Raw genomic sequence first — 57,671 nt, forward strand, 5'->3', positions numbered from 1 at the left:
TTGTGGTATCAACCGTTACCGTATTGCTTGATTTAGCCGTTGCAGTAGGCATAGGTATTGTTATTTCAGCCTTAGTTTATGCGTGGAATTCTGCAAAAGAAATCCGTATTAAATGCAGCGATGAATCGCAAAGCGAAAAAACCTATCAAGTAACGGGTAATCTATTTTTTGGCTCAATAACCTCGTTTAAAGAAGGGTTTAACCCACATAACGACCCACAAAAAGTGTGTATAGATTTTGCCAATGCCAGAGTGTGCGACCAATCAGGTATTGAAGCTATACATGGTTTAAGCGTACGTTATAAAGCATTAGGTAAAACGTTGTATTTACGCCACTTAAGCCCTGAGTCTGCCCAGTTATTACAAAAAGCAGGTGATTTAGTTGAGGTTAACATTGTTGAAGACCCTAAATACCCTGTAGCCAACGACGCTATGGCGTAATAAGGCACTTGGGTAACTTACTTAAAAAGCTCGGATTTTTCCGAGCTTTTTATTTTAAATCAATTGTTTAAATTATTTTCAGCTGATAAGTTAGGCACTTATATAGACTAGCGCACATAAAAGGATGTAACTATGCCACTCATACAAATTATTCTATTTATTGCTTTTGCCGTGTTAACTACAATAGGCTACAAAAAGAATAACCGTAACTTAATGCTATTAGGTGCCATTGCTATATCGTTCGCGTTTGTGGGGCTTGATTTTTTAATAGGCGTAGAAGAAGGATTATCAGGCAGGTAAGCTAAAACTCAATAACTAATTTTATACATTAAAAAGGTTCGATAAATAAAGAGATAAACTGCTCGTTTTTTATCCCTAATACGTTATGGTAATAAATAACAATTCATAACTAATAATAATGGAAGGAGCAGCCATGAATACCCCGCAATCAGACCATATCCCCCAAGAAGCCTTTGATTGGTACGACGAATACGCCCACGGCTTAATGGACAGACGTACATTTATGAAAAAACTTGGCGGTTTAGCTGCACTTGGGTTTTCAATGAGCGTACTAACCAGTGCCCTGCTGCCCAATTATGCGTTTGCAGAGCAAGTATCGTTTAACGATGACGATATTAAAGCCACTTACGAAGAATTTGATTCGCCAAACGGGCATGGTAAAGGCAAAGGCAAAGGTTACTTAGCAGTACCCAGCACAATTGAAGGTAAACTGCCTGTTGTATTAGTTATTCACGAAAACCGAGGGTTAAACCCTTACGTAAAAGATGTAGCAAGGCGCTTAGCCAAAAAAGGCTTTATTGCCTTTGCCCCCGATGCACTCTTTCCGCTTGGAGGCTACCCGGGTAATGACGATGAAGGCCGTGCAATGCAAAAAACCATGGACAGAGCTAAAATTCAAAACGACTTTGTAGCCGCTGCTCACTTTTTAAAGAACCATTCAAATAGTAACGGCAAACTAGGGGCTGTGGGCTTTTGTTTTGGGGGTTATATTGTTAATTACTTAGCAGCCGTTGAGAGTGATTTGCTCAGCGCTGGCGTGCCCTTTTATGGCACTCCTGCCAGTGAGTCTCTTCACAAAAATATAAAAGCGCCTTTAATGATTCAATTAGGTGAGCTTGATAAACGTGTTAACGCTACATGGCCTGATTATGAAAAGAGCTTAAAAGCTAACAATGTTGAGTACACTATGCACATGTACGAAGGTGCCAACCATGGTTTTCATAACGACTCTACTGGACGTTATGATGAGCAAAAAGCAGAACTTGCTTGGCAGCGTACCTTAGCGTTTTTTAATGAAAAGCTAAGTTAATATAAGCTAATAAGTTAACGCCACCAGCTTTAAATGGGTGGCGTTATTTAAGTTAATTGAGCTCTGTAATATGTAAAAGCTCACCAGAGGGCCCCCATAAATAAATCACTTTACCCCACGGCTCTTGTTTTATCCCTTCAAAGCGAATATCAAAGTGAGTTAACTTACTAATAGTGTTAAAGGCTTCGTTTATGTTTAATACGCACACTTGCAGCATTAAGTTTTCAGCAAATTCTTTTTTATAGTATCGTTGTAAAAACAAACTGCATTCGCCTGATGTTGCAATACTTAAATCACCTGACGCCGGCTCAACATTAAAGCCTAGCGCCTGATAAAAGTCACACGATTGTTGATAGTTTTTACACGGCACAAACACTCTAATATCATCTACTTGCATAATTAGTTACCGGTTAATTTAATACGCTTTCGTCTATAATACCTTTTGCAATAAGAGCTTTTAAAATAGTGGTGCTTTTTTCTCTAAAGGCATCGCGAAGTAAGCGCACTGCAGGGGTGATTGACTGCCTGCTTGGGCATACTAGCCAAAGCTCTGTTGGTGTGGGTTTATAATCTTGCATAACGCTTACAACATTACCAGCAAGTAGGTCGTTAGACATATCTAAGCACGACTTAACCGCAAGCCCTTTGCCCGATACACACCAGCGCCTTACTAAATCGCCATCATTTGTGGCATGGCAGCCATTCATTTTAACTTTAAACTCACCATTTTGGCCGCTAAATACCCATACGTCTTTTATTATATCTTGCAGTTGATAAAACAAGCCTTTGTGCGCGGCTAAGTCGTGTGGGTGTATTGGCGTGCCTTGCTCATCTAAATATGCTTGCGTAGCGCATAATACTCGCGGTACGTTACAAATTTTAAAACCATACATACTGGCATCATTAGGTTTGCCGTAGCGCAGTGCTATATCAACCGAATCGCGATAAAAGTCGATATTACTGTCGCTAATATTGGCGCGCAGGCTTAACTGAGTGTGGGTTTGCATAAATTCGTCAAGCCACGGAATAACAATATTACGGCCTAAATCGGATGAGAGCGCAATGCGCAGCTCGCCGTCTATTGTGTCGTCATCGCTTTTCATGGTTTGTTTGGCTTGCTCTAGCATTGCTAAAGCTTGCTGGCACTGAGGTATGTAGCGCTCCCCTGCTGCCGATAAACGTAAATGCCGAGTGGTACGAATAAATAAGTCGAGCCCGAGTGCTTGCTCTACTCTTTTTACTGCAGCACTGGCTGTTGCGGTGCGCATATCTAAATTTGAAGCGGCGGCAGTAATGCTTCTAAATTCCGCCACTTTTAAAATTACCTGTAAGTCTTCTAAAAGCATTTTGTATTAATCCATTATCAACTTAATGATTTAATTATTATTTTTGGCAAAATTTAGCGCTTTAGATTTGCCGACTTGGGTGTTGAGCAACCAATAAGCCATTTATTATCTATTTTTCTTTGATAATGTTTCAATGATTACGTGGTTTATCAATATAAAAACAAATTTTACACTGTACCCATCTGCTAGTCACTAGCCACTATTTATTAAATTAGGACAATTATTATGAAAGCCATTGGATACACGCAGTCTTTACCTGTTTCAAACCCTGAGTCATTAATTGATGTGGAGCTTGCTCAACCTATAGCAACAGGCCACGATTTACTTATCAAAGTAAAAGCAATTGCAGTAAATCCTGCCGATTATAAAGTGCGTTTATTTATGCCACCAACCGATGGCCAAGTAAAAGTAATAGGTTGGGATGCGGTAGGCGAAGTCGTTGCCACTGGCGATGCGGTAACCGGCTTTAAACCAGGTGACGCTGTATATTATGCTGGCGATATTACTCGCCCAGGTTCTAATGCTGAATTTCAATTAGTTGATGAACGTATTGTTGGCTTTAAACCACAAAGCCTAAACGATGCAGAAGCCGCAGCTTTACCACTGACAGCTATTACAGCTTACGAATTATTATTTGAGCATTTAAACATTGTTAAACAAAGCGCTGATTCAAAAACAAAATCAGACGAAGTCATTTTAGTAACGGGTGCAGCAGGTGGTGTTGGCTCTATTTTTATTCAATTAGCAAAAGCAATTACAGGCGCAACCGTTATTGCCACTGCATCACGTGAGAGCTCACAAGCATGGGTTAAAAAATTAGGCGCTGATCATGTGGTTGATCATACAAAACCACTTCCTGCTCAAATTGACGCATTAAATATTGGCCCAGTAACGCATGTTGCAAGCTTACACAGCACAGATACCTACTTTGAAGCTTACACAGACGTGCTTGCACCCTTTGGTAAAATTGCCATGATTGACGACCCTGAATCGTTAGATGTAAGTAAATTAAAAATGAAAAGCTTATCGCTGCATTGGGAGTTTATGTTTGCTCGTTCTATGTTTAATGCCAAAGACTTAATTGAACAAAGCAAATTATTAAACCACGTAGCTGATTTAATTGACCAAGGCTACATTCAAACCACAATTGGTAAAAACCTAGGCACAATTAACGCTGCTAATTTACGTGCTGCCCACGAAGAGTTAGAAGCGGGTAAGTCAATTGGTAAAATTGTGCTTGAAGGCTTTTAAATAACACACATTAAACGCAATTTTTGCAATAAAGCGCTAATAACAATTAGCGCTTTTTTATGGCCACCACTTATTAACTAATAATATTTGATAAAGATTCAATTATTACACTGTTTATTGCAGATTATTATTTACCTATTATTCCTCTCAAGCAAAACGGTTTAACCATTTAGGTAATAGCCGCTTAATTATAATTTACCAAACGCAATGAGTAGCAAATATGAATAGTTTAAAAACCACATTAGCCATAGCAACACTTTCACTAGCAGCAAGTGCTGTTACAAGCGTAAATGCAGCACAGGTTGGCCCACTTGAAACGGTGACTACTTTTAACAAATACCGTGGTGCTGGCATCACTATTACGCCAGCAGGACGAATGATTGTAAGCATGCACCCGCTTGACGCGCCAAAAACTCGCGTAGTTGAAATTATGGCAAATGGTGCTCAACAGCCTTTCCCTACCATCGATTGGGCTGATGGCCCTGAGTTTGGCAAGGTAGGCCTTGCAGCCGTAATTGGTGTACATAGCGACAGTAAAGGTGTGGTTTGGATTTTAGACATGGGCAGCGAGAAAGTCGCACCTAAACTTATTGCATGGGATAGCGTAGCTAATACCTTAGTTAATACTATTGAACTAAATAAAGCAGCAGTACTTGCTAACTCATTTTTACAAGACTTTGTAATTGATGAGCGTAACGACAAAATTTACATTGCCGATATGTCATTTGGTAACTTTATGGGCGCAACTAAACCTGCATTTATAGTGGTTGACTTAAAAACTGGCGAATCAACTCGCGTACTTGAAGGCAATGCTAAGCTAATGCCAGAGGACCGTGACATTGTTATTGAAGCCTCTCCCGTTGCGTCTAAATCAGCAGAAGGTGAAACAACAAACCTTCGCTTTGGTTTAAACCCAATTACCATTGATGATAAAAATGAGTGGGTATACTTTGGCGCATTTACAGGCACAAGCGTTTACCGTATTCCGGCAAAAACGCTCGCTAATAGCACGTATTCAGATGCTAAAAAAGCAAAAAGCATTGAAGTATTTGGCCCTAAAAACCCAAGCGATGGTATGACCTACGCGCCAGGTGGCGGTATTTTAGTAACCGACCTAGAAAACAATGCAATTGGCTTAACGACTAAAGGCCACTACGAAATAATTGTACAAGACAAAAAGCTATCATGGCCTGACAGCCTAGCTGTAAGCAATGGCTGGATATATGTAACACAAGATCAGCTCCACCAACACCCAGCATTTAGCCAAGGGTTTGGTAATGCAAAACCGCCATACGTATTAACGCGTTTTCGCTTTAATCAAAAATAATTAATTATTTTATAAGCCAGCCATACCGGCTGGCTTTTTAGGAGTTAAGTGATGCTACTAGATACCCCAATTTGTGATTTTGGCTGGCAAGCGCCCAACTTTACATTAAAAAACCCGCAAGGTGAGTCTTTTAACTTAGCCGATAACCTTGGCGAAAACGCCTTGTTAATCATGTTTATTTGTAACCATTGCCCTTATGTTCAACGCATTGCAAAGCGCTTAAGCCAAGACACCGCATTATTAATAAACGAAGGTGTAAATGTATTGGCTATTATGTCGAACGACTATAAAAGTGTGCCTGCCGACTCCCCTGCTAATATGGAAAAATTTGCGAAACACCATGGCTTTTTATTTCCCTACCTTGTTGATGAAAACCAACACATAGGCAAACAATTTGGCGCTGTTTGCACACCTGATTTTTTTGGTTTTAATAAACATGGTGAGCTGCAATACCGTGGTCGCTTAGACGATGCAAAAATGAATGACGCCATAAATCGCACTGCTGAGTTAGTTAATGCAATGCGCCAAATTGCCGCAACAAACAAAGGCCCTGAGCAGCAAACACCTAGCATGGGCTGCTCTATAAAATGGAGTGATACATTATGAGTTCAACACACTTAAAATTAGGCGTAACCGATTTATCGTTTCATCATGTAACGGCTTCTTTAGTGAGCCATGTTTTAACTGATATGGGCTTTAATGTTGAGCGTGTTTATGCGCCGCATCAAGATAACTTTAAAAACCTTAAATCTGGCGAAGTAGATTTACTCGCATCAGCGTGGCTTCCTTCAAGTCACGGCATTTACAAAGCCGATGTAGAGCAAGTTATACCTCTCATTGAGCTTGGCTTGCATTATAAGCCCTATGCACATTGGGGCGTGCCAGATTACGTACCGCAAAGTGCAGTTAACGAAATTAGTGATTTGCTAAAACCTAACGTGCTTGCAAAAATGCAAAAAACGATTCAGGGCATTAATGCCGGTGCTGGCATTACCCGTTTTTCTATCAATATGATGAAAGAATATGGTCTCTCAAGTGCAGGATATGAGTTTTTCACAGGCACCGAAAATGACTGCTTTAGCGCTTTTGAAAACGCAGTAGCCACACAAACCTGGTGCGTAGTACCATTATGGAAGCCACAATTTTTGCATTACAGGCACTCCATACGTGAGCTTGAAGATCCACAAGGTTTACTAGGCAGTGTTGATAGAGCTGTACTACTGCTTCGCGAAGATAAACAAGCGCTGTTTAACCAAGCACAGTTAAACACCCTTGATAAATTACGTTTTTCAAATGACATAATTGCCGAGCTTGACTATAAAGTATGCAAAGATTTACAACCTCTCGATGATGTAACGCGTAATTGGCTTAACAACAATCCAATTAAATAATTATTTGAGCTTTGTTTTTTTAAAAAAAGGCTCAATATAAACATTATTCGGCTTAGGTAGCCACTTAACGGAGATAACCATGACCCACCCAATTATTAGTGATTTAGAAAAACGTTACACAACTAAACGTTACACAACCAAGCGCATTCCTCAAGATGATCTAGACGTAGTATATGAAGCTATGCGTCTTTCTCCTTCATCAATTAACTCGCAGCCTTGGAAATTTGTTGTAATTGAATCAGATGAAGCTAAAGAGCGTATGCACACCACGTTTGCTAACAATTTTCAATTTAACCAGCCTCATATTAAAACAGCCTCTCACGTTATTTTATTTGCTTACAACCCTAAATATACACGCGAAGATTACGCACAAGTAATTGATGCAGATATACAAAATGGCCGTACACAAAGTGAAAACCGCGAACAAGCATTTGGTGCTTTTGCCTTTGTTGATATGAATACCGATGAGCAAGGTAACAATGCAATGTGGACCAAAGCGCAAACTTACATTGCCCTTGGTAACACTATGCACGCTGCAGCCCGTTTAGGTATTGATTCAACGCCAATGGAAGGTGTAGATGCACAGCTTATTGGTGAAGTTTTTGAACAAGAGCTGGATGGCTATATTTGTGACGTAGCGCTGGTACTTGGCTACCACGATGACGCCGAAGATTATAACGCTAAGTTACCTAAATCACGCTTAGCAAAAGAGCAAGTTATTCAGGTTTTATAAAAACCTACCGAATTAAAAACCTATTAAAAAAGCTTAGCGCCAGTAAGTGCTAAGCTTTTATATACACGTTATTTTTTAGCAATAGCTTGCAAGACCGATGCTAAACCTGTGTGGTATGAGCCCTCAAACACTTCTCGCTTTAATTCTTCTAAATGTAAAAAGCTAAGCCCTGTTAAGTCATCTTCTAAATCGCTTTTTGAGGTCTTAGTATCTGCATCTGGGCCGCCTCCAGTATTATAATTTACTTGCTCAGGCGTATAGGCCTCAAGTAAAAATACCCCACCTGGCTTTAAACCTTTTACAGCGCGTTTATATACCGCTGAACGTACTGCGCTCGGTAAAGGGCAATATATAGAGACCACCGCATCCCATTTTGCCTCGCCAAAATCAAACTCTGCTAAATCGGCATGTATAAGCTCAATGTTTACATTGTGCTCTTTGGCAAGCTTTGCCGCTTTTTCAAGCCCTACTTTAGAGCCATCAACGGCGGTAACGCTGTAACCCATTTTTGCTAAAAACACGGCATTTCGCCCTTCACCCTCGGCCAAGCTTATAACGTTGCCTTTAGGTAATTGTTGATATTGCTGGGCTAAAAAATCGTTTGGCTCTTTGCCATAAGCGTATTGCTGAGTGTTATACCTTTCATCCCACATAATTACTCCTGAGCTAAAATTGTTTACACAAACATGTATAAATTGCGCTTTAGTTACTTAATAATTCCACGAATAACGTGGGGAGTAAATACGTAATAAGGTTAAATAAAAAAAGGCCAGTGACGGGATCACTGGCCTAAAAACACAATACGAAGGGAGTCGCACTGGCTGTAAAAACAGTTGTTTACTTAACTAGTGGCACACCTGATTCAAGCGCCTGATAGTTCATCCACAGGTTTAATTGCTCTGGCCATGTAATGGTTGGCTCGCAATATAAGCCACGTAAAATAGAGTAATAAATTGCGCTATCAACCAAACTCAACGATGTTTTACCATTACTTATATTTAGCTGTTTTTCAGTACCAATTAAAAATTCGTTTACTTGTAATACTATGTTGGCCGTATCTTCAATTAATTGAACAAAGTTAAGATCAGTCGTTTGCTTTTTATCTTCCCACGCGATACGGCTAGATTCTGTTTTAAACTCTTTTAAACCCAGTAATGGCCAGCGTGGTAAACCAATTTGCAGTAAAGGCGCAAATGAGCCACCTTGCCATTCAATCGCCCCCTCTGTTGGCTTAATTGCCTCATTAGCGCCAGCGAGTTCAATAAACAGGCTAATTATATCGTTGCTCTCACTCATAACAGTGCCGTCGTCTTTTTCAAGAATAGGTACCATTTTTTTGCCAATTAGTTTTGTTGGCGTTTCAGTGTCGTCGTAATCAAGTACAACTTCTTCAAGCTTTATGCCTAATTTACCTGCCACATAGGTTACACGTGAGCAAAAAGGACAATGTGAGTAGGTATATAATTTCATAATTTAATTAAGCCTGAAGCTGTTTGTTAGTGTATGCATGTAAGATACAGAATTAATAAGCCCAGAAAAACGGCCATTGGGTTGAAACTTTATCCTCTAAAAATTGATAATCCGTATTTTAAGTCGGTGACTTGCTCGATTAAGCAAGCCCTATAAAATGAAAAAACACGCCCTAAAAGCGTGTTTAAATCAGTTTTTAATTTTAATAACCGTGTTTAGCGTCCTATTACGCCCTCGGCTAAGGGTTTAAACCTAAATATATAGTAAGGTGCTTTATTTTGAGCATTTCCGTTATTTAGTTGAGCCGAAAGCGGTAACTGCGCAGCGCCTGTGTACATGTAACCATCTGGGCCAATACTTACACCATCTGGCCAAATCATGTTTTCATCGTACGTGTAATCACGGTACTTTCGTGTTTTAGCATCAATAACGCCCACGGTACGCTCACCCACTATGGTTAAATACAAGTTGTCATCGGCATCTATACTCAAACCACCGTTTACTGGTTTTTGTGCATATTGCTCTACACGCTTGCCTATTTGCTTATCAGTTAATTGCTCGTTAGCAATATCAGCCATTTTAATACGGTAAACATATTTTTTATTAAGCGGTGCAAAGTAAAGCCATTGCTGTGCGTTATCAAGCACTATGCCATCGGCACCAATAAAGGCATTAAGCTGCTTTTCTTCACTTGTACCTTCATCAATTATGATTGGCATTGAGTAATCGGGCAAAGCGCTTTCGTGACCTTGCAGCACACGTCGGCTTTTACCTGTTTGAGTATTTACAACAATAAGTGCGGCTTGCTTGCCGTTACCGCCATCAGCAATACCTTCATCGGCAATCACTAATGTATTGTATTTGCTTGATATAGCTAAATCGTTAAGTTGCGATTGAGCCTGCGAGATAGGGCTGGGTAAATAAATAATTTTATTGAGCTTATTGTTAGCAGCATCCCATGCTACTAATTTAGGTGTAATACGCGGCTTTGCCTGACCTGAGTCGAGTATCCACACATTACCTCTATCATCAGCCCTTACACCTAAAACCCAGTTTAAATAGTTAGCCGGGTTTTTTAAGCTGCCATCGCTTTTATAAGGGTTTTGCATTTGCGCATTAGGAAATGGGACTACATCGCCATTTTTTAAAAGCTCCCCTACTTTTACTGCTGGGTTATAAAAGGGGTGATAGCTAAAAATAAAGCGCTTGTTTTGCGTATACGTTATACCGCCTATTGCGCCATCTGTTTGCGCGTAAACCTCAGCAGGTACTGTGTTATTTGCAGACGCGGCAGCGCTTATTAATAAAGCAATAGCGCTTAGGCCTAATTTAGATTTATTTAAAAACATAACGTACCTTACTTTTGTACAATGTAATTTGCAGTGCCGTCTATCCAGTCTTGGCGAACTGGGGCAAAAAAGTCGATGTCTACGGTATCTTGTGTAAAGTGAAATTCGTGCGGTACATTGGCCGGAATGACCATCATGTCGCCTGCTTTCATAAGGTATTGTTTGCCGCCAGAAAACACCTTAGCCTCGCCAGAAATAATCCATGTTACCTGCTCATTAGGATGCTTATGCAATGGTACTTTTCCACCCTTTTTAGCCACCCATTTTACAAACGTAGATTGCGTTCCATGAAAATACTGGCGCGATAAATAAGGACCCATTTGTTCTTTAGGCTGGCTATCAAGGTTAAGCAGAAACGGCGTGTTAGTGATATGTTCGTTGTAGTTTGCAAATACTCCCATGCCCGGCGCGGGTGTTATTTGGCTTTCAAGACTGGCTTTTGTCGCAAAAGAGCTGGCGCTTAAAACAGAACTTGCTAATAAGAGTGTGCTGATTTTCATAATTCACCTAAATAATAAATAATGTGCTGATGCACTAACTATTGAGGCAAAGTTTACAGGTTGGGGATTTTTGAAAAACCTGCACAGACAAGAAACATTATCAAATAAAAAAGAGTAATAAAGCAATTATTACTCAATAAAAACCCAACTTTAACCGTTGGGTTTTAAAATGAAATTACACTAACCAGTTGAACTAGCTAACTTTTAGTTCGCGTGCTTGAATGTACTGTACTAGGTCTTCAATCGATACCACGGTCATACTGTGTTTATTAGCATAGTCACTTACCTGTGGTAAACGCGCCATGGTGCCATCAGAATTAGTGAGTTCGCAAATAACACCAAACGGTTTTAAACCTGCCAGCTGCATTAAATCAACAGATGCCTCGGTATGACCCCGGCGTACAAGTACACCACCGGTTTGCGCTTTTAAACCAAATACATGGCCTGGGCGTGATAAATCGCTCGGTTTTGCATTATCGGCGGTAGCCGCTTTAATCGTAGTTACTCTATCAGCTGCCGATACACCGGTTGTTACACCGTGTTTGGCTTCAATGGTTACTGTGTAGGCTGTGTTATTTTGACTGGTGTTGTTAGTTACCATTTGCGGTAGGTCGAGCTGTTTAATGCGCTCATCGCCCATGCACAAGCACACAATACCGCTGCCTTCGCGGATCATTTCGGCCATTTGTTGGGTGGTTAAGTGCTCTGCAGAAAATACAAAGTCGCCTTCGTTTTCGCGGTTTTCGTCATCAACAACAAGCACGCCTTTGCCTTGCAGCAGTGCGGCAATGGCATTTTCTACACGGGTGTGGCTTTCGCCAAATTGAGTAAGTAAAGACTGAATCATCATTATATTCCAAATAAAAATAAATAGATTCAGGACACTGAAAGGCATGGTAATACAACACAAATGTACACTTGTGTTTTATTATCAATAAACAAGCTTAAAACACGCAGCCAAAAGACACGTATTTGCATACGCTAAAGCTATATTCTCTTTCATCCGGACTATAACCGTCGGCTCTGGCATCTCACCAGATCTGCTTGACCTTTATTTAGTGCTTTTAGGTAACCTAAATGGCATAAACAAAGCGCTCGCGGGCTCATTTTATTCAAACCTGTTGATTAAAACATACCGCCGGTGGGGAATTTCGCCCCGCCCTGAGAATTTATACCAATCCGCGTAATTAAGTGATCAATTTTGAGGATTGGTATTACCATGAACAAAACTGCTCATGGCGTGCGTATTATACTCAGCAAGTAACTGGTTGTTCCAGCTAAACCTTTAACTAAGCTCAGTATTTAGTGATGCTTTTAGCACCTTACCTTGGTCAATATCGGCGGTGAGTGAACACTTAGCACCATTAACTAAATTGAGATTAGGCTGAACATGACCAATATCAGCGTCTATTATTACCGGAAACAAGCATCCACCCAGCGCCACATCAAGTGCATGGCGATAATCAAACGCATCATGGTGGCTTTGTGTAATTTCGCTTCGCCCTAAAATAAGGCCGTTAATATCATCAAATACGCCAGCAAGCTTAAGCGACAGTAAAAAGCGCGCCACGGTTGTGGGGGTCAGTTCTGAGTTTTCGAGGTATAAAATGAGCCCTTCGTTTGCACTGTGCTTTTTAAATTCGTGCAATGCTAAAAAAGGTGAGTCGAGCAATAAACCGACTGTGTCTAAGCAGCCACCAAATAAGCGCCCAGTCATTTCAATCGTACGCTCATCGGTGTAATTTAAACACTGCCATTGAGTAGGCTCGCTTGGCGCTAGCAACTCATCGGGGTTTTGTGCGTAATTGGGCTTATTTTTTTGATAATAAGCAGACGGCCCTTGCTCAAATTTACTCCCTGCTTCATAAGTTAACGTTTCAAAAATTTGTAAGCTATAGGGGTTTGTTTCATTAGGATGTAGCTGCATTAAATTGGCACTGTGTAGTGTTGCCCATTGGCACTTAGCTGTGAGTGCACAGGCAAGGGTACTTACATCAGAAAAGCCCACCAGCCATTTAGGCTTAACTTCTTGTATTGCTTTAAAATCAAGCAAAGGTAGTATTTCCATTGCAAGCTCTCCGCCCATTGGCGGCATAATAGCGGCAACATCGTCATCGAGTAAAAAGCCCATTAATTGCTTAGCATGGGCTTTTGCATCTAATTCATTGCGGGGTTTATTTTGGCGTAAAAACTCCCCTTCTACTACCTCGTAACCTCGGTGTTTTAATCCGTCTATCACTCTATCTAATCGTGCATGATACTTTTCTTTTAAGCCCGACGAAAGCGAGCAAATAGCAATTTTAGAGCCTACTTTTAAAGGCGCTGGGTAAAGTATATTAGCCATGAGTGTTCCTTTTTAATAAAGTGATTCCAGTGCGCAACATTAATATTTTACGCGTAATTAAGAGTAATGTACCTATATCAACACGCTTAGTCTTTATGGGACATGAATACTTTTGTTATTCCAATCCGCATAATTATGTGATCTATTTTGAGGACTGGTATTAGTATAGCGATTTATTTAAGACATAAAAAAACCGATGCAAATGCATCGGTTTTTATTTAAACATTACAGTGAGCTAAATATTAAAGATACTCAACATCAATGATTTCGTACTCAACGTCGCCCTTAGGCGTTTTAATGGTGACTGCATCATCTGTTTGCTTACCAATTAAACCGCGTGCAATAGGTGAATTAACTGAAATAAGATTGCTCTTAATGTCGGCTTCATCATCACCTACAATACGGTAAGTTACTTCGGCATCGGTTTCTACATTTACAATAGTCACGGTAGTACCAAAAATAACTTTACCTGTATTAGGCATTTTAGTTACGTCAATAATTTGCACATTTGAAAGCTTAGCTTCAATTTCTTGAATACGGCCTTCACAAAAACCCTGTTGCTCACGCGCAGCGTGGTATTCAGCGTTTTCTTTTAAGTCACCATGTTCACGTGCAACCGCAATATCATTTACGATTTTAGGACGGGTAACTGTTTTTAATTCGTTAAGCTCTTCGCGCAGTAACTCTGCGCCACGAACTGTCATCGGAATTGATTGCATACTTTTCTCACTTAACACCAAGGCCTCATTCGGCCTTGGTACATTTCCTTAGTTCAATCGCTGGTGTAGCTCTTGAACTGACGTCACTTTACTACGGTCGTCCGCTTGGTTAGCAGTACAGTTAGCAAATGCCGCGTTCAAGGTTGTCGTGTAGTTGGTTTTGTTTTGCAATGCACCACGACGCAACACCTTCGAATCTTCGATCGCTTGGCGACCTTCGGTGGTATTTACGATATAGCTGTACTCTTTATTCTTGATGTTATCAAGAATATGCGGGCGGCCTTCATATACTTTGTTTACACGGCGTACTTCAATACCGGCCTCTTTTAAAGCCTCTGCTGTGCCACCTGTTGCATCAATGTCAAAACCAAGATCTGCCATGGTTTTAGCAAGTTCTACAACACGAGACTTATCGCTGTTACGTACAGATAGTAACGCGCGACCACCGCGTGGTAAAGTGTTGCTTGCACCTAATTGTGCTTTTGCGAACGCTTCGGCGAAAGTATCGCCAACACCCATTACTTCACCTGTAGAGCGCATCTCTGGGCCACGGATAGGATCCACACCCTGGAACTTAGCAAATGGTAAAACCACTTCTTTAACGCTGTAATATGGTGGAATTACTTCTTTAGTAATGCCTTGGCTTGCTAAAGACTGACCCGCCATACAACGCGCGGCTACTTTTGCAAGTGCAACACCCGTTGCTTTTGATACAAACGGTACAGTACGCGCAGCACGTGGGTTAACTTCAATTAAGTACACTTTGCTATCTTTTACAGCAAACTGTGTATTCATTAAGCCAACTACACCAAGCTCAAGTGCCATGTCGGTTACTTGCTTGCGCATTACATCTTGCACTTCTTGAGATAAAGAATGTGCTGGTAATGAACAGGCTGAGTCACCTGAGTGAACACCCGCTTGCTCAATGTGCTCCATAATGCCGCCAATAATTACTTGCTCGCCGTCACAAATTGCATCAACGTCCACTTCGATTGCGTTATCTAAGAAGTGATCAAGTAGTACCGGTGCTTCGTTAGAGGCTTGAACGGCTTCGGTCATGTAGCGACGTAAATCTTGCTCGTCGTATACAATTTCCATTGCGCGGCCGCCAAGTACATACGATGGGCGTACAACCAGTGGGAAACCAATTTCAACAGATTTAAGTAGTGCTTCTTCAGTTGATGTTACTGTTGCGTTTTCAGGCTGAAGTAAATCAAGACGCTCTACTAATTGTTGGAAACGCTCACGGTCTTCTGCGCGGTCAATCGCATCAGGTGAAGTACCAATAACAGGCACGCCATTCGCTTCAAGCTCACGCGCTAGTTTAAGTGGTGTTTGACCACCGTACTGCACGATAACGCCTTTTGGTTTTTCAACACGTACAATTTCTAGTACGTCTTCAAGCGTAATTGGCTCAAAGTATAAACGGTCAGATGTGTCGTAGTCGGTAGAAACTGTTTCAGGGTTACAGTTAACCATGATGGTCTCGTAGCCGTCTTCGCGAAGCGCAAGGGCTGCGTGTACACAACAATAGTCAAACTCAATGCCTTGGCCGATACGGTTAGGACCGCCACCAATAACCATTATTTTGTCTTTGTCTGATGGGTTTGCTTCACACTCTTCATCGTACGATGAATACATGTAAGCGGTATCTGAGCTAAATTCTGCAGCACACGTATCAACACGTTTGTAAACTGGTACAATATTTAGTTGATGACGTTTTTTACGAATTTCAGCTTCAGAAACACCGGCAATTTCAGCAATACGCGGGTCGGCAAAACCTTTACGCTTAAGTTTGCGTAAAAAGTCTGCATTTAAGCCAGCCATGCCAACTTCACTAATTTTAGCTTCGTCTTTTAAGATGTCTTCAATTTGCACTAAGAACCAGCGGTTAACTTTAGTCAGTTCGTAAACATCTTCAACGCTCATACCATGGCGCATTGCATCGGCAATGTACCAAATACGCTCGGCGCCTGGCTCACGTAATTCACGAATTATTTTTTCGCGGGCTTTAGGGTCATCCAGTGCCACAATTGGGTTAAAACCCGATGCGCCCACTTCTAGGCCACGTAAAGCTTTGTGTAATGACTCTTGTTGGTTACGACCAATTGCCATTACTTCGCCCACTGATTTCATTTGCGTTGTTAAACGGTCGTTAGCACCGGCAAATTTTTCAAAGTTAAAGCGAGGTATTTTAGTTACAACGTAATCAATTGAAGGCTCAAAAGATGCTGGTGTTTTACCGCCAGTGATATCGTTTTGAAGCTCATCAAGCGTGTAGCCTACTGCAAGTTTTGCTGCAATTTTAGCAATTGGGAAGCCCGTTGCTTTAGAGGCTAGTGCAGATGAGCGTGATACACGTGGGTTCATCTCAATGATAACCATACGGCCATCTTCTGGATTAATACCAAACTGTACGTTTGAGCCACCGGTTTCAACACCAATCTCGCGTAATACTGCCATAGAGGCGTTACGCATTAGCTGGTATTCTTTGTCGGTTAATGTTTGTGCTGGTGCAACGGTGATTGAATCGCCTGTGTGCACACCCATAGGGTCAAAGTTTTCAATAGTACACACAATGATACAGTTGTCTTTTTTGTCACGAACAACTTCTGTTTCGTACTCTTTCCAACCAATTAATGATTCATCAATTAATAATTCGCTGGTTGGTGATAAATCTAAGCCGCGCTCACAAATTTCGTTAAACTCTTCCATGTTGTAAGCCACACCGCCACCGGTGCCGCCCATAGTGAAAGAAGGACGAATAATACATGGGAAGCCAATACGCGTAAGCGTGTCGTGCGCTTCATCCATTGAGTGAGCAATTTCAGCACGTGGACATTCAAGACCAATGTTTTTCATTGCTACGTCAAAGCGTTCACGGTTTTCTGCTTTGTCGATTGCATCAGCTGTAGCGCCAATTAGCTCAACGCCGTGCTTAGCCAGTACACCGTGCTTGTCTAAATCAAGGGCACAGTTTAATGCAGTTTGACCACCCATTGTAGGCAGGACTGCATCTGGCTTTTCTTTTTCAATAATTTTTTCTACCACTTCCCAGTGAATTGGTTCGATGTATGTTGCATCGGCCATTTCTGGGTCGGTCATGATAGTTGCTGGGTTTGAGTTAACTAATATAACTCTATAGCCTTCTTCTCTAAGTGCTTTACACGCTTGAGCACCAGAGTAATCAAATTCACAAGCTTGACCAATTACAATTGGGCCTGCGCCTAAGATAAGAATGCTTTTTATATCGGTACGTTTTGGCATTATTACTCCAGTTAAATTAGTTGTTACGCGCTTGCATCAGGTCGATGAAGTGGTCAAATAATGGGGCTGCATCGTGCGGGCCCGGGCTTGCTTCTGGGTGACCCTGAAAGCTAAACGCTGGCTTATCTGTACGATGAATACCTTGAAGCGTGCCGTCAAATAACGATTTGTGCGTAGCACGTAAGTTACTTGGTAGTGTTGCTTCATCTGCGGCAAAACCATGGTTTTGTGCGGTGATCATTACTACGTCGCGGTCTAAGTCTTTTACTGGGTGGTTACCACCGTGGTGGCCAAACTTCATTTTTGCGGTTTTAGCACCTGAGGCAAGGGCTAATAACTGATGACCTAAACAGATACCAAAAATAGGCGTGTCGGTTTCTAAAAAGGTTTTAATTGCATCAATGGCGTATGTACATGGCTCAGGATCGCCAGGGCCATTTGATAGGAAGATACCATCAGGGTTTAATGCAAGTACATCGGCTGCTGAGGTTTGTGCTGGTACTACGGTTAATTTACAACCGCGATCCACTAGCATACGTAAGATATTACGTTTAACACCGAAGTCGTAGGCAACTACATGAAACTTTTCATCAGCAGCATCAAGGGTTTTAAAGCCTTGACCTAATATCCAGCTTGATTCGCGCCACTCAAAATTTTCCTTGGTTGAGACAACTTTTGCTAAATCCATACCTTTTAAACCCGGGAAGGCTTGCGCGGCTTGTAACGCTTTGTTTTCGTCTAATTCGTCACCAGCAATAATACAGCCATTTTGTGCGCCTTTGTCGCGCAAAATACGGGTAAGCTTTCTGGTGTCGATGTCCGCAATACCTAAAATATTACGTTGTTTTAAGTAATCATCTAACGATTGCTCGTTACGAAAGTTACTTGCTAGCAGTGGCAAATCACGGATCACTAGGCCTTTAGCCCAAATTTGATTCGCTTCTTCGTCTTCGCTGTTGGTACCCGTATTGCCGATATGTGGGTACGTCAAAGTTACGATTTGTTCCGCGTATGATGGATCAGTCAAAATTTCTTGATAACCAGTCATAGACGTATTGAATACTACTTCACCGACTGACATGCCGTCAGCGCCGATTGCAGTACCGCGAAACACTGTGCCGTCTTCTAGGACTAACAGAGCGGATTTAGTCAAGTTAAACCTCCTAACAGTAAAAAACGGGAGTAAGCATTTGCTTAACACCCCGCCAATACCCAGAGGGATCGTCAAAACCAGATTTTTTGTGAGCTTATAATTGTTTTACGCAGTCTTAAATGATGCCGATATAAAACGCTAAACCTTCAATCATTTTTTCTTGCCTAAAACTCTTATCATTCCCACTGAAACCCCTGGTTTTACTAGCCACTAGGGTATAATTGGAAACACGCATTTAGTAATTTTTGGCAAATTGGCTGCATTCTACATGAAGATACTATTTAGGTCTAACCTTATTTGGATAAATGCTACAAATAAGTCACTTTAGGTGAATTTAGACCCAAACAGCTAAAAAAGTAACTAAACTACTTCAAATCTAGCACATCTTGCATATCATAAAGTCCTGCTGGTTTATTTTGTAACCACTGCGCAGCCCTTATAGCTCCTAGTGCGAAGGTCATTCTCGAACTTGCTTTGTGAGTTAATTCGAGCCTTTCTCCCATAGTTGCGAAATAAGCGGTGTGTTCACCTACTATGTCACCACCTCTTAACACTGAATAGCCAATTTCATTTTGTGATTTTGCACTCTCTACTTGGCTACGGTCGTATACAGCCACTTCGTCATGATCCCACCCTTTAGCCTGTGCGATTGACTCACCAATAGCTAAAGCAGTACCCGATGGCGCATCTATTTTATGACGGTGGTGTGCTTCAAATATTTCTATATCGAGGTCATCACCAAACTTTGTTGCCGCAGTTTGCACTAAATTAAGCAGTACATTTACTCCAACACTGTAGTTACGCGCAAAAACAATAGGAATATGTTTAGCAGCATTTTGTAATAATGCCATGTCATCGGTCGTTAAACCTGTAGTGCCTATAACCATAGGCAGTTTATTATCTACCGCTGTTTTAAGGTGATTACGCATACCAGCAGGAAGTGTAAAATCAATGAGTACGTCTACATCCGCTACATTATTTTCGTCGCTAAAGCTAATTGCTTTGTCGGCGGCACTATTTACTTGGTTTACATTAATACCCAATAACGATGAGCTGCTACGTACATACGCACCACCAAGTTGTGTTTGTTCTTTAATTGTCGCGGCTTCTAATAAGGCCAAACCCATTCTGCCGTTAGCACCAAAAACACCTATTCGATTCATTGTTATTGCCTTAATCTAATTTATTTGGATCTGTTGTTGCGTTAACTCATAAAGGCTTATTTATATATTGCATAAATAATAACCGCCGATAGTCGCACTGCGGTAGATATTATCTAAAAGTCATGCAATAGTCAGGTAAGCCCTTAATTAAATAATAATAACAATACTAGTTTACTTTAGCCATCTATACATTTAAACTTCTCTTTCGCGTCGATTTGGTCTTTGGCTTGCGGGCGCTGTGGTCTTTACTTTATAAGTGTTGATCTACTAAATTCAGCTAAAAGAGGAGTTTTGGCTGTGGTTATACTAACTGGTTACGAGGAATATGATGCAGCCATCATTTAACAAAAACAAAGCAATACTTTCTTTACTTCCCCTTCTTACCTTTGTAGCACTTTTTTTAGGCTCAGGTTTATACTTGCAATCGCAAGGGGTTGATTACGCTTTTTACCAACTACCCGCCCCTGTTGCTATTTTGCCAGCCATTATGCTTGCGTTTATTTTAAATAAAGGCACGGTAAACCAATGTGTAGAAACCTTTATTAAAGGTGCTGGGCACAACAACATTATTACCATGTGTTTAATATACTTACTTGCAGGTGCGTTTTCGGCCGTAGCAAGTGCAACAGGTGGTGTTGATGCGGTTGTTAATGCTGGTTTATCGCTTATTCCGCCATCACTATTATTACCAGGTTTGTTTTTAATTGCTGCGGTTGTCTCTACAGCGATGGGTACCTCGATGGGTACTATTGGTGCTATAGGCCCAATTGCTTATGCGGTATCTATTAAAACAGGTATAGACCCTGCCTTAATGGCCGGTACTATTGTATCTGGCGCTATGTTTGGCGATAACTTATCTATTATTTCTGATACCACTATTGCAGCTACACGTACGCAAGGCTGTGAAATGAAAGATAAATTTAAAGAAAACCTTAAAATTGCAGTGCCTGCCGCTATATTAACTATTGCCTTACTATTATATTTAACACCTGCGCCACAAGCTGTAGAAACCAAAGATTTTGACCTTTTATTAGTACTCCCTTATGCCTTTATTTTAATACTCGCGGTTGCGGGTATGAACGTTTTTGTGGTGCTGTTTAGCGGCATTGTATTTGCTGCGCTAATGGGCTTTACCGGCAGCTACGAAGGCGCAAGCTTTGTAAAAGACATTTACAAAGGCTTTACTGATATGCAGGAAATATTTTTACTTTCAATGTTTATTGGTGGCTTATCTGAGTTTATTCGTATTAACGGCGGCCTTGATTTTCTGGCCCAAAAAATTCAAGCCATTACTAAGGTAATTGCTAAATGGCACCGTAAGGTGGCTGACCAACTCGGTATTGCAGCTTTAGTTTTAACTAGCAATGTGTGTATAGCTAATAATACTGTTTCTATTATTGTTGCAGGCCCTATTGCTAAAAAGCTTGCTGATGATGGCGAAATAAGTGGTAAGCGCTCTGCAAGCTTACTCGATATATTTGCTTGTGTTACTCAAGGTTCATTACCTTATGGCGCACAAGCATTACTACTGGGGGCCACATTTAAAATTAGCCCGTGGGAAGTATCAACGTCGTCTTACTACTGCTTTATTTTAGCCTTTACTGCCATTGCGGTTATTTGTCTGCGCCGTAATAAAGCATAATCTAATCACCGTTATTATGTTGCAGCTTAACAATTAGGCTGCAACATATGTTAAAAATAATACTCTACTTATCAATCACTTTTGCTATAATGCGCGCTTTCGCGTGTCACTAAAATTATAGTTAAAAATAGATTATGAAATTTAAAAAATTACTTCCCCTCGTTACCCTTACATCCATTGCTTTATCATCTTCTGCTTTCGCCTCTAATTGGAGCAGCACAGCATTACATATTAATAATGGCGATCAAAAAAACCCATTCACTGAGCAAGAGTCAGATACCACTGTTTACTCTATTCAACATGCCTCGGGTTATGATTACGGCGATAACTTCTTTTTTATCGATTACAGTAAAGACGATACAACTGACGGCTATCAAGATAGCGATTTTTACGGCGAATGGTATTCTACGGTAAGCTTATCGGCCATTAGCGGTGAAAAAATTGGCGCAGGCGCGTTATTAGATGTTGGCCTTACCGGCGGTATTAACGTAGCTGGCGATGCAAAAATGATGAAGTATCTGCCTGGTGTAAAATTAAGCTGGGATGTACCTGAATTTAACTTTTTTCAAACGCTAGTAACAGCTTACATTGATGACAGTGAAGGTGTTGCTAAAGGCGGCGCACCTATTGAAACAAACAGCTGGATGTTTGATGTGGCCTTTGAATACCCATTTACTGTTGGCTCACAAAAATTTAGCTTTAAAGGCCACGCCGAATATATTGCTGAACGTGAAGACGAATTTGGTAACGATGTAGAAGCGTGGATACTTGCTCAGCCTATTTTAGTATGGGATATGGGCCATGCCCTAGAAATGAAAGAAAACACTCTGCTACTTGGTATGGAGCTTCAATACTGGCACAACAAGCTAGGTACAGACGTTACTGAATCGGTACCACAAATACATGTAGAGTGGACATTTTAAGTAGCCGCTTACAGTTAAAAATAAATAGACGGAGCCCTTTAAAGCGCTCCGTTTTTTTATGCCATGAAAAGTATTTAATTGAACCCCTTTCAATACTTAGTTATTGTCGTACTTCTTTTAAGCCTAGCGCTTGTCCTTTAAAGGAGTAAAAAATGTCGCCAATTAAAGTTATGTGCTTTTCTGCATTGTTAGCATTAACGAATAATACGTTTGCAAGTAGTGAAGTAAACACAAAATCTCTATCTTACGATGCACTTTTAAGCAGTTACCAGTACGACTTTAAAGTAAATTACTTTAATATTGAGTCACAAAAGCAGTCTCTTAAAATGGCGTATATTCATTTAAAGCCAACTAAAGAAAATATGCCCACAGTAACACTTATGCACGGCAAAAACTTTAATTCCGATTATTGGACGACTACTGCTAAGTACCTACAATCACTTGGCTTTGGCGTGTTAATTCCTGATCAAATTGGCTTTGGTAAATCCTCTAAACCCACTAACTATCAGTATTCTTTTGCTGCGCTTGCCCATCATACACATGCGTTAATTGACTCTCTTAACTTAAAACAAACCATTGTAGTTGGCCACTCTATGGGCGGTATGCTGGCGAGTCGTTTTGCATTAATGTATCCAAATACAACCACTAAACTAATTTTGCTTAACCCTATAGGGCTTGAAAACTACCTACAATATGTAGATTACAAAGACACCAACTTCTTTTATAAAAATGAGCTTGCTAAAACACCCGAAGGCGTAAAAAAATACCAGCAAAAAAACTATTATGATGGAAAGTGGAACGCCACATATTCATCCCTTACAGACTTTATAACCGGGCAAATACAAGGCCCAGATAAAGAACAAATAGCATGGGTTAATGCTAAAACGTACGATATGATTTTTACCCAACCGGTAATTACAGAATTTAAAGACTTTACCGTACCCGTTAAGTTAATTATTGGCACTCGCGATAGAACAGGACCAGGGCGAAATTGGAAAAAAGACGGTGTTGATTATGAGCTTGGCCGTTACGATAAGTTAGGCAAAAATGCCGCATCACTTATCCCTAATGCTAAATTATATGAGCTTGATAACTTAGGGCATTTACCTCAAGTAGAAGACTTTGAACGCTTTAAAACAGTATTTAAACAAGCACTTGCTGCTGAGTAACCACGCTTAAAAAATAAAACAAAACCCCTGTAGGTAAAATACTTACAGGGGTTTTATATTAATTATGTATTAATACTAAACGTGTACAACTTTAACTAATAAAACACATAACTACAGTGTGCACTGCGGGTTTTTGCCTTGAGATTTAGCCGTGCTTTGCTCACTAAGTGCTTTGCTCATTTGCGCTTGTAAATTTTTAATGCGGTTACTAGGTGCTGGGTGGGTAGATAAAAACTCAGGGGTTGCACCGCTGCCTGCCGCGCTCATATTTTGCCAAAGCGTTACCGACTCTTGTGGGTTAAAGCCTGCTTGCGCCATTAAATCTAAACCTATTTCATCGGCTTCAGATTCATGTGAGCGGCTAAAAGGTAACACCACACCATATTGCGCGCCTAACCCTAAGCCTTGCATTATTTCGTTACGGTACTGTACGTTACCCATTTCAAGTGCGGCACTGCCTAATTGCATACCCGTACTTAAAATAGAGCTTTGCGAAACACGCTCATTTGAATGCTCTGCTATTACATGCCCTACTTCGTGACCAAGTACCGTGGCTAATTGATCTTGATTCGTCGCTATTTTTAATAAGCCAGTGTGTACACCAATGTAACCACCAGGCAGCGCAAATGCATTAGCTGACTCATCTTCAAATACTACCACTTCCCAATTTTGCGACGCATATTCTTGTGGTAATACCGCCACGACTTTTTCGGCAATACAATTTACATAAGAATTAGTTTTAGCATCTTTATTTATTGGCTGAGACTCTTTCATTTGTGCAAAACTCGCTGTGCCCATTTCACTCATTTGTTGGTCTGAGTAAAGTGCAATTTGTGTACGCCCTGTTGGCGATGTTTTACAGCCAGCTAAAACCGCGGTAGCTAATACAGCAAGTACTAGTTTTTTCATGGTGTTTCTCTCAAGTCATTATTTTTTATTGTTAGTAGAATAGCAAACACAGTGCCAGTTTAGAATCTTTGCTCTTTAATGCTGAGGGTTTTATTTTAAGATAAAAAATTAACTTAGCAGGCAAACTAAGTTTATACACACGCATTGCCCTGTTACACTATAAACCTTGATTTTGTGATTGTTGAGCTACTACATGGACGCCTCTGCCTCGTCTTTTAATACCCGAATATTATTACCGTTATTAGCCAGTATTGTGGCAATTACGCCATTAGCAATAGACATGTATTTACCTGCCATGTTGGTAATTGCGAACGATTTACAAACGAATATGCCAAATGTACAAATTTCGTTAAGTATTTACTTAGCGGGTTACTCATTAGGCATGTTGTTTTTTGGCCCTATAGCTGACCAAATTGGCCGCAGAAAACTCGCCCGTATTGGCTTAACTTTGTTTGGTTTAAGTTCTGTGGCTTTGGCATTTACTACAGAAATACACACCTTTTGGGCCTTAAGAGCAGTGCAAGCATTTACAGGTGCAGCTGCCACTGTGGTTGTGCCAGGCATAATAAGGCATATTTACCAGCAAAATACCGCTAAAGGTATGTCGTATGTGTCTATGATCATGATGGTTGCCCCATTGGTTGCGCCCTCTGTGGGCTCTTTTATTTTAGGGTTTTCTGTTTGGTCTACCATATTTTTAGTATTAGCAGCTTACAGCTTTTTAATTCTTGCGTTTGTACAAGTGTACTTAATTGATATCCCCATTCACACTAATGAGAAAAAAGGGCTCGCTCTGTTTTTTGATAGCTATAAAACCGTGCTCAGTAATAAAGATGCCCGTGCAGATATTTTAAGCTCTATGTTTGTATCGTTTGGCTTTTTTTGTTTTTTAACCTCAGTACCGTTTATATATTTAGATTTATATAATGTCTCTGAGCAGTTATTTGGTATTTTGTTTGCCTTTAATGTAATGGCACTTATGTTTGGTAATTTTTTAAATACTCGCATAGTACCAAAGCTTGGCTCGCGTAAAATGCTTTATATAGGGCTTACATGCGGGTTTATATCGGGGCTTTCGTTATTAACCTTTAGCTTATTACATCTCTCTTTATATTATATTGTGGCTGCTATCGCGCCATTAATGATGAGCTTAGGGATCACTGCAAGTAATGCCGACTCGTTAATACTGATGAAGTTTGAAAAAAACACCGGCACAGCGACGGCTGTTATTGGCACGCTACGTTTTGGTAGTGGCGCATTAGTTGGGCCACTACTTGCGCTAATGCATGCTGAAAGCTCTGTTCCGTTTTCGAGCTTAATGTTTTCTGCGGTTTTACTTACTATGCTAGTGCAAGTAATTCACTATAAAAAAGACAAAAAAAATGCCTCATTGTGAGGCATTTTTTAAAATAAGCTGTTAATTAAACATCTGCTGCTTTAGAAACCATTACCATTGCAGGGCGTAATAAACGACCATTCAATGTGTAACCTTTTTGCATAACAGCAAGTACTGTATTTGGTGATACATCGTTACTTGGCTGAATAGACATTGCTTGATGGAAATCAGGGTTAAATTGCTCACCTTGTGGGTTTACAATTTCAACGCCAAATTTAGCAACGGCATCGTTAAAGCTCTTAACCGTCATATCAATACCTTCAAGTAACGGCTTTAATGTTTCGTTTTCTTTATCAGAAAACTCAATAGCGCGCTCTAGGTTATCAATAACAGGTAGTAATTCGTTAGCAAATTTTTCAAGTGCAAACTTGTGTGCTTTTTCTACATCTTGTGCAGCACGACGACGAATGTTGTCTACATCTGCAGCGGCGCGTACAACGCCATCTTTTTGATCAGCAATTGTTTGCTTAGCAGCTTCAAGCTCTGCGTAAAGCATCGCAATTTCAGCTTCAGGGCTTTGCTCTTGATCCGCTTCGTGTTGCTCTGCAGCTTCTACCGCTGCTTCAACGTCAGCTTCCATTTGAGCTACTTCTTCGTTTAGTTCTACTTCTTGCTCTGGGTTTTGTGTCTGCTCAGACATAAAATACGTGCTCCAATTCTTTACAACTGCGGTAATTATGGGGATTGAATAAAAAGATTCAAGAGTTAGATGGCTCTAATAATTTAAATTCTTGGATTAATTGTTCAATTTGCGCTGATTTAGGGCAAATTATACAAAAGCGGCTTTGATATTCTTGGTTTTGAAAGTACGGCACGCTTATAACAATTAGCTCATTACACTCTGTAAACGGCAGATTTTCGGTGTTAAGCACCGAGACTCCGTTTTTAAATGCGAGTTTATCTTCAACAAAATTTAAAAAAGAAACACCAATATTTAGGCTTTGCTCACAGTCTACTTTTTTATATAAGTAGTTTTCACCCACCACAATGCTGTTATCAGAGCCAAGCTTTTGGCTTAGCTGACGAGTCCATTGAGTGAGCGAGTCATGACAATTACGTGGTGCTGTATTTGCCATCGCCTGCATTCTGTATAGGCCTTCCATTAAGGTTTGCTGGCTAAACACCGTGTTTAACCATGTAGCAAATTGATAGCGCACAGCATCTGATGAGTCATCGGGCTTATTAATGCAAATGTTGTGGCTTTGCCCTGCTCTGTCTATTAACAAAACAAGCCAATCATTAGAGTCAAAATCAAGCACTTCTACTCTAAACACTTGCTGTGAGCTTGCTTGTGGCAACCCCACGCAGCAACACACTTGGTATTTTTGACTAAGTCCGTGGGCTAGTTCAACTAATTGCGCTTGCTCTGGTTGCCAATAATTAGCAATGTCGGCCAATGGAAAAAACTCGTCAAACCAATAATCAAACCCCTGGTTTGTGGGTACTCGTCCAGCCGATGTATGCGGCGAATATAATAAGCCTACTTTTTCAAGACGCGCCATCGCATTACGTACGGTCGCAGAACAAACCGCCATGCCTTTTTGCTTGGCAATTTTTGTTGATGGAACCGGTAACCCTTCACCATTACAGTAAAGACTCATTACAGCTGAAAAAATTTGTTGATCTCGCGGGTTTATATTCATGTTATCTACATCTTGTTGCATGAAAGAGATATCGGGGCGGTTCGAGTAAATTCAAGACCAAAACATACTTTATGTCTCCTCGTTTAGTTGTATTGTAAATAATAAAACCACCTTTGGTGGTATTCTATACAGGTGGGTATTTCGATAGAAAATCAAAGCTAAGTTAAAACTTGATTAGCGGGCATTAATCGCTGAGCTTATAACGCTATATAAGCGCTTTAATTGAATCATTATCATATTGCTAATTCTGTGTTTTCAAACACTTCTATTTTGAGTTACCCTACAAATATTATTACTTTTATTGCAGCCCTTATGCACTCTCCATTTAAAACGATAGGCCTTATAGGTAAACCTAACCACCCAAAAGCTGCGGCCACTTTAGAGCGCTTGCATACGTTTTTGTCGGCACTTGGCTTTAGCGTTATTGTAGAAAAGCGCACCGGTGGGCAATTATCTGACGTACCTAAAAACAATAAAGTTGATTTAGTAACCTTAGGTGAGCAAGCGGATCTGGCTATTGTAGTTGGTGGCGATGGCAATATGTTAGGGGCAGCCCGTGTACTTGCACGCTTTGATGTAGCCGTTATTGGCGTAAACAGGGGTAACTTAGGCTTTTTAACTGACTTAAACCCCGAGGGTTTTGAAGGTAGCTTAGAGCAGGTGTTAAGTGGTGAATACCTAGAAGAACAACGCTTTTTATTAGAAGTAGAAGTGTACCGTCATAATGAGCTTAAAAGTGCTAATTCTGCTGTAAACGAAGCAGTGCTTCACGCCGATAAAGTAGCGCACATGATAGAGTTTGAAGCATTTATAAATAATGACTTTGTATTTTCACAGCGCTCAGATGGAATTATTGTATCCACGCCCACTGGCTCTACAGCGTATTCTCTCTCTGGCGGTGGCCCTATTTTAACGCCTGAGCTAAATGCCATATCGTTAGTGCCTATGTTTCCTCATACATTGTCGAGCCGCCCTTTAGTGGTCGATGCCGATAACGAGGTAAGACTAAAATTGAGCCTAGAAAATACCGACAGCCTACAAGTAAGTTGCGATAGCCACGTTGTTTTAGCTGTATTGCCAGGTGATGAAGTGGTTATTAAAAAAGCGGATAAAAAATTACGCTTAATACACCCTAAAAACTATTCTTACTACAACGTTTTACGTACTAAATTGAATTGGGGCAGTCGTTTATACTAATTTTATTGCCAAGCGTAGTGCTTTAGCGCAAAATACTAAGCGAAAAATAATTAACTATAAATTAGGAATATCTAGCAATGACTTATGTTGTTATCTTTGCTTTGTTATTACTTATCACTCTATTAGGTGCTTATATTAGGGTTGAAAACAATAGAAAAAAAGCAATTGAAGCTAAAAAAAAGCAATTTAACGAGCGTGTTTCCCAAGTAAGCTCACGCCTTAAAGCTAAGTTAAATACACTATTAGAAGCCAAAATAATTAGACCTAAATATGTAGCTCAAATTCAGGCAATTGTGACTAATTTTTTTGTAGTGCAAGCCCACACCGACGATAACCTCCAACACCTTGAAGACTTAAGCGATGACTTAGTAAGTACCCTTTCGAGCGAACTTGCTAAAGCAGTTCAAACTGAGCAAAGCCAACCTTTACAGGATAATATACAGTACTTTGTTTCAGAATTACCGCAACAAGGCATACTTTATAACAAAGCATTTTATAACGAAATATTGCCGTCGTTAATTGTACAAATTAAAACGCAAACACCACAAGACTCCACCACAGGCACTGAAAACACTGACGATAGCTTACAAACTATCAGTGCAGATCAAAGCGCACAGTTTTCACGAGATGTAAGTGTTGCTTAAAAAATAAAAAATAATTTGCAAAAAACCAAAACACTGTATAAATTAACAGTTAATTCACTGGATGGATAAACAGTATGTTAATTGGTTTAGAAATTAAAAATTTTGCAATTGTAAGTAACTTAAGCACCGAATGGCATGGCGGTATGACCGCTATTACTGGCGAAACAGGCGCTGGTAAATCAATTGCTATTGATGCCCTATCACTTTGTTTAGGCGAACGCGCAGAAGCCTCTGCGGTTCGCCCCGGCACAGACAAAGCTGAAGTATGCGCACAATTTGACTTAACTGCCCTTCCACTAGCGAAAGCTTTTTTAGATCAACACATGTTAAATAGCAACGATAACGAATGCTTACTAAGACGTGTGGTATGCAAAAATGGGCGTAGCAAAAGCTATATTAACGGAAGCTCCGTTACCGCTTCGCAGCTCAAAGAGCTTGGCCAGTATTTAATTTCTATTCATGGGCAACACGCTCATCAACACCTTTTAAAAGCAGAGCATCAATTACAACTGCTTGATGCATACGCAGGACATAACCAACTTGTAAAAGCGGTTAGCCAAAGCTTTAAGCTATATGCAAACCTACAAAAAGAGTTTAAACAACTTGAGCAACAGCAACTACAACAAGCAGCTCAAAAACAACTACTCGAATACCAAGTTGCCGAATTAGACGAATTTGCCCTACAAGACGGTGAGTTTGAGCAAATTGAAGCTGAACATTATAAATTAAGTAACAGCCAAACTATTATTGAAGCCTGCCAACGCGAACTTCAGCACCTTTACGAGGGTGATGAACAAAACGCCTGTTCAATGCTTCAACACAGTGCTCAACAGTTTGCTGAACTTGCACACTTTGATGAAAGCCTAGCAAGTGTTGCAGCATTACTTGATGAAGCAGCAGTACAAGTTGAAGAAGCAAGCCGTGAAGTACGAAACTATGCCGAACAAGCCGATTTAGATCCTGCACGTTTAACCGAAGTAGAAACACGTCTAAGCGGTGCTATGGACTTAGCCCGTAAGCACCATATAAAACCGCAGCAGCTTGCTGAGTTTCACCAAGGCTTAACACAAGAGCTTGAGTCAATAAGTTATAACAGCTCTCGTTTAGAGCAGCTTGGTGATGAAATTGAAAATGCACTTGTTGCATACCAACATGCCAGCGAACAGTTAAGTGAAAGCCGCCATAAATACGCTAATACACTTAATAACCTAATTAGTGACAGCATGGCTAATTTATCAATGGAAAATGGCGTATTTGAAATTGAGTTAAGCCAGGAGGTTGAACGTACTCCTAATGCCTTAGGCTTCGATAGCGTTTCATTTTTAGTGTCTACAAACCCAGGGCAACCATTACAGCCTTTAGCCAAAGTAGCATCGGGCGGTGAGCTCTCGCGTATAAGCCTTGCCATACAGGTTATTATTGCTCAAAAGGTAACGACACCTACCCTTATTTTTGACGAAGTAGATGTGGGTATATCAGGCCCTACTGCATCGGCTGTGGGTAAATTATTACGCCAACTAGGTAAATCAACACAGGTAATTTGTGTGACCCATTTACCTCAAGTTGCCAGCAGTGCACACCAGCAGTTTTTTGTAGCCAAAGAGATAGCGCAAGGCGAAACCTTTACACAAATGCTGAGCCTTAATAAAGATGGCCGTATTAATGAAATTGCACGCTTATTAGGTGGCGATAACGTAAGTAAAACAGCAAAAGCGAATGCTAAAGAACTTATTATGGCGCATGCTTAGTGATGGCCAAGGTATAGGTGTGGAGTATTATAAATGCAAAATACGATGATGAATGTTTGCTATGTTGCCGGCTGGTTAGCCTTAACGATTAGCTTTTTACTTATAGGATTTAGTAAATTTAAACACGCTAGATTTAAGTTAAAACTATTCACTTTTTTAAACTGTATATTGGCCTATCAAGTTATTTTTACTGTGTGGCAGTGGTTTTTAAATGGCAATGTAACAGTGAATAACCAATGGTTGCTGTTAGTGGCCCAGGCTTTGTGTAGCATCATTTGCTATTTAAGTGTTCAGCGACGCAAAAGTAAAGTACGTCCAAATCTTGATAGCTTTTCTATGGACTAGTTTCCCTATGGACTAGGTTTTTTGTGGATTAATTGCAAAGCTAAATTTTAATAATAAGTGTAAATACCTAAATGCTTTAAATTTTAATAAGCTAACTAAATTTGGGCTAACGACTTAAGTTAAGAGCAAGTACGGTTTTTTCCTTGCTCTTTAGCTTTATACAAAAGCTCATCAGCCAGTTTAATATCTTGTGCTATAGATGTCTCAACCTGGCTTTCTACAAGCCCTATACTTAGCGTTAACGCAATTGATTTACCATACATACGAACATGGTTTTTTTGTAGTTGTTGATGAATTTTTTCAGCAATAGTTTGCCCTTGTTCTTTTGTGCAACTAGGTAAAGCAATTAAAAACTCTTCCCCACCCCATCGCGAAGCCACGCCCTGCTCTGGAATACTTTTTTTAAGCGCAGTAGCTAATTGCGTTAATGCTTCATCGCCAAAGTCGTGGCCATAATTATCATTAATACGTTTAAAATTATCGACATCTGCTAATAAAATAACATACGGTTGCTTGGTTTTTTTATGCACATGCTTTAGCTCAGCAAGCTCTTTCATCATAAAACGGCGGTTAGGTAAATCAGTTAGGTGATCAATTGTGGCAAGACGCTCATTTTTTTGGCTAAGCGCCATTATTTTTTCGTTATATTTTTCTCGCGAGCGCTCATAGAACCCACTTAATAGCGCAACAATAATAAACGAGATCACTACCCTTAATGGCAGTTGTTCTGGCTGGTAATCATAAATATTAAATTTGTCGGTAATAATAAACCCTGCAATTACAGCCAATAAAAAAAGGATGATATCAACAGTCCCTTTTTTTAAACCTCTTACAGAATAAGTAACTGGGGATACAATAAATATCCAAATTGGCCCAGTTCCCTCGGCGCCACCAGAGACCACCAAATAAAGCATTAAGCAATAAAGGTTATATAAAATGGTGGTTGCTGATTTTTCTACAGCGCGATATAAGCTAAAAGCCCACGCATACACACCAGCTGACACTAATAACATAATACCTAGGATTGGATCAGCATGAGAAAACGCATTACATGCCATCGCAAAGGTTGCGATAAATCCAATAGATGAAAAAAAGCGAACTATCAGCTTTCTTTCTTTGTTATCTGAGTATGCATTCATATTATTATTTTTTATTTGCGTGCTTGCTGTTAACCCTGCCAATAGGTTAACAAAGAGTAAGTTAGCTGCAAGTTTGTACTTAAATAGTGCGTTTAGCAAGATTTGGTCGTTATTTATTGGTTAAAAAGGACTTTTTAATACTTTTTCATTTGATAATAGCTAATACAAAGCAAGTATTTTGCTCAATATATTAAAATGATATCAGAGCAATTATCTAGGCTATTAGATTAAATAGTGTCTTGTTCCCCCTTTCCTTAACTTGCACAAGCTTTAATCTTTCAAGCTTTTGAACAGTACAAACTTTAATATAGCCCTTAAATTTATGTTCAAATATCACTCATAGAACAAAAAATAAATGTATTTTTTATGTCTGATGAAACAATTTTGAAATTAAATTAACTTTAAGTTTAACTATTTAGGCTTGATAAAATAAGATTTTTTGGTCATTATTTACCTTAATCAGGGATGAGTACGGTTATTGTATTGTAGGATTCCACGGTAATTACACGCTTCATTGAAAATAATGAAACATAGGATAGTACAATAAATTTAAGGATTAAAAATGAATAAATTTGCTCTTATTATTCCTGCACTAATAGTGCTAACAGGATGCAAAAGTAATGATATTACCCGGGCTGTAAAAGACGGTATTAACGGCGCTGTTAATGGTGTATCAAGTTCTACAAATCAATCAATAACATCATCGAATCAAAGCTCTTATACCACTACCCAAACAAAAGTTTACCCCCATAAAGCAACTAAAGAGCCTAGAGACTATGGCCAAATCCAAGTTATAAAAACGGCAGCTAATCCAAAAAAACAAACTAGAGTCGCAATCAATAAATGTTTACACCCACGCGTGGGACAAGTGAAATGTTCAGCATACATGCATGAAATAAGCCCTGAAGGCTGGGTAGTTGACGCTCAAAGCAACCGTATTTGGCTCGAAACAAGATCAAATAATTACGACAAAGTAGTTCCTTCTGGTACTTACTACATGAAGGTAAAGACCAAAGGCGTTGCTAAAGAAAGTTACGCAACTGGTGATATTAATATAGTACCGTTCGTTACTAATTACGTTGACATAACATTCGAATAGTACAAACGAAAAAGCAAGCCTCTTGGCTTGCTTTTGAAATTATTTAGAAGAACAAATAACTACACTTCTAAATAATCCATAATGCCTTCAGCAGCGTTGCGTCCTTCAAAAATAGCCGTTACAACTAAATCAGAACCACGCACTATATCGCCACCAGCAAATATTTTAGGGTTAGTCGTTTGGTGTGTAAATTCACCTTGTTCTGGTGCGTTAATACCGCCCCAATGGTTAATTTCTACATCGTACTTTTCTAACCAATCCATTTTGTGTGGTTTAAAACCAAACGCCATAATAACTTGGTCAGCCTCAAGTACATGCTCTGAGCCTTGCACTACTTCTGCTCGGCTTCGGCCGTTTTCATCTGGCTCACCGAGTTGTGTTTTAACCATTTTAACACCCGCAACATGGCCATTATCGTCAAGTACAATACCCGTTGGCTGTACATTAAACGTAAAGTTTACACCCTCTTCTTTGGCGTTTTTAACCTCACGTTTAGAGCCTGGCATATTCTCTTCATCACGACGGTACGCACAGGTTACTTTAGCAGCATTTTGGCGAATAGAAGTACGTACACAGTCCATCGCGGTATCACCACCACCCAGTACTACAACCTTTTGATTGGCCATATCAATGCACGCTTGGTTTTTTTCATCGTAACCCATTACACGGTTAGTATTGCCGATTAAAAATGGGAGTGCATCGTGCACGCCTGGTGCATCTTCATTTTCAAGGCCAGCACGCATACTTTGATACGTACCTACACCTAAAAATACCGCGTCGTAGTCAGCTAAAATTTCGTCCATGGTGATGTCTACACCCACTTCAACGTTTAGCTTAAATTCCACACCCATTTCGGTGAAAATTTCACGACGTTTTTGCATTACTTCTTTTTCAAGTTTGAAAGAAGGAATACCAAAAGTAAGTAAGCCGCCAATTTCAGGATGACGGTCGAAAACCACTGGTTTTACACCGTTACGCACTAAAATATCAGCACACCCTAAACCAGCCGGGCCCGCACCAATAATAGCTACTTTTTTATCCGTCCATGTCACGTATGACATGTCTGGTTTCCAGCCCATTTTAAATGCCGTATCGGTAATATACTTTTCAATGTTACCAATGGTTACTGCACCAAACTCTTCATCAAGCGTACATGACCCTTCACACAGTCTGTCTTGTGGGCAAACACGTCCACATACCTCTGGCAAACTGTTTGTACGATGAGAAAGCTCAGCCGCTTCTAAAATACGGCCTGTTCTAATTAATTTTAACCACTGTGGAATGTAGTTATGCACTGGGCATTTCCATTCACAGTACGGGTTACCACAATCTAAACAACGGTCAGCTTGTGAGTTCACCTGGTTCTCTGAAAAGGGTTCGTAAATTTCCACGAAAGATTTTTTACGCGACGAGATTGGTTTTTTGCGCGGATCTACACGCTGCACGTCTATAAATTGATATACATTTTCGCTCATACTGCCCCCTTATTGCGCTTGAACACGAAGTTCTGCGCTACTGCGAGCGCGATGCCCGAGTAAACTTTTTACATCACTTGATTTTGGCTTAACTAGCTTGAACATAGGTAAATACAATTCAAAGTTAGCTAAAATGGTTTCTGCACGGCACGAGCCAGTAAGCTCTAAATGCTCGGCAATTAAGCCGCGTAAATGCTCTTGGTGCGAACTTAAATCATCAAGTGTTACTACTTCAACTAGCTCTGGGTTGATGCGTTTTTCAAAGTCATTTCGCTCATCTAAAATATAAGCAAAACCACCTGTCATACCCGCGCCAAAGTTAACCCCAACATTTCCAAGCACACAAACAACACCGCCGGTCATGTATTCACAACCATTGTCGCCTACGCCTTCTACTACCGCTTGTACACCTGAGTTACGAACAGCAAAACGCTCGCCTGCACAGCCTGCAGCAAATAATTTACCGCCCGTAGCGCCGTACAAACATGTGTTGCCTGCAATAGTCGCTTTATGGCTTTCAAACGATGAGCCCAGTGGTGGGCGAATAACGAGCTTACCGCCAGCCATACCTTTACCCACGTAGTCGTTTGCATCGCCTATTAACGTCATTTCTAGGCCACCGGCATTCCAAACACCAAATGATTGCCCTGCAGTACCATGTAGTTCAATTGCAACAGGGTCAGCAGCCATACCTTGGTTACCGTGTTTAGACGCAATATAGCCAGATAACATAGCCCCTACTGAGCGATCTGTATTACATATACGACTCACAAGCGAAATACCTGATGATGTATCAATTGCTTGTTGTGCTTTACCTAATAACGTTTCGTTTAACTCACCTAAATAATGAGAGCTATTTGGTGCGCTACAAAATAATGTTTCGCCCGTTGGGTTATTAGGCTGAGCAATCACAGATGATAAATCTATTTTCTTTTGCTTAGCTGTTTTACCTTCAATCGCTTCAAGTAAATCTAAACGACCAATTAAATCAGTTAAGTTTGCAACACCTAAGCTTGCCATGATCTCGCGTGCTTCTTGCGCTATAAACTTAAAGTAGTTCATCGCCATTTCTGGTAAGCCATGGTAGTGCTTTTGACGAAGTGTTTCGTCTTGTGTTGCAACACCGGTTGCACAGTTATTTAAGTGACAAATTCTAAGGTATTTACACCCTAACGCCACCATAGGGCCGGTACCAAAGCCAAAGCTTTCTGCACCTAAAATAGCCGCTTTAATAATGTCTAAACCTGTTTTTAAACCGCCATCTGTTTGCAGACGAATACGATGACGAAGGCCATTTTCAACAAGGGCTTGTTGCGTTTCAGCAAGGCCAAGCTCCCAAGGGCTACCTGCATATTTTACAGACGTCAGCGGGCTTGCGCCGGTGCCACCGTCGTAACCCGAAATTGTAATTAAATCAGCGTATGCTTTAGCTACACCCGTAGCAATTGTGCCCACACCTGGCTCTGACACTAACTTAACCGAGATCATCGCTTCAGGATTTACTTGTTTTAAATCGAATATTAGCTGAGCTAAATCTTCAATCGAGTAAATATCGTGGTGCGGCGGTGGTGATATAAGTGTTACACCCGGAACTGAATAACGAAGTTTAGCAATATAAGGCGTTACTTTTTCACCCGGTAGTTGTCCACCTTCACCAGGCTTAGCACCCTGCGCCACTTTGATTTGAATTACATCAGCATTACGAAGGTAATGCGGTGTTACACCAAATCGACCAGAGGCAACTTGTTTGATTCGTGAGTTTTTCTCTGTGTTGTAACGTAGTTTATCTTCGCCACCTTCACCAGAGTTTGAACAGCCACCTAAGCGGTTCATCGCTATAGCTAACGCTTCATGCGCTTCTGGCGAGAGTGCGCCAATACTCATTGCCGCTGAGTCAAAACGCTTATATAGGTTTTCAGCAGGTTCTACATCGTCGACGCTAATGCCTTTTTCAGGTAATTTAAGCGCTAACATATCACGTAAAGTAGCAATTGGACGATTATTAACTAAATCAGCGTAAGCGCCGTAGTCTTTGTAATCTCCAGAGCGTACCGCTTTTTGCAGCGTTTGAATAACATCTGGGTTGTAAGCATGGTACTCACCACCGTGCACGTATTTTAATAAGCCGCCATGGCTTAGTAGCTTACGCTTACTAAAAGCAAGTTTATGCAGCTTTTGCTGATCAATATCAAAATCACTAAAACACGCGCCCTTAATACGACTTGCAACACCTTTAAAGCACATCTCTACCATTGCATCAGATAGACCAACCGCTTCAAACAACATTGAACAACGGTACGATGCAACCGTACTTATGCCCATTTTAGACATTATTTTGTATAAGCCTTTATTAATGGCTTTACGGTACGAAAGTGTTACTTCGCAGTACGATTTTTCAATCACTTTACTGTCGCTCATCGCAACCAGTGACTCGTATGCAAGATATGGGTAAATCGCTGTTGCGCCAAAACCAAGTAGTACAGCAAATTGGTGCGCATCGCGTACGCTACCGGTTTCAATAATAATGTTCGATTCACAACGTAAGTTGTTATCTACAAGGCGCTTTTGCACTGCCCCTACCGCCATAGCAGCAGGAATAGGTAGTTGGCTTTCGCTAAAGTTGCGGTCTGACAAAATAAGCATGACACAACCCGCTGCCGCTTTTTCTTGTGCAGAATCACAAATTCGCGCCACTGCGTTTTCTAAGCCTTCTTCAGCTGTGTAAGTAATATCGATTTTACAGTAGCTGTAATGCTCGTCATCAGCGTTAAGTAGCTGCTGCATGTCTGCATACATTAATATAGGCGTATCGAACTGTAAGCGCTTAGCGTGGCCTGTTGTTTCGTTAAATACATTTTGCTCACTACCAATACAAGTAGCGAGCGACATTACATGGTTTTCACGTAGCGGATCGATTGGCGGATTAGTTACTTGCGCAAACTTTTGACGGAAGTAATCGTAGAGTGAACGATGCCCTTCGCTTAGCACAGCAAATGGCGTGTCATCGCCCATTGAGCCTGTCGCTTCTTGGCCGTTTTCACCCATTACACGAATAACACTATCGAGCTCTTCATTCGTGTAGCCAAACATTTTTTGGTACTTAGCAAGCGTTTCGTCATCAAACGAGCGATTACCCGCGTCTTGCTCAGTAAGTTCTTCAAATGGTGTTAAACGCTTAACGTTTTCTTCAAGCCATGACTTATAAGGGTGGCGTGATTTTAAATCTTGATCGATTTCGTCTGAGTGCCAAATTTTGCCAAGCTTTGTATCGATTACTAATAATTCACCTGGTCCAACACGGCCTTTTTCGACTACTTCATCGGCAGTGTAATCCCATATACCGACTTCAGAGGCAAGTGTAATAAAGCCATCTTGTGTAATAACATAGCGCGCAGGGCGAAGGCCATTACGGTCAAGGTTACATGCTGCAAAGCGACCATCAGACATTACAATACCCGCTGGGCCGTCCCACGGTTCCATATGCATAGAGTTAAAGTCATAGAATGCGCGTAAATCATCATCCATTGCACGGTTTTTTTGCCATGCAGGCGGTACAAGCATGCGCATAGCACGGAATAAATCCATACCACCGGCTAAAAATAGCTCAAGCATATTATCTAAGCTTGATGAATCAGAGCCGGTTTCGTTTACAAATGGCGCTGCGCTTTGTAAATCAGGAATAAGCGGCGATGAGAACTTGTACGAGCGAGCTCGCGCCCATTGACGGTTACCCTCAATCGTATTTATTTCACCATTGTGTGCTAAATACCTAAATGGTTGCGCTAAAGGCCAACGCGGCTGAGTATTGGTAGAAAAACGCTGATGGAAAACACAAATAGCGCTAGTCATACGAATGTCGGCTAAGTCTAAATAAAAGTTAGGTAAATCTGCAGGCATCATAAGGCCTTTATAGATTGTTACTAACCCAGATAAACTTGCAATGTAAAATGACTCATCATGCGCTAAACGCTTTTCTGCACGGCGACGTGCTACATATAAACGGCGTTCTAAATCTTTAGAGCGCCAACCTTCAGGCGCACTAACAAAAATTTGTTCAAAACCAGGTAACTGCTGAGTAGCAATAGGACCTAGCATTGATGGGTCGGTTGGCACTTCACGCCAGCCTAGTATTTTAAGTGTTTCTTGTTCTAATTCTTCACATAAAACCTGTTTTGCAGCTTGTGCTAAAACGGGATCTGAATTTAAGAAAACCATGCCTACGGCGTAGTTTTTACCTAAGTGCCAATTGTGTTCACTGGCTATAGCACGGAAAAAGCTGTCAGGCTTTTGCAGTAATAAACCACAGCCGTCACCAGTTTTACCATCGGCAGAAATACCACCGCGGTGTTGCATGCGATCAAGTCCAGTTATAGCTGTACGTATAAGCCTATGACTAGCCTGTCCATTAACTTGGGCTATTAAGCCAAAGCCACAATTATCTTTTTCTAATTTTGAGTCGTATAACATAGACCCCTCCCCTTGCTGCACTGTTAACGTGAATGAACTGCTCGACGATTTGCTAACAGACGCACAAAACTAGCCTCTATAGTAAATAGAGTCAATATTATTTTGAATACATATTCACATTCTTGAATATTTCTCACTTCAAGGCAAGATTTCTTTTTAACTCATAACTTTTAACAATTAGTGCTTATTTAACCGTTATTTTTTCATGACACTGGTGTCAATTTTAACATTTTGTAAAAACAAAGGGCTTAACAACCGACCCTTTACGTAAACGTAAAGATAAACCACAATGAATAAATATTCACTAAAGTTAAGCTAATTCAGTTAACATTTAGATAGTTTAATATGGTTTTAGGAAATTTAAGGATTAGGATCACGATTTTTGAGCATTCATGAGTATAGTTATTAAAATTCAGCACCTCTTTCGTACATTATTAGTGAATTTTTATCTAACATTGTGTCCGCAGCGGACACATAAACTGTCCGCGGACATAGATATTAAAGTCTAAAAAATAAAAAACATTAAATATCAGCAACCTAATAGTTGGCATGCTAATCGTATAACCTTATACACAATCGCTAATTGGAATTACTATGTTTACTCTGAGCTTATTTTTACTCTCTCCTATTGCAGCTATTTGCACAGCAGTTTTGTTACTGCTGTGCGAAAAATATATAAAAGCAATATAGGAGAGCAAGATGATTAAAGATACTAGCGCACAAGACGTACAGGTAAAATCGCCTGTAAATTATTTTAAACACGCCTTAGTAGCTGCAATTGTTTTAATTATAACCTCTATAACCGCTTATATTTTTTTAACAAGCCATAGCGCAAAAAGCTCTATTAGTCGCTCAAAAGTACAAATTGCTAAGGTACATATTAAAACACTTATTCGAGATATTGCCGCCAGTGGTAAAATTGTTGCTGCAAATGCCCCTCAAGTGTATAGCCCAGAGCGTGGATATATAGATTTAAAAGTAAAAGCCGGCGATACCGTAAAACAAGGCGATATACTTGCTCTATTGCAAAGCCCCGAGTTAACAAACGAATTAAAACAGCAAGAGTCTGTACTTGAAAGACTCAAAGGCGAGCAGCAAAGAAAACATTTGCAAGCAAGGCGCCAAACGCTCACCTTAAATAAAACACTTGATATAGCGAACGTTGAACTAAATGCCGCTGAACGCGAAAACCGCCGCGCCCAACTATCAATACAAAAACACTTGATTAGCCAAATTGACCTTGAAAAAGCCGTTGATGATTTATCTCGAGCAAAACTGACTTATAAACACGCGCAACAAGAAGTGCACCTTGCTAAAGATACGCTCGCCTTTGAACTAAAAGCAGCTAAAAGTGATGTGACCCGCCAACAACTTATTGTTAATGATTTAATCAGAAAAGTAAGCAACCTATCTATTAAGGCTTCCGTTACAGGGATCGTGGGTAACCTATTAGTGCAACAAAAAGCCGCAGTCACGCAAAGCCAACCTCTTATGACACTCGTTGACTTAAGTAATTTCGAAGCCGAACTTCAAGTACCTGAAAGTTACGCGAACGAATTAGGGCTCGGTATGAAAGTAGAGCTTAAGTTGGGCAGTGAAATAGTAATGGGAAATTTGTCCGCCATATCACCAGAAGTTAATAATCGAGAAGTAACAGCACGCGTTCGATTTAAAGGGGGTACTAACAACATTCGTCAGAACCAACGCTTAACTGCACGCATTTTACTCGACAACCGAGAAGATGTATTGCAGATAAAACGCGGCGCATTCATGCAGCAAGGCGGAATTGTTGCCTATAAGGTCGATGGCAATATCGCAAAGCGCATACCTATTACAATAGGTGCCACCAGCATTAATGCCGTTGAGCTTTTGAGCGGGCTAAAAGAAAAGGATGAAATTATTATTTCAAGCTACAGCGACTTTAAACAAGCCGACACGATTTTATTAAATTAAACAGACGTTCTCAGCCAACGCTAAAAATAATTAGGAACAACCATGTTACAAATGAACAATGTAAGTAAAGTATACCAAACAGAAATGGTGCAAACCCATGCGCTTCGAGATTTCAATTTGCAAGTAAACGAAGGCGAATTTATTGCTGTTACCGGTCCTAGTGGCTCAGGCAAAACAACCTTTTTAAATATTGCAGGTATGCTCGAGCCTTTTAACGATGGTCAATATCTGTTAGATGGCGTTAATGTTGGCAGCCTAAACGACAACCAACGTGCTGATTTGCGTAATCAAAAAATTGGTTTTATATTCCAAGGCTTTAATTTAATTCCCGATTTGAACTTGTATGAAAACATAGAAGTTCCTCTTCGTTACCGAGGGGTTAAAGCAAATGAGCGAAAACGTCGAATTGAGCAATGCCTTGAGCAAGTTGGCTTAGTATCTCGCGCTAAACATTTACCTCAACAACTCTCCGGTGGCCAGCAACAACGTGTAGCAATTGCCCGTGCGCTTGCCGGAGAACCTCGTTTTTTACTTGCTGATGAGCCAACTGGTAACCTTGACAGCTTAATGGCACGCCAAGTAATGGAGTTACTTGAGCAAATAAATCGCGACGGTGCCACTATTATCATGGTGACGCATGATAGCGAATTAGCCCGCCGTGCTCCGCGCAATATTCAAGTAGTTGATGGGCAACTTGCCGACTTTACGCTTTACCAAGGTGCGCAAAACATTAAAACAGCATCGGGGGTTTAACTAATGTTTATTCATTATTTAGATTTAAGTTGGCGCAGCTTCAAGCGCACCCCACTGGTTAGCTTTTTGATGGTACTTGCCATTGCGATAGGTATTGGCATAACAATGACCAGCCTAAGTGTTTACCACATGATGTCGGCCGATCCTATCCCGGAAAAAAGCAGCCAACTTTACAGTGTGCAATTACAAACAATGGACGACGGTAGTACGTGGCGGACAGAAGATAACGTGCCACTACAACTTACCTATCAAGATGCAGAGAACTTATTAAAGGCACCCTCTTTAGATAAAAAAGTGGCCATGATGCGTACCGGCTTTTCGGTTTATTTAGACTCTGACAAAATAAAACCTTTTATAGGCAGTGCCCGCATGACAACGCCAGACTTTTTTAGCATGTTTAATTTGTCATTTTTATATGGCGGAACGTGGAGCACAGAGCAAGAAAATTCAGCCGCACCCGTTGTAGTTATTACACAAGAGCTAAACGACAAGCTATTCGCAGGAAAAAACTCCGTTGGAGAACTAATTTACTTAGATGATGCAAGCTATCAAGTAGTTGGCGTTGTTAAACACTGGCCTCTGAATATTAAATATTATGATTTAAATAACGGCGCATTTAATCAAGCCGAAGATTTATTTATGCCCTTTAGTTTAATTAAAGCAAAAGAGCTCGTTAGTTGGGGTAATAGCAATGGTTGGAAGCACGAAAACACGCCAACCTTTGTAGATAAACTGCAATCGGAGCAAGTATGGATCCAGTTTTGGGCAGAGCTAAATACGCTAGAGCAAAAACAAGCCTATCAAAATTACTTATTAGCCTACATGCAAGAACAGCAAAAGCGTGGTCGATTTAATCGTAAACAACTGGAGTATAAACTTCGCGATGTAAACCAATGGATGCAGTACAACAACGTCGTCACCGAAGACAATAAAATTTTAGTGGGCTTGAGCTTTATGTTTTTAGGTGTCTGCTTAGCCAATATTTTAGGTTTACTTTTAGCTAAATTTTTACGCCGAGCACCAGAGGTCGGTGTAAGGCGCGCATTAGGTGCAAGTAAAAGACAAATATTTTTACAGCACTTAGTTGAGGTCGCCATGCTTGGTTTTATAGGTGGCCTACTTGGAATTGTAATAGCACAACTTGGCTTAATGGGCGTAGGGCAAAGCTACAACTACTATGAAAACTTAGCGACTATGGATTTAACCATGCTATTGAGCGCCCCATTAATTGCAATTACAACCTGTATTTTTGCTGGTTTGTACCCCGCTTGGTTAGTGTGCAAAACCAATCCTGCTATTTATCTGAAGAGCCAGTAAGGGAATACCACAATGTTAGAAATAAAACCTATATTTAATGCCTTATGTCGCTCAAAGGTAGGCGCTGTGTTACTGCTAATTCAAATTGCAATCACCACGGCAATTGTCAGTAATGCTGCATTTATTATTCAAGACAGAATTAGCTATTTAAACCAAGAAACAGGCTACCCTGAGCAAGATATATTTAAGTTTAATGTAATGACCTTTGGAAAGGATATTAACTTAAGTCAACAATTTGAGCTTGATGAAACCATGATCAGAGAAATGCCAGGCGTAGTCGATGCAGCGCTAAGCAGTAGCGTCCCGCTATCCGGCGGTGGTAGTGCTTCTAGTTTTAATTTAAAACCAGCTCCACAAGAAGGCCTAAGTGTAAGAACCGCTTATTTCTTTATAGACGACCACGCAATTAATACCTACGGCGTTAACTTAATTGCTGGGCGAAATTTTACCGAAGATGAAGTGCTCGTTACAAATGAAATTACGCAAGAGCGCACCAATGTCACTATAGTCACTAAAGCCCTACTTGATGAGCTATATCCTGAGAGAAATGGTTTAGGGGAAATAGTTTATTTTGGCGACATACCACTTAAAATTATTGGCGTAATTGAAAAGATGAAAGGCCCGTGGCTCAAAGACAGTAAACCCGATAATCTTGCGTTTATTCCTTATATTAAAGCAGCAAGCTATGCACAAGTAGCCGTTCGTACAGAACCTGGTCAGCGAGCCATTGTAATGAAAGAAATAGAAAATGCCATGCTCGAAAATTACAGTAAGCGCGTTATTAACAATATTAAAGGGCTTGATGAATTAAAAAATGAGTACACAGCTCAAGATCGTCTCATGATGCGCATGCTCATCGTATTAATCACTATTTTAGTACTCATAACCGCGTTAGGTATTTTTGGCTTAACCTTATTTAATATTAGCAAACGCACTAAACAAATTGGTACACGCAGAGCAATTGGCGCAAGAAAGTCGGCCATCGTTAGCTATTTTTTAGTAGAAAATGCATTAATTTGTAGCCTGGGTTTAGCTTTAGGCGTAGTAACAGCACTACTGCTTGGGAAAATGTTAATGCAGTATTTTTCTGTCGCGGCGCTACCGCCAAGTTATATAGCAAGCACGGCTATAGCTGTATTTTTAATGAGCCTACTTGCTGTATTAGCGCCAGCCAAACGCGCAGCTAATATTTCGCCAAGTATCGCAACTCGCACTATTTAATAATACGTAAACCACTATGCTACACTGCTTATTAGGCAGTGTAGCCTTTAAAAATTATAAAAATAACCTATGACTCATAAAATACTCATTGTTGATGATAATCAAGCAGTACTCGACGCACTTTCATTATTGCTCGAGATCCATGATTTTTCCGTAGTGACTGCAACAAACCCGTTTGATGCTCTGCAAATAGTACGTTATCAACGAATTGAACTTGTAATTCAAGACATGAACTTTAGTAGCGACACTACCTCTGGCGAAGAAGGTAAAACGCTGTTTTATGAACTACGAGAAATAAACCCACATCTTCCTATTATATTAATTACAGCTTGGACCGAACTTACCACCGCTATTGAGCTTGTAAAAGCCGGTGCTGCCGATTACCTACCAAAACCCTGGGATGATACAAAGTTACTTGTTTGTATTAATAACTTAATAGAGCTAGGCAGTGCTAAAAAAATAATTGCTACACATAATCGCCATCAGCAAGAACGAGACACTACATTTAAAAACGCAGACCTTGCGGGGCTAATATTTAAAAGCACTGCCATGGAGCGGCTGGTCACTATGGCGCTACAAGTAGCTAAATCTGATATATCTGCATTAATTACGGGCCCTAATGGGAGCGGAAAAGAGTGCATTGCGCATATCATTCAAAAAAACTCCCCGCTTGTATCACAGCCTTTTATTAAGGTAAACGCAGGCGCACTGCCACAGGAACTTATAGAGGCCGAACTTTTTGGCGCTGAAGCTGGCGCATATACAGGGATAACTAAACAACGTATTGGTCGATTTGAAGCAGCTGATGGCGGTACATTATTTTTAGATGAGATTGGTAACTTACCGCTCTCTGGGCAAATTAAATTACTGCGCGTACTACAAACTGGCGAGTTTGAACGTTTAGGTTCAACTCAAACACGCAAAGTAAATGTGCGAGTTATCTCTGCGACTAATGAAAACCTGCTACAAGCAATTCAACAAGGTCGATTTAGGGAGGACTTATATTATCGCCTTAACGTAATTGAGCTCAATGTGCCTGCGCTTAGCGAAAGGCAAGATGATATTTTAGCGCTTATTAGCTACTTTTTACCTCACCGAGAACTGACTATAGATACAGAGCATGTACTTAAACACTATACATGGCCTGGTAATGTTCGAGAGCTAGAAAATGCCTGTAAACGTGTAGCGGTACTAAAGCCTACAGGTATACTTTCAGCAGATAACTTTGCACTTTCGTCACCTACTATTACCCCGCAAAGCATAAAAGTTGAACCTAGTAAGCAAGAAATAGAACACGCAATACGCGCTCATCAAGGTGTTATAGCCAAAGTTGCCCGTGAATTTGGTTTAAGCCGACAAGCACTTTACAGACGATTACAAAAGATGGGCATTGATTATTAATGCCAAATATTATTAGTAATTTTACCCTAAGCCAAAAAATTGTCTTGATCTGCGGCGTTAGTAGCGCAATTCCTGTATTCATAATTGCCACACTAAGTGGTTTAGATATGTATTACACCCTGTTTTTAATAATGTTAACACTTGTATTTAGCACCCTACTTTCAAGTGCTCTCGCCAAACCAATACAACTGGGCGTACAATCGCTCGAAACTGGGTTACTTAACTTTAAAGATGGCGAATTCTCTAGCTTGCTCGCGTATAAAAGCAACGACGAACTAGGGAAGCTATGCCAACTATATAATCAAACCGCTAAGCAACTACGCCAAGAAAAACAGTGGATTTACCAGCGCGAGCTAATGCTCGATAAAGTATTACAAAGCTCACCCCAAGCGCTGCTTCTGGTTAATGACAATAGCACTGTGGTATTTAGCAACTTAATTAGTCGTAGTTTATTTAATAGTTCAACTAGGCTTGAGGGTATGCAGTTGAGTAAGTTGCTCGAGAATTCGCCACTGCAATTAGTAGCAGCCATAGAGCACGGTATTGATGGCCTCTTTAATATAGAAATAGAGAATCAAGACTCACAAACCTGGCATTTAGCCACCGGGGAGTTTTTACTCAATAATCAAAAGCATCATTTATATATATTTAAACAACTAACCCGCGAGCTCAGCCGCCAAGAAGTTGCCGTGTGGAAAAAAGTAATTCGCATTATTAGTCATGAATTAAACAACTCACTCGGTCCTATGTCATCTATGCTTCATAGTGCACAATTGCTCGCAAACAAAGTGGACGAGCCTCGCCTTGCCCGTGTATTTGCAACTATTGATGAGCGAATTAGTCATTTAACAGAGTTTGTACAGGGCTATGGCAAATTTGCTAAATTACCTCAGCCACAAAAAACACGCATTAACTGGCAAAACACACTTAATAATTTAAAAAATCACTGGCAATTTAGCTATGAAATTAAAAATTCCCCCCATCAATTGCAAGCAGACCAAGCACAGATTGAACAACTACTCATTAACCTATTGAAAAATGCGCATGAATCAGGCTCTAACATTAATGAGATCTATATTCAGGTCGAATTTGTAACGCAAGCGTGTGTCATTAATGTAAGTGACAGCGGTAAAGGAATGAGCGAGCAAGTAATGGCAAATGCTTTAGTCCCCTTTTATTCGACAAAAAGTACCGGGAGTGGTTTAGGACTTGCCCTGTGCAGAGAAATAGCAGAAGCGCATCAAGGCCATATAAGTTTACATAATAAAATAAAGGGCGGCATAAACGTGCAAGTAAGCCTCCCCTACTCGTAATTTTTATGGTTTGCAAAACAACAAAGCCACTTAAAAAGTGGCTTTGTGTTTAAAGAGCTAAATAACCTGATTGCAGGTCGAGTAGTAAATTACTCTGCGTCAGCTTCTTTATATTTAGCTGCTGTTTCAGTGATCAATGGCTGTAATTCACCACGTTGGAACATTTCTATAATAATGTCACAACCACCGACTAATTCGCCTTCTACCCAAAGCTGTGGGAATGTAGGCCAATTTGCGTATGCTGGTAGTTCAGCACGAATATCTGGATTTAGTAAAATATCAACATAGGCAAATGGTTCGCCACATGACATTAGAGCTTGTGACGCTTGTGAAGAAAAACCACAATTTGGTAATTTAGGCGACCCTTTCATGTAAAGGATAATTGGGTTTTCTGAAATCTGCTGTTTAATTTTATCAATGGTTTCCATCTACAACCTCAAAATGACGATAGCTGAATATACCTAGGTCTTGAAAATAAATCATTATGACCACAGATATATAACTTAAAATGGGCAAATAAAGCCGCAATTGAAATAGTCTTTCGCAATAGCATTGCTGTTTGCTTAAACTTGAGTAAAATACTCAACAATTATAGTAACACTATATTCTCGTTTGGTATAGGTAAGTGGTCTGTTGTAACAGGCATTACGTATTACAAAACGAACTATCAACCAAAAGAAGATGGAGATAAAAAAATGGCATTTGAACTACCGTCACTACCATATGCAATTGATGCACTTGAGCCTCATATTTCACAAGAAACTCTTGAGTATCACCACGGTAAGCACCACAACACTTACGTAGTTAAATTAAACGGTTTAATTCCAGGTACTGAATTTGAAAACAAATCTTTAGAAGAGATTGTTTGTTCATCTGAAGGTGGCGTATTTAACAACGCTGCACAAATTTGGAACCACACGTTTTACTGGAACAGCCTATCTCCAAATGGCGGCGGCGAGCCAACTGGCGCAGTTGCTGATGCAATTAACGCTAAATGGGGCTCTTTTGACGCGTTTAAAGATGCATTAAACGATAAAGCAGTTAACAACTTTGGTTCTAGCTGGACTTGGTTAGTTAAACTTGCTGACGGTTCATTAGATATCGTAAACACGTCTAACGCTGCTACGCCGTTAACTGACGAAGGTGTTACTCCAATCCTAACTGTGGATTTATGGGAACACGCTTACTACATTGATTACCGTAACGTGCGTCCAGATTACCTTAAAGGTTTTTGGTCACTAGTTAACTGGGAATTCGCGAACGCTAACTTCGCTTAATTAGCCATTAAACGCTAATTTAAAAAGACGCTTCGGCGTCTTTTTTTATGTCTATTAACAAGGTTTCACGGCGTTATACGTGGCAGTTTGGCAAATCAGTCAACTTGATCTTTTTTCACTTAAATTTTTAATTTTATTGCACAAAAATAGTAATCTCTGACTAGACTTTAAAAAGTAAGCACCTTTTTAAAGCGGGTTTCGGAGGTTATTATGACTATTTTTGAGCACTACCAAGCACGATACGAAGCAGCACAAGAAGAAGAATACAGCATTAGCGAATTTCTTGAAATTTGTAAAAATGATAAATCAGCTTATGCCAGCGCGCCAGAGCGTTTACTCATGGCCATAGGCGAACCGCAAATGGTTGATACTGCAACCGATGCACGTTTAAGCCGGTTATTTTCTAACAGAGTTGTTGCACGATACCCTGCCTTTGAAGACTTTTATGGTATGGAAGATGCCATAGAACAAATAGTTTCTTACTTAAAACATGCCGCTCAAGGGCTTGAAGAGTGCAAACAAGTCCTTTATTTATTAGGCCCTGTTGGCGGTGGTAAATCATCTATTGCTGAAAAACTAAAATACTTAATGCAACAAGTGCCAATTTATTCAATAAAAGGCTCACCGGTTAACGACCATCCCTTAGCTTTATTTGATGCGGTAGAAGATGCCAAAGTACTTGAGCAAGAATACGGTATTAAGCCCCGCTATTTAAAAACGATTATGTCGCCATGGGCTGGCAAACGGTTAAAAGAATTTAACGGCGATATTAGTCAATTCAGAGTCGTTAAACGCTACCCCTCAATTTTAAACCAAATTGGTATTGCCAAAACCGAGCCAGGTGATGAAAACAACCAAGATATTTCTGCACTTGTTGGTAAGGTTGATATTCGCCAACTTGAGCATTTTGCGCAAAATGACCCTGATGCTTACGCTTATTCAGGATCATTATGCCTTGCAAACCAAGGGCTAATGGAGTTTGTAGAAATGTTTAAAGCACCAATAAAAGTGCTACACCCTTTACTTACTGCCACACAAGAAGGTAATTACAACGGCACCGAAGGCATTAGCGCCCTTCCGTTTAATGGTATGATTTTAGCGCACTCAAATGAGTCGGAGTGGCAAACATTTAAAAATAACAAAAACAACGAAGCGTTTTTAGATCGGGTTTATATTGTAAAAGTCCCGTACTGCTTGCGTGTTACCGAGGAAATTAAAATATACGACAAACTTATTCAGCACAGCGAACTGTCAAGCGCCCCCTGTGCCCCGGGTACGTTAAAAACACTGGCACAATTTACTACGCTTTCCCGTTTAAAAGAACCTGAGAACTCAAGTATTTATTCAAAAATGCGGGTATACGATGGAGAAACCCTAAAAGATACTGACCCTAAAGCGAAGTCTTATCAAGAGTATCGCGATTACGCTGGTGTTGATGAAGGCATGACCGGACTCTCTACTCGATTTGCATTTAAAATCTTATCACGCGTATTTAATTTTGATACAACTGAAGTAGCAGCTAACCCTGTTCACTTATTTTATGTGCTAGAGCAACAAATAGAACGTGAGCAATTTAGTAGCGAGGTTGAAGAGCGTTACTTGAGCTTTTTAAAAGGCTATTTAATTCCTGAATACGTAGAGTTTATAGGTAAAGAATTACAAACCGCTTATTTAGAGTCGTATTCTGAGTACGGGCAAAATATTTTTGACCGCTATGTAATTTACGCTGATTTTTGGATACAGGACCAAGAGTATCGCGACCCAGATACAGGGCAGCTTTTTGACCGCGCGTCACTCAATGCCGAGCTTGAGAAAATAGAAAAGCCTGCAGGAATTTCTAATCCAAAAGATTTCAGAAACGAGATAGTGAACTTTGTACTGCGTGCACGCGCGCACAATAATGGGAAAAACCCGTTATGGACTAGCTACGAAAAACTGCGCACAGTTATTGAGAAAAAAATGTTCTCAAACACTGAAGACCTGCTCCCTGTTATTTCGTTTAACACCAAAACCTCAGCAGAGGATCAGCAAAAACACGAAGACTTTGTTAACCGCATGGTCGAAAAAGGCTATACCCAAAAACAAGTTCGCTTATTATCTGAATGGTACTTACGCGTTAGAAAATCGCAGTAACCTTCACGCAGTTTAGGGGGAACAGTATGGCGCATTTTATAGATAGACGTTTAAACGGTAAAAACAAAAGCACACTTAATCGTCAGCGCTTTATTAGGCGCTATAAAAAACAAATAAAAGAAGCGGTATCTGATGCTGTAAATAAACGTAGTGTTACCGACTCAAGCTCTGGGGAGAGCATTTCAATCCCACAGCGAGATATTAGCGAACCTATTTTTCATCAAGGAAAAGGCGGAGACCGCGAGCAAATTCACCCGGGTAATGATCAGTTTTCTACCGGCGATAAGATTGAACGCCCTAAAGGTTCACAAGGTGGGGGCGCAGGAGAAGGTGATGCTAGCGACTCTGGCGAAGGCCAAGATGATTTTGTGTTTTCTATTTCTAAGGACGAATACTTAGATTTACTGTTTGAGGATTTAGAGCTGCCCAACCTTCAAGAAAACCAACTTGATAAACTTGTACAAATGAAAACTCATCGCGCGGGTTTTTGTAGCGATGGCATGCCTAGTAACATTGATATAGTGCGCTCACTTCAAGGCTCTCTTGCTAGAAGAGTTGCGATGAGCGCAGGTAAAAAAAGGCACTTAGCACAGCTTGAGGGCGAACTTGCAATGGAGCTTGAACAACCTCAAAGCGATAAAGCAGCAATTGCTTTGCTACAAGAAGACATAGCATTACTAAAACAGCAAATTAAAGCCGTGCCGTTTATTGATAACTATGATTTACGCTTTCGTAACTATGAAAAGCGCCCTCACCCCACCAGCAAAGCGGTGATGTTTTGTATTATGGATGTGTCGGGCTCTATGGACCAAGCCACAAAAGATATGGCTAAACGCTTTTATATTTTGCTCTATCAATTTTTAACCCGCAGCTACAAAGACATTGAAGTGGTTTATATACGCCATCATACCCAAGCAAAAGAAGTAGACGAGCAAGAGTTTTTTTATTCTCAAGAAACTGGGGGAACCATTGTTTCTAGCGCACTTAAATTAATGAACGAAATAATAAAAGAGCGCTACGACTCTGAGCAATGGAATATTTACGCAGCACAAGCATCTGATGGCGATAATTGGGCTGATGACACCCCACATTGCGGTGAAATTTTGCGTAATAAGCTACTTAAGGACGTACGCTATTTTGCCTACATAGAAATTACTACACGTGCACACCAAAGCTTGTGGCGCGAATATCAAGGGATCACCCAAACACATAGCAACTTTGCAATACAGCACATTCAAAGCGTTGAAGACATTTACCCTATGTTTAGGGAGCTATTTAAAAAAAATCGTCAACAGCAAGGGGCTGCTTAGCCTAAGCGAGGTGTACTATGAACGATAAACGTATTAGCGATGGCCCAGATTGGACCTTTGACTTACTAGAGCAATATCAGAGTGAAATTGCCCGTGTTGCCACGCATTACCGGTTAGATACTTACCCTAATCAAATTGAGGTAATAACCGCTGAGCAAATGATGGATGCGTATTCTAGCGTGGGGATGCCTATTGGATACAGTCATTGGTCTTATGGCAAAAAGTTTATTCAAACAGAGCAAAACTATAAACGTGGGCAAATGGGCCTGGCGTACGAAATTGTTATAAATTCTAACCCGTGTATTGCTTATTTAATGGAAGAAAACACGCTTCCTATGCAGGCTTTGGTAATGGCTCATGCATGCTATGGTCATAACTCATTTTTTAAAGGTAATTATTTATTTAAAACTTGGACCGATGCTGACTCAATTATAGATTATCTAGTATTTGCTAAAAATTATATTAGCCGCTGCGAAGAAAAATACGGCATAACGCAGGTAGAAAGCCTTCTTGATTCTTGTCATGCCCTTATGAATTACGGTGTAGATAGATATAAACGCCCGCAGCAAATATCATTATTTGAAGAACAAAAGCGTCAAAAAGAACGCGAAGATTACATGCAATCACAAGTTAACGAGCTATGGCGTACTATTCCAGCCCAACAACAAGAAGCTAAAAAGCAAATAAGGCATTTTCCGCAAGAACCCCAAGAAAATATTTTATACTTTATAGAAAAAAACGCCCCGCTATTGGAGTCTTGGCAACGAGAAGTAATACGCATAGTTCGAAAAATTTCACAGTATTTTTACCCGCAAAAACAAACCCAAGTTATGAACGAAGGATGGGCTACTTTTTGGCACTACACCATTTTGAACCACTTATATGATGAAGGTAAATTAACCGACTCTTTTATGATGGAGTTTTTACAAAGCCACACCAATGTAGTTTATCAGCCACCTTATAACAGTAACTATTACTCGGGTATAAATCCGTATGCATTGGGTTTTAATATGATGGTGGATATTCGCCGCATCTGCGAAAATCCAACCGAAGAAGACAAACGCTGGTTTCCACAATACGCTGGCAGCAACTGGTTAGACACACTCCACTTTGCTATGGAAAACTTTAAAGATGAGAGTTTTATTAGCCAGTTTTTATCACCTAAATTAATTCGCGACTTTAAGTTGTTTACTATTGTGGATCACGCTAATAATGCACATTTAGAAGTAGGTGCTATTCATAACGACAGCGGCTATAAAGCGGTACGAGAAGCCCTCTCGGCACAGTACAATTTGAGTAACCATGAGCCTAATATTCAAGTGTATAATGTTGATATTAGAGGCGACCGGTCATTAACTTTGCGTTATGTGCCGCACAATAAAATACCACTTGCAAGCTCCCATGAAGAAGTTTTAAAACATCTTTACAGGTTGTGGGGGTTTAAGGTTAGATTGGAGCAAGAGACAAATACAGGCGAGGTAACCACCTTAGGGCAATGCCCCGTTGATGATGATCGCCATACAACTAAGTAAATAAAACGAATAGTAGAAACTGCTCGCCTTAATAGGTTTTGTTAACTACGCACATTAGGCATTACAACATGCTAAGCAAACACCACAGCGTAAATACCTTTTAAATGACGCTTAAGCGTCATTTTTTATATCACCATAAGCCGTTACGCGGTTTCGGCCATGTTCTTTAGAGTAATAAAGCGCTTTATCGGCAGCCTCTATCCAGCGCTCGTGGCGAGTAAAGTCATTACTATTGCCCGCCAAACCAATACTCACTGTCAGCTCAATTTTGGCATTTTTATAAATAAACGGATTAGTCTCAATTAAGGCTCTTAAGCGCTCAGCAAATGTGGCAGCACCTTGTTTGTCGGTATCAAGTAAGGTAACTACAAACTCTTCCCCGCCGTAACGCCCTGCTATATCTGTTTCGCGTAGAGTGGTTTTTAAAAGAGTCGATAAATGGCGCAGAGCTTCATCTCCACAACTATGGCCATGTTCATCATTAACTTTTTTAAAATGGTCAATATCAAACATTAGTAAAGTACTGTTACCACCACTACGCTTAACTCTTAAAAACTCTTGATGGAGCGTACTTTCCCAGTGCCCACGATTAAATAACTGCGTTAAGCTATCGGTTTGACTCACTTGCTCTAGTCGCTTATTTAAATCTTCTAGCTCTTTTTTATTAACCGCAACATCTGTCACATCATAAATAATAATACATATGTGACTGACCTCACCTAGGGTATTTGTAAGCGGTATAAATGTGGCGTTTTGATACATATAATCCGCTTTGCCTGTTATTGGGCGATAATTTTTAAAGCGGAAAATATAAGGTTGCTGTTCCCAAATAGTAAATGAGCGGTTTTTTAGAACAAAAACCGACTCTGATTTGCTTCTAAACCATTTTTCATCAATTGAAGGAAATAAATCGAATAAATCTTTATCTTTTACAGCACTTGGTAATAATCCAGAATGATTTTCCATAAAACCATTCCAAATACACACTTTGTAGTTTCTATCGAGTACCACTAGGCCAACATCGACTGTATTAAACATATCCATTAACCAATGGATCTCATTCATTTCTAAATCAGCGGCCATATATTAATCTTCTAGTAGGTAAGCAACTTTGTATTTCAAAGTTTTAAGTGAATCTTCAGTAAATAACAGCATGAGATCGCAGTTAATGTCATGGTTCTCGATGCCGTAGCTTATTTCAATTGCTAAGGTTCGCTGCCAACGTGATTTATTAGATTTTACTAAATCAGACACATCACGGTGCTGACCAAGTACAATAGGATGACCTTGACTAAATGGCATATCTAGTTGCTTTGAAAGACCCGTTAATATTGATCCAATCAGTATATTGCTAATATCCATCAATAGCTCAAGTTCAACTTTATCGTTAAGCTCGCCATCGTAGTTCATTAAGGACGCGATTTCTTTAAAACTCGAATCATTTAGTAATAGTAGTGCCTCCCCCGACACACCACCGCCAATAAAGCCTTGGCATACACCTGAGGTGGCAGCATTATTATCGATCGACTGCAGCGCCATATCTAATTCGTTAACTTCTAAAATGTTAACGTTAGGAATAGGAAGTTCTACAAATACATTTAAAAGCCGCGCGAGTAAGTCTCCGGCTTGGCCCATAGCTACGTTTGTTAATTCTTGGTATATATCACGCACATCAGGGTCAACTTGTTCACCTAATGAATGGGCAAGGCGTTCACGCATGGCTTTATCTTTAATGCCATGATGTTCAATAATATCTGCAAGTTTTTCAGCTGAGCAAGGCTTTTGAATGAAATCAATAGCGCCAAGCTCTAGTACACGTTGATGCGCATTGGGCTGTATATCACCCGATACAACCACAGTGAGGATATTTAAGCCCTGCTCTTTCATAGCCATGAGCACTTCATAGCCATCCATTTCAGGCATGTTTAAATCAAGAAAAAGTATTTCAGGTTCGATTATTTTTAATTGTTTGATGCAATCAACACCATCTTGAGCAAACTCTACTTTAATATCCCAGTCATCTGGCAAAGAGCGAGCTAGCTGACGCCTCGCTAATTTTGAGTCGTCACATATTAATACTGATGTTGACATACTATCTCTCTATTATTAAACCCACTACTGTCAATAGGTCATAGGACTTTATTAAAGATACATTTTGTAACTACATGTTAATAAAAGTTCTATCAGTTTACAATTTTTTATATCACAGAATTTATTACTGGCCTTTAAACGTTATTTAATCGCTTGGTAAGCGATTATCAGTATAATACACTGTCGCCTATTGCGTTAATTTAAAAGGAAATAACCTATGGTACGCTCTCTTATATTTGCACTGAGCACGTTCGCTTTGTGCACAGTTAGCCACGCTTCACAGTACCCAGAAAACACGCTTGATGCAGGTAAAGTGTCAGCACAAGGCAAACCAGTCACCTTGCTAGGCACTGGGGTAGCAGTGGGCGATAATGCGCCCAACTTTAAAGTGGTTGATGGTGGTTTTGCACCGGTCACACTTGATGACTACAAAGGCCAAGCTGTATTAATAAGTGTTGTGCCAAGCTTAGATACCGGTATTTGTAGCTTACAGACTAAACACTTTAACGAAAAAGTAGCCGCGCAATACCCAGGTATTGCCATGCTTACGATTAGTGCCGATTTACCATTTGCTCAAAAGCGTTTTTGCAAGGCAGAGAATATAGATAAAGTGACTGCACTTTCTGACTCTGTATGGCGTGATTTTGGACAAAAATATGGTTTGATCATAAAAGATATGGGGCTACTAACGCGCGCTGTAATTATTTTAGATAAAAGCCACACCGTTGTTTATAAGCAACTAGTAAGCAATTTATCTACTGAGCCTAAGTACGATGAGGTCATTGAAAGGCTTAAAGCGCTTTAGGCTGTTAATTTATTTAATTAAATATAAAAAAACCGCCAACGGCGGTTTTTTTTAATGCTAAATATTAACTGGCTGTTTAGCCTAAAAGTTTAGCAAGTTGCTGACTTACAGTATCTACAGCTTGAGTACCATCTAGCTTATGGTATTGCGTGTTACCCGCTTTAGCTTCTGCTTGGTAGTAATCAACCAATGGCATTGTTTGCTCATGGTAAATACCTAAACGTTTACGTACAGTCTCTTCTGTATCGTCGGCACGGATAATTAGCTCTTCGCCTGTTTCATCGTCTTTACCTTCCACTTTTGGTGGATTGTAAACTACGTGGTATACGCGGCCAGAGCCAGGGTGTACTCTACGTCCGCCCATACGCTCAACAATTACTTCATCAGCAACATCGAATTCAATAACGTGATCAACCACCACGCCATTTTCTTTCATTGCATCAGCTTGTGGAATCGTACGTGGGAAACCATCAAGTAAAAAGCCTTGCTCACAATCTGGCTTAGCAATACGCTCTTTTACTAAACCGATGATGATATCGTCAGAAATTAGCTGACCAGCGTCCATTACTTTTTTAGCTTCTAGACCAAGTGGTGTACCTTCTTTAATGGCTGCACGAAGCATATCACCGGTAGAAATTTGTGGAATACCGTATTTGTCCATTAAAAACTGAGCTTGAGTACCTTTACCAGCACCTGGCGCGCCCAAAAGAATAATGCGCATATCATTGTCCCCTAGTATGGAAGTTTATTATAAAGGCTGAATTCTTCCATAAGCGCCGCTGATACTCAAGCAACTTATACTAATTGCCTACTTTACGAGGCATAAAAAAAGGAAGCGCGTGCTTCCTTTTTAAATATGTATAAACTTTAAGCTTTTTAGCTATATAAAACAGCTATTAGCATTACTTGCTTAAATCAAGCATTAGCTTATTAAGGCGTGTTACAAACCCTGTAGGGTCTTTTAACGTACCGCGCTCTGCAAGCAG

The 57,671-nt window shown here is 40.3% G+C and carries 50 protein-coding genes and 1 riboswitch (2 of these 51 only partly in view); of the genes, 27 read left to right on the forward strand and 23 right to left on the reverse strand.

Annotation, left to right across the window (positions count from 1 at the left end):
* From PESP_RS10295 to PESP_RS10300, 3 genes are all read left to right on the forward strand, one after another.
* Nucleotides 1–440, forward strand: partial view of a SulP family inorganic anion transporter gene (locus PESP_RS10295; RefSeq protein ID WP_089347954.1) — the end only. It extends 1,357 nt beyond the left edge of the window; only the last 440 of its 1,797 coding nucleotides appear in the window; the start codon falls outside the window, past its left edge; its stop codon occupies nt 438–440.
* A gap of 132 nt (nt 441–572) precedes the next feature.
* The gene (locus PESP_RS20445; protein WP_164504417.1) at nt 573–740 is read left to right on the forward strand and encodes a hypothetical protein; all 168 of its coding nucleotides are present in this window, start codon (nt 573–575) and stop codon (nt 738–740) included.
* A 133-nt stretch (nt 741–873) separates the two neighbouring features.
* The gene (locus tag PESP_RS10300) at nt 874–1,770 is read left to right on the forward strand and encodes a dienelactone hydrolase family protein (RefSeq protein ID WP_089347955.1); all 897 of its coding nucleotides are present in this window, start codon (nt 874–876) and stop codon (nt 1,768–1,770) included.
* 52 nt (nt 1,771–1,822) lie between these two features.
* Here PESP_RS10300 and PESP_RS10305 read toward each other — a convergent pair whose 3' ends face one another.
* Entirely contained in the window at nt 1,823–2,167 is a 345-nt protein-coding gene (locus PESP_RS10305; protein ID WP_089347956.1) for a VOC family protein, read from the reverse strand.
* A 13-nt stretch (nt 2,168–2,180) separates the two neighbouring features.
* The gene (locus PESP_RS10310) at nt 2,181–3,116 is read right to left on the reverse strand and encodes a LysR family transcriptional regulator (RefSeq protein ID WP_089347957.1); all 936 of its coding nucleotides are present in this window, start codon (nt 3,114–3,116) and stop codon (nt 2,181–2,183) included.
* A 225-nt stretch (nt 3,117–3,341) separates the two neighbouring features.
* Between PESP_RS10310 and PESP_RS10315 the strand changes: the two genes are divergently transcribed.
* The 5 genes from PESP_RS10315 to PESP_RS10335 all read left to right on the forward strand — a co-directional run bounded on the left by PESP_RS10315 (nt 3,342) and on the right by PESP_RS10335 (nt 7,818).
* Nucleotides 3,342–4,367: a zinc-binding alcohol dehydrogenase family protein gene (locus PESP_RS10315; protein WP_089347958.1), complete on the forward strand. Its 1,026-nt coding sequence runs from the start codon at nt 3,342–3,344 to the stop codon at nt 4,365–4,367.
* A gap of 220 nt (nt 4,368–4,587) precedes the next feature.
* Entirely contained in the window at nt 4,588–5,694 is a 1,107-nt protein-coding gene (locus PESP_RS10320; RefSeq protein WP_089347959.1) for an L-dopachrome tautomerase-related protein, read from the forward strand.
* Between the two features lie 51 nt (nt 5,695–5,745).
* Nucleotides 5,746–6,300 (forward strand): thioredoxin family protein, encoded by a 555-nt coding sequence (locus PESP_RS10325; RefSeq protein ID WP_089347960.1) that lies wholly within the window; start codon nt 5,746–5,748, stop codon nt 6,298–6,300.
* Nucleotides 6,297–7,085, forward strand: coding sequence for a glycine betaine ABC transporter substrate-binding protein (locus tag PESP_RS10330; RefSeq protein ID WP_089347961.1), 789 nt, complete (start codon nt 6,297–6,299; stop codon nt 7,083–7,085). Before PESP_RS10325 ends, PESP_RS10330 begins: the two co-directional genes overlap by 4 nt.
* Nucleotides 7,086–7,164: 79 nt before the next feature.
* Nucleotides 7,165–7,818 (forward strand): nitroreductase family protein, encoded by a 654-nt coding sequence (locus PESP_RS10335; protein WP_089347962.1) that lies wholly within the window; start codon nt 7,165–7,167, stop codon nt 7,816–7,818.
* 68 nt (nt 7,819–7,886) lie between these two features.
* On the opposite strand, the gene PESP_RS10340 is transcribed toward PESP_RS10335, so the two are convergent.
* The 10 genes from PESP_RS10340 to dapB all read right to left on the reverse strand — a co-directional run bounded on the left by PESP_RS10340 (nt 7,887) and on the right by dapB (nt 19,783).
* Nucleotides 7,887–8,471 (reverse strand): class I SAM-dependent methyltransferase, encoded by a 585-nt coding sequence (locus PESP_RS10340; RefSeq protein WP_089347963.1) that lies wholly within the window; start codon nt 8,469–8,471, stop codon nt 7,887–7,889.
* 184 nt (nt 8,472–8,655) lie between these two features.
* Nucleotides 8,656–9,288 carry a glutaredoxin 2 gene (gene grxB, locus PESP_RS10345; RefSeq protein WP_089347964.1) on the reverse strand — a complete coding sequence of 211 codons (633 nt, stop codon included), beginning with the start codon at nt 9,286–9,288 and terminating at the stop codon, nt 8,656–8,658.
* A gap of 215 nt (nt 9,289–9,503) precedes the next feature.
* Entirely contained in the window at nt 9,504–10,637 is a 1,134-nt protein-coding gene (locus tag PESP_RS10350) for an L-dopachrome tautomerase-related protein (protein ID WP_089347965.1), read from the reverse strand.
* 8 nt (nt 10,638–10,645) lie between these two features.
* The gene (locus PESP_RS10355; protein ID WP_089347966.1) at nt 10,646–11,137 is read right to left on the reverse strand and encodes a cupin domain-containing protein; all 492 of its coding nucleotides are present in this window, start codon (nt 11,135–11,137) and stop codon (nt 10,646–10,648) included.
* A gap of 193 nt (nt 11,138–11,330) precedes the next feature.
* Complete coding sequence (ribB, locus tag PESP_RS10360; RefSeq protein ID WP_089347967.1) at nt 11,331–11,984, reverse strand: 3,4-dihydroxy-2-butanone-4-phosphate synthase; 654 nt, start codon at nt 11,982–11,984, stop codon at nt 11,331–11,333.
* 140 nt (nt 11,985–12,124) lie between these two features.
* Nucleotides 12,125–12,310: riboswitch (FMN riboswitch) on the reverse strand.
* Nucleotides 12,311–12,422: 112 nt separating this feature from the next.
* A complete protein-coding gene (locus PESP_RS10365) occupies nt 12,423–13,481 on the reverse strand; it encodes a S66 family peptidase (protein ID WP_089347968.1) in 1,059 nt (352 codons plus the stop codon).
* A gap of 242 nt (nt 13,482–13,723) precedes the next feature.
* Nucleotides 13,724–14,200 carry a transcription elongation factor GreA gene (gene greA, locus PESP_RS10370; RefSeq protein ID WP_089347969.1) on the reverse strand — a complete coding sequence of 159 codons (477 nt, stop codon included), beginning with the start codon at nt 14,198–14,200 and terminating at the stop codon, nt 13,724–13,726.
* 48 nt (nt 14,201–14,248) lie between these two features.
* Nucleotides 14,249–17,467, reverse strand: a complete 3,219-nt coding sequence (gene carB / locus PESP_RS10375; protein ID WP_089347970.1) for a carbamoyl-phosphate synthase large subunit — start codon at nt 17,465–17,467, stop codon at nt 14,249–14,251.
* A 16-nt stretch (nt 17,468–17,483) separates the two neighbouring features.
* Nucleotides 17,484–18,620 carry a glutamine-hydrolyzing carbamoyl-phosphate synthase small subunit gene (gene carA, locus PESP_RS10380; RefSeq protein ID WP_089347971.1) on the reverse strand — a complete coding sequence of 379 codons (1,137 nt, stop codon included), beginning with the start codon at nt 18,618–18,620 and terminating at the stop codon, nt 17,484–17,486.
* 365 nt (nt 18,621–18,985) lie between these two features.
* Nucleotides 18,986–19,783, reverse strand: a complete 798-nt coding sequence (gene dapB / locus PESP_RS10385; protein ID WP_089347972.1) for a 4-hydroxy-tetrahydrodipicolinate reductase — start codon at nt 19,781–19,783, stop codon at nt 18,986–18,988.
* A 328-nt stretch (nt 19,784–20,111) separates the two neighbouring features.
* Here dapB and PESP_RS10390 point away from each other — a divergent pair, with 328 nt between their 5' ends.
* The 3 genes from PESP_RS10390 to PESP_RS10400 all read left to right on the forward strand — a co-directional run bounded on the left by PESP_RS10390 (nt 20,112) and on the right by PESP_RS10400 (nt 23,517).
* Complete coding sequence (locus PESP_RS10390; protein ID WP_089347973.1) at nt 20,112–21,425, forward strand: Na+/H+ antiporter NhaC family protein; 1,314 nt, start codon at nt 20,112–20,114, stop codon at nt 21,423–21,425.
* A 134-nt stretch (nt 21,426–21,559) separates the two neighbouring features.
* Nucleotides 21,560–22,348 (forward strand): nucleoside-binding protein, encoded by a 789-nt coding sequence (locus PESP_RS10395; RefSeq protein WP_089347974.1) that lies wholly within the window; start codon nt 21,560–21,562, stop codon nt 22,346–22,348.
* A gap of 152 nt (nt 22,349–22,500) precedes the next feature.
* The gene (locus tag PESP_RS10400; RefSeq protein WP_089347975.1) at nt 22,501–23,517 is read left to right on the forward strand and encodes an alpha/beta fold hydrolase; all 1,017 of its coding nucleotides are present in this window, start codon (nt 22,501–22,503) and stop codon (nt 23,515–23,517) included.
* 111 nt (nt 23,518–23,628) lie between these two features.
* Here PESP_RS10400 and PESP_RS10405 read toward each other — a convergent pair whose 3' ends face one another.
* Nucleotides 23,629–24,426, reverse strand: a complete 798-nt coding sequence (locus tag PESP_RS10405) for a M48 family metallopeptidase (RefSeq protein WP_089347976.1) — start codon at nt 24,424–24,426, stop codon at nt 23,629–23,631.
* 193 nt (nt 24,427–24,619) lie between these two features.
* Here PESP_RS10405 and PESP_RS10410 point away from each other — a divergent pair, with 193 nt between their 5' ends.
* Nucleotides 24,620–25,822, forward strand: a complete 1,203-nt coding sequence (locus PESP_RS10410) for a Bcr/CflA family efflux MFS transporter (RefSeq protein WP_089347977.1) — start codon at nt 24,620–24,622, stop codon at nt 25,820–25,822.
* Between the two features lie 25 nt (nt 25,823–25,847).
* Here the strand turns inward: PESP_RS10410 and grpE are convergent, their stop codons facing one another.
* The gene (grpE, locus tag PESP_RS10415) at nt 25,848–26,462 is read right to left on the reverse strand and encodes a nucleotide exchange factor GrpE (RefSeq protein WP_089347978.1); all 615 of its coding nucleotides are present in this window, start codon (nt 26,460–26,462) and stop codon (nt 25,848–25,850) included.
* A gap of 58 nt (nt 26,463–26,520) precedes the next feature.
* Entirely contained in the window at nt 26,521–27,486 is a 966-nt protein-coding gene (locus tag PESP_RS10420) for an HrcA family transcriptional regulator (RefSeq protein ID WP_089347979.1), read from the reverse strand.
* A 291-nt stretch (nt 27,487–27,777) separates the two neighbouring features.
* On the opposite strand from PESP_RS10420, the gene nadK reads away from it, so the two are divergent.
* The 3 genes from nadK (at nt 27,778) to recN (ending at nt 31,054) form a co-directional block, all read left to right on the forward strand.
* Nucleotides 27,778–28,662, forward strand: a complete 885-nt coding sequence (gene nadK / locus PESP_RS10425) for an NAD(+) kinase (protein ID WP_089349146.1) — start codon at nt 27,778–27,780, stop codon at nt 28,660–28,662.
* Between the two features lie 77 nt (nt 28,663–28,739).
* Nucleotides 28,740–29,306, forward strand: a complete 567-nt coding sequence (locus PESP_RS10430) for a hypothetical protein (RefSeq protein WP_089347980.1) — start codon at nt 28,740–28,742, stop codon at nt 29,304–29,306.
* 74 nt (nt 29,307–29,380) lie between these two features.
* Entirely contained in the window at nt 29,381–31,054 is a 1,674-nt protein-coding gene (gene recN / locus PESP_RS10435) for a DNA repair protein RecN (RefSeq protein WP_089347981.1), read from the forward strand.
* 464 nt (nt 31,055–31,518) lie between these two features.
* On the opposite strand, the gene PESP_RS10445 is transcribed toward recN, so the two are convergent.
* Nucleotides 31,519–32,637: a GGDEF domain-containing protein gene (locus PESP_RS10445; protein ID WP_245852065.1), complete on the reverse strand. Its 1,119-nt coding sequence runs from the start codon at nt 32,635–32,637 to the stop codon at nt 31,519–31,521.
* Nucleotides 32,638–33,100: 463 nt separating this feature from the next.
* Between PESP_RS10445 and PESP_RS10450 the strand changes: the two genes are divergently transcribed.
* Nucleotides 33,101–33,637 carry a hypothetical protein gene (locus PESP_RS10450; protein WP_089347983.1) on the forward strand — a complete coding sequence of 179 codons (537 nt, stop codon included), beginning with the start codon at nt 33,101–33,103 and terminating at the stop codon, nt 33,635–33,637.
* A 59-nt stretch (nt 33,638–33,696) separates the two neighbouring features.
* Here PESP_RS10450 and PESP_RS10455 read toward each other — a convergent pair whose 3' ends face one another.
* Both PESP_RS10455 and gltB read right to left on the reverse strand, forming a co-directional pair.
* Nucleotides 33,697–35,112 carry an FAD-dependent oxidoreductase gene (locus PESP_RS10455; RefSeq protein WP_089347984.1) on the reverse strand — a complete coding sequence of 472 codons (1,416 nt, stop codon included), beginning with the start codon at nt 35,110–35,112 and terminating at the stop codon, nt 33,697–33,699.
* A 9-nt stretch (nt 35,113–35,121) separates the two neighbouring features.
* The gene (gene gltB, locus PESP_RS10460; protein ID WP_089347985.1) at nt 35,122–39,579 is read right to left on the reverse strand and encodes a glutamate synthase large subunit; all 4,458 of its coding nucleotides are present in this window, start codon (nt 39,577–39,579) and stop codon (nt 35,122–35,124) included.
* A gap of 699 nt (nt 39,580–40,278) precedes the next feature.
* On the opposite strand from gltB, the gene PESP_RS10465 reads away from it, so the two are divergent.
* The 6 genes from PESP_RS10465 to PESP_RS10490 all read left to right on the forward strand — a co-directional run bounded on the left by PESP_RS10465 (nt 40,279) and on the right by PESP_RS10490 (nt 47,537).
* A complete protein-coding gene (locus PESP_RS10465) occupies nt 40,279–41,532 on the forward strand; it encodes an efflux RND transporter periplasmic adaptor subunit (protein ID WP_089347986.1) in 1,254 nt (417 codons plus the stop codon).
* A 42-nt stretch (nt 41,533–41,574) separates the two neighbouring features.
* A complete protein-coding gene (locus PESP_RS10470) occupies nt 41,575–42,285 on the forward strand; it encodes an ABC transporter ATP-binding protein (RefSeq protein WP_089347987.1) in 711 nt (236 codons plus the stop codon).
* A 3-nt stretch (nt 42,286–42,288) separates the two neighbouring features.
* Complete coding sequence (locus PESP_RS10475; RefSeq protein ID WP_089347988.1) at nt 42,289–43,602, forward strand: ABC transporter permease; 1,314 nt, start codon at nt 42,289–42,291, stop codon at nt 43,600–43,602.
* 12 nt (nt 43,603–43,614) lie between these two features.
* Nucleotides 43,615–44,823 (forward strand): ABC transporter permease, encoded by a 1,209-nt coding sequence (locus tag PESP_RS10480; protein ID WP_089347989.1) that lies wholly within the window; start codon nt 43,615–43,617, stop codon nt 44,821–44,823.
* A 69-nt stretch (nt 44,824–44,892) separates the two neighbouring features.
* Nucleotides 44,893–46,224 (forward strand): sigma-54-dependent transcriptional regulator, encoded by a 1,332-nt coding sequence (locus PESP_RS10485; protein ID WP_089347990.1) that lies wholly within the window; start codon nt 44,893–44,895, stop codon nt 46,222–46,224.
* Complete coding sequence (locus PESP_RS10490) at nt 46,224–47,537, forward strand: sensor histidine kinase (protein WP_089347991.1); 1,314 nt, start codon at nt 46,224–46,226, stop codon at nt 47,535–47,537. The genes PESP_RS10485 and PESP_RS10490 overlap by 1 nt, the downstream gene beginning before the upstream one ends.
* Nucleotides 47,538–47,626: 89 nt before the next feature.
* Here the strand turns inward: PESP_RS10490 and PESP_RS10495 are convergent, their stop codons facing one another.
* Entirely contained in the window at nt 47,627–47,965 is a 339-nt protein-coding gene (locus tag PESP_RS10495; protein ID WP_004588110.1) for a Grx4 family monothiol glutaredoxin, read from the reverse strand.
* 267 nt (nt 47,966–48,232) lie between these two features.
* Here PESP_RS10495 and PESP_RS10500 point away from each other — a divergent pair, with 267 nt between their 5' ends.
* The 4 genes from PESP_RS10500 to PESP_RS10515 all read left to right on the forward strand — a co-directional run bounded on the left by PESP_RS10500 (nt 48,233) and on the right by PESP_RS10515 (nt 53,789).
* Nucleotides 48,233–48,814 (forward strand): superoxide dismutase, encoded by a 582-nt coding sequence (locus PESP_RS10500; protein ID WP_089349148.1) that lies wholly within the window; start codon nt 48,233–48,235, stop codon nt 48,812–48,814.
* Nucleotides 48,815–49,024: 210 nt separating this feature from the next.
* Nucleotides 49,025–50,947: a PrkA family serine protein kinase gene (locus PESP_RS10505; protein WP_089347992.1), complete on the forward strand. Its 1,923-nt coding sequence runs from the start codon at nt 49,025–49,027 to the stop codon at nt 50,945–50,947.
* Nucleotides 50,948–50,973: 26 nt separating this feature from the next.
* Nucleotides 50,974–52,257, forward strand: coding sequence for a YeaH/YhbH family protein (locus PESP_RS10510; RefSeq protein WP_089347993.1), 1,284 nt, complete (start codon nt 50,974–50,976; stop codon nt 52,255–52,257).
* A 17-nt stretch (nt 52,258–52,274) separates the two neighbouring features.
* Nucleotides 52,275–53,789: a SpoVR family protein gene (locus PESP_RS10515; RefSeq protein ID WP_089347994.1), complete on the forward strand. Its 1,515-nt coding sequence runs from the start codon at nt 52,275–52,277 to the stop codon at nt 53,787–53,789.
* A gap of 111 nt (nt 53,790–53,900) precedes the next feature.
* Here the strand turns inward: PESP_RS10515 and PESP_RS10520 are convergent, their stop codons facing one another.
* Together PESP_RS10520 and PESP_RS10525 are read right to left on the reverse strand one after the other, a co-directional pair.
* Nucleotides 53,901–54,872: a sensor domain-containing diguanylate cyclase gene (locus PESP_RS10520; RefSeq protein WP_089347995.1), complete on the reverse strand. Its 972-nt coding sequence runs from the start codon at nt 54,870–54,872 to the stop codon at nt 53,901–53,903.
* Between the two features lie 3 nt (nt 54,873–54,875).
* Nucleotides 54,876–55,880: a response regulator gene (locus tag PESP_RS10525; RefSeq protein ID WP_089347996.1), complete on the reverse strand. Its 1,005-nt coding sequence runs from the start codon at nt 55,878–55,880 to the stop codon at nt 54,876–54,878.
* Between the two features lie 217 nt (nt 55,881–56,097).
* Between PESP_RS10525 and tpx the strand changes: the two genes are divergently transcribed.
* Nucleotides 56,098–56,685: a thiol peroxidase gene (tpx, locus tag PESP_RS10530; RefSeq protein WP_089347997.1), complete on the forward strand. Its 588-nt coding sequence runs from the start codon at nt 56,098–56,100 to the stop codon at nt 56,683–56,685.
* Between the two features lie 76 nt (nt 56,686–56,761).
* On the opposite strand, the gene adk is transcribed toward tpx, so the two are convergent.
* Complete coding sequence (gene adk / locus PESP_RS10535; RefSeq protein ID WP_089347998.1) at nt 56,762–57,406, reverse strand: adenylate kinase; 645 nt, start codon at nt 57,404–57,406, stop codon at nt 56,762–56,764.
* Between the two features lie 181 nt (nt 57,407–57,587).
* Nucleotides 57,588–57,671: the 3' end of a molecular chaperone HtpG gene (gene htpG / locus PESP_RS10540; protein WP_089347999.1), read on the reverse strand. It continues 1,830 nt past the right edge of the window; the window shows 84 of its 1,914 coding nt (coding positions 1,831–1,914); its start codon lies off the right edge, out of view — the gene reads right to left on this strand; the stop codon is at nt 57,588–57,590.

This window comes from Pseudoalteromonas espejiana DSM 9414 (genome assembly GCF_002221525.1).
Lineage (GTDB): Bacteria > Pseudomonadota > Gammaproteobacteria > Enterobacterales > Alteromonadaceae > Pseudoalteromonas > Pseudoalteromonas espejiana.

Bases quoted from the DNA above. Each gene is read 5' to 3' on its own strand.
- PESP_RS10475 (WP_089347988.1), top strand. From the start codon at position 42,289: ATGTTTATTCATTATTTAGATTTAAGTTGGCGCAGCTTCAAGCGCACC.
- PESP_RS10520 (WP_089347995.1), bottom strand. From the start codon at position 54,872: ATGGCCGCTGATTTAGAAATGAATGAGATCCATTGGTTAATGGATATG.
- PESP_RS10355 (WP_089347966.1), bottom strand. From the start codon at position 11,137: ATGAAAATCAGCACACTCTTATTAGCAAGTTCTGTTTTAAGCGCCAGC.
- PESP_RS10400 (WP_089347975.1), top strand. From the start codon at position 22,501: ATGTCGCCAATTAAAGTTATGTGCTTTTCTGCATTGTTAGCATTAACG.
- PESP_RS10525 (WP_089347996.1), bottom strand. From the start codon at position 55,880: ATGTCAACATCAGTATTAATATGTGACGACTCAAAATTAGCGAGGCGT.
- PESP_RS10490 (WP_089347991.1), top strand. From the start codon at position 46,224: ATGCCAAATATTATTAGTAATTTTACCCTAAGCCAAAAAATTGTCTTG.
- PESP_RS10395 (WP_089347974.1), top strand. From the start codon at position 21,560: ATGAAATTTAAAAAATTACTTCCCCTCGTTACCCTTACATCCATTGCT.
- PESP_RS10465 (WP_089347986.1), top strand. From the start codon at position 40,279: ATGATTAAAGATACTAGCGCACAAGACGTACAGGTAAAATCGCCTGTA.
- PESP_RS10300 (WP_089347955.1), top strand. From the start codon at position 874: ATGAATACCCCGCAATCAGACCATATCCCCCAAGAAGCCTTTGATTGG.
- PESP_RS10500 (WP_089349148.1), top strand. From the start codon at position 48,233: ATGGCATTTGAACTACCGTCACTACCATATGCAATTGATGCACTTGAG.
- PESP_RS10515 (WP_089347994.1), top strand. From the start codon at position 52,275: ATGAACGATAAACGTATTAGCGATGGCCCAGATTGGACCTTTGACTTA.
- PESP_RS10470 (WP_089347987.1), top strand. From the start codon at position 41,575: ATGTTACAAATGAACAATGTAAGTAAAGTATACCAAACAGAAATGGTG.
- ribB (WP_089347967.1), bottom strand. From the start codon at position 11,984: ATGATTCAGTCTTTACTTACTCAATTTGGCGAAAGCCACACCCGTGTA.
- gltB (WP_089347985.1), bottom strand. From the start codon at position 39,579: ATGTTATACGACTCAAAATTAGAAAAAGATAATTGTGGCTTTGGCTTA.
- tpx (WP_089347997.1), top strand. From the start codon at position 56,098: ATGGTACGCTCTCTTATATTTGCACTGAGCACGTTCGCTTTGTGCACA.
- PESP_RS10390 (WP_089347973.1), top strand. From the start codon at position 20,112: ATGCAGCCATCATTTAACAAAAACAAAGCAATACTTTCTTTACTTCCC.
- PESP_RS10505 (WP_089347992.1), top strand. From the start codon at position 49,025: ATGACTATTTTTGAGCACTACCAAGCACGATACGAAGCAGCACAAGAA.
- PESP_RS10510 (WP_089347993.1), top strand. From the start codon at position 50,974: ATGGCGCATTTTATAGATAGACGTTTAAACGGTAAAAACAAAAGCACA.
- PESP_RS10430 (WP_089347980.1), top strand. From the start codon at position 28,740: ATGACTTATGTTGTTATCTTTGCTTTGTTATTACTTATCACTCTATTA.
- PESP_RS10325 (WP_089347960.1), top strand. From the start codon at position 5,746: ATGCTACTAGATACCCCAATTTGTGATTTTGGCTGGCAAGCGCCCAAC.
- grxB (WP_089347964.1), bottom strand. From the start codon at position 9,288: ATGAAATTATATACCTACTCACATTGTCCTTTTTGCTCACGTGTAACC.
- recN (WP_089347981.1), top strand. From the start codon at position 29,381: ATGTTAATTGGTTTAGAAATTAAAAATTTTGCAATTGTAAGTAACTTA.
- PESP_RS10480 (WP_089347989.1), top strand. From the start codon at position 43,615: ATGTTAGAAATAAAACCTATATTTAATGCCTTATGTCGCTCAAAGGTA.
- PESP_RS10315 (WP_089347958.1), top strand. From the start codon at position 3,342: ATGAAAGCCATTGGATACACGCAGTCTTTACCTGTTTCAAACCCTGAG.
- PESP_RS10365 (WP_089347968.1), bottom strand. From the start codon at position 13,481: ATGGCTAATATACTTTACCCAGCGCCTTTAAAAGTAGGCTCTAAAATT.
- PESP_RS10340 (WP_089347963.1), bottom strand. From the start codon at position 8,471: ATGTGGGATGAAAGGTATAACACTCAGCAATACGCTTATGGCAAAGAG.
- PESP_RS10405 (WP_089347976.1), bottom strand. From the start codon at position 24,426: ATGAAAAAACTAGTACTTGCTGTATTAGCTACCGCGGTTTTAGCTGGC.
- PESP_RS10495 (WP_004588110.1), bottom strand. From the start codon at position 47,965: ATGGAAACCATTGATAAAATTAAACAGCAGATTTCAGAAAACCCAATT.
- grpE (WP_089347978.1), bottom strand. From the start codon at position 26,462: ATGTCTGAGCAGACACAAAACCCAGAGCAAGAAGTAGAACTAAACGAA.
- PESP_RS10310 (WP_089347957.1), bottom strand. From the start codon at position 3,116: ATGCTTTTAGAAGACTTACAGGTAATTTTAAAAGTGGCGGAATTTAGA.
- PESP_RS10320 (WP_089347959.1), top strand. From the start codon at position 4,588: ATGAATAGTTTAAAAACCACATTAGCCATAGCAACACTTTCACTAGCA.
- PESP_RS10350 (WP_089347965.1), bottom strand. From the start codon at position 10,637: ATGTTTTTAAATAAATCTAAATTAGGCCTAAGCGCTATTGCTTTATTA.
- dapB (WP_089347972.1), bottom strand. From the start codon at position 19,783: ATGAATCGAATAGGTGTTTTTGGTGCTAACGGCAGAATGGGTTTGGCC.
- PESP_RS10330 (WP_089347961.1), top strand. From the start codon at position 6,297: ATGAGTTCAACACACTTAAAATTAGGCGTAACCGATTTATCGTTTCAT.
- PESP_RS10455 (WP_089347984.1), bottom strand. From the start codon at position 35,112: ATGAGCGAAAATGTATATCAATTTATAGACGTGCAGCGTGTAGATCCG.
- adk (WP_089347998.1), bottom strand. From the start codon at position 57,406: ATGCGCATTATTCTTTTGGGCGCGCCAGGTGCTGGTAAAGGTACTCAA.
- PESP_RS10335 (WP_089347962.1), top strand. From the start codon at position 7,165: ATGACCCACCCAATTATTAGTGATTTAGAAAAACGTTACACAACTAAA.
- greA (WP_089347969.1), bottom strand. From the start codon at position 14,200: ATGCAATCAATTCCGATGACAGTTCGTGGCGCAGAGTTACTGCGCGAA.
- PESP_RS10305 (WP_089347956.1), bottom strand. From the start codon at position 2,167: ATGCAAGTAGATGATATTAGAGTGTTTGTGCCGTGTAAAAACTATCAA.
- PESP_RS10485 (WP_089347990.1), top strand. From the start codon at position 44,893: ATGACTCATAAAATACTCATTGTTGATGATAATCAAGCAGTACTCGAC.
- PESP_RS10410 (WP_089347977.1), top strand. From the start codon at position 24,620: ATGGACGCCTCTGCCTCGTCTTTTAATACCCGAATATTATTACCGTTA.
- nadK (WP_089349146.1), top strand. From the start codon at position 27,778: ATGCACTCTCCATTTAAAACGATAGGCCTTATAGGTAAACCTAACCAC.
- carB (WP_089347970.1), bottom strand. From the start codon at position 17,467: ATGCCAAAACGTACCGATATAAAAAGCATTCTTATCTTAGGCGCAGGC.
- PESP_RS20445 (WP_164504417.1), top strand. From the start codon at position 573: ATGCCACTCATACAAATTATTCTATTTATTGCTTTTGCCGTGTTAACT.
- PESP_RS10420 (WP_089347979.1), bottom strand. From the start codon at position 27,486: ATGCAACAAGATGTAGATAACATGAATATAAACCCGCGAGATCAACAA.
- PESP_RS10450 (WP_089347983.1), top strand. From the start codon at position 33,101: ATGAATAAATTTGCTCTTATTATTCCTGCACTAATAGTGCTAACAGGA.